General features: G+C 61.1%; 58 protein-coding genes, 1 tRNA gene, 5 pseudogenes and 1 riboswitch (2 of these 65 running past the window's edge). Of the genes and pseudogenes, 32 read left to right on the top strand and 32 right to left on the bottom strand.

Annotated features, from left to right (window positions below; genetic code table 11):
- The 4 genes and pseudogenes from nrdE to WGT02_RS20170 form a co-directional block, all read right to left on the bottom strand.
- Positions 1–446, bottom strand: a pseudogene (gene nrdE, locus WGT02_RS20155) (class 1b ribonucleoside-diphosphate reductase subunit alpha) (it extends 1,640 nt beyond the left edge of the window).
- A gap of 59 nt (positions 447–505) precedes the next feature.
- Positions 506–901, bottom strand: coding sequence for a class Ib ribonucleoside-diphosphate reductase assembly flavoprotein NrdI (gene nrdI / locus WGT02_RS20160; RefSeq protein ID WP_024316207.1), 396 nt, complete (start codon positions 899–901; stop codon positions 506–508).
- An 11-nt stretch (positions 902–912) separates the two neighbouring features.
- A complete protein-coding gene (gene nrdH / locus WGT02_RS20165; RefSeq protein ID WP_024316206.1) occupies positions 913–1,134 on the bottom strand; it encodes a glutaredoxin-like protein NrdH in 222 nt (73 codons plus the stop codon).
- A 254-nt stretch (positions 1,135–1,388) separates the two neighbouring features.
- A riboswitch (cobalamin riboswitch) is annotated at positions 1,389–1,614 on the bottom strand.
- Positions 1,615–1,774: 160 nt separating this feature from the next.
- Positions 1,775–1,892: pseudogene (locus WGT02_RS20170) on the bottom strand (TlpA family protein disulfide reductase); the annotation flags it as partial.
- On the opposite strand from WGT02_RS20170, the pseudogene WGT02_RS20175 reads away from it, so the two are divergent.
- Positions 1,878–2,042, top strand: a pseudogene (locus tag WGT02_RS20175) (3-hydroxyacyl-CoA dehydrogenase family protein); the annotation flags it as partial. The pseudogenes WGT02_RS20170 and WGT02_RS20175 sit on opposite strands and share 15 nt — an antisense overlap.
- Before the next feature lie 61 nt (positions 2,043–2,103).
- Here the strand turns inward: WGT02_RS20175 and WGT02_RS20180 are convergent.
- Both WGT02_RS20180 and WGT02_RS20185 read right to left on the bottom strand, forming a co-directional pair.
- A complete protein-coding gene (locus tag WGT02_RS20180) occupies positions 2,104–2,634 on the bottom strand; it encodes a hypothetical protein (RefSeq protein ID WP_208249591.1) in 531 nt (176 codons plus the stop codon).
- A gap of 252 nt (positions 2,635–2,886) precedes the next feature.
- Complete coding sequence (locus WGT02_RS20185) at positions 2,887–3,549, bottom strand: TlpA disulfide reductase family protein (RefSeq protein WP_208249590.1); 663 nt, start codon at positions 3,547–3,549, stop codon at positions 2,887–2,889.
- A 41-nt stretch (positions 3,550–3,590) separates the two neighbouring features.
- Between WGT02_RS20185 and argH the strand changes: the two genes are divergently transcribed.
- The 6 genes from argH to WGT02_RS20215 all read left to right on the top strand — a co-directional run bounded on the left by argH (position 3,591) and on the right by WGT02_RS20215 (position 10,481).
- The gene (argH, locus tag WGT02_RS20190; protein WP_208249588.1) at positions 3,591–4,991 is read left to right on the top strand and encodes an argininosuccinate lyase; all 1,401 of its coding nucleotides are present in this window, start codon (positions 3,591–3,593) and stop codon (positions 4,989–4,991) included.
- A 77-nt stretch (positions 4,992–5,068) separates the two neighbouring features.
- Positions 5,069–5,263 (top strand): lipoprotein, encoded by a 195-nt coding sequence (locus WGT02_RS20195; RefSeq protein WP_208249587.1) that lies wholly within the window; start codon positions 5,069–5,071, stop codon positions 5,261–5,263.
- A 12-nt stretch (positions 5,264–5,275) separates the two neighbouring features.
- Entirely contained in the window at positions 5,276–6,544 is a 1,269-nt protein-coding gene (gene lysA / locus WGT02_RS20200; protein WP_208249585.1) for a diaminopimelate decarboxylase, read from the top strand.
- Positions 6,545–6,771: 227 nt separating this feature from the next.
- Positions 6,772–9,402, top strand: a complete 2,631-nt coding sequence (locus tag WGT02_RS20205; RefSeq protein WP_208250550.1) for a TIGR02302 family protein — start codon at positions 6,772–6,774, stop codon at positions 9,400–9,402.
- A gap of 119 nt (positions 9,403–9,521) precedes the next feature.
- A complete protein-coding gene (locus WGT02_RS20210) occupies positions 9,522–9,854 on the top strand; it encodes a hypothetical protein (protein WP_024316199.1) in 333 nt (110 codons plus the stop codon).
- A 177-nt stretch (positions 9,855–10,031) separates the two neighbouring features.
- Positions 10,032–10,481, top strand: a complete 450-nt coding sequence (locus WGT02_RS20215; protein WP_072370129.1) for a hypothetical protein — start codon at positions 10,032–10,034, stop codon at positions 10,479–10,481.
- 324 nt (positions 10,482–10,805) lie between these two features.
- Here the strand turns inward: WGT02_RS20215 and WGT02_RS20220 are convergent, their stop codons facing one another.
- The 3 genes and pseudogenes from WGT02_RS20220 to WGT02_RS20230 form a co-directional block, all read right to left on the bottom strand.
- Positions 10,806–11,165, bottom strand: coding sequence for a response regulator (locus WGT02_RS20220; protein WP_007789408.1), 360 nt, complete (start codon positions 11,163–11,165; stop codon positions 10,806–10,808).
- Between the two features lie 118 nt (positions 11,166–11,283).
- A pseudogene (locus tag WGT02_RS20225) lies at positions 11,284–11,780 on the bottom strand (phosphoribosyltransferase).
- 63 nt (positions 11,781–11,843) lie between these two features.
- The gene (locus tag WGT02_RS20230; RefSeq protein ID WP_208250549.1) at positions 11,844–12,473 is read right to left on the bottom strand and encodes a hypothetical protein; all 630 of its coding nucleotides are present in this window, start codon (positions 12,471–12,473) and stop codon (positions 11,844–11,846) included.
- A gap of 204 nt (positions 12,474–12,677) precedes the next feature.
- Between WGT02_RS20230 and ftsE the strand changes: the two genes are divergently transcribed.
- The 4 genes from ftsE to WGT02_RS20250 all read left to right on the top strand — a co-directional run bounded on the left by ftsE (position 12,678) and on the right by WGT02_RS20250 (position 15,999).
- Positions 12,678–13,337, top strand: a complete 660-nt coding sequence (gene ftsE / locus WGT02_RS20235) for a cell division ATP-binding protein FtsE (RefSeq protein WP_024316195.1) — start codon at positions 12,678–12,680, stop codon at positions 13,335–13,337.
- Between the two features lie 55 nt (positions 13,338–13,392).
- Entirely contained in the window at positions 13,393–14,340 is a 948-nt protein-coding gene (locus WGT02_RS20240; protein WP_375679395.1) for a cell division protein FtsX, read from the top strand.
- Between the two features lie 69 nt (positions 14,341–14,409).
- A complete protein-coding gene (locus WGT02_RS20245; protein ID WP_176703590.1) occupies positions 14,410–15,117 on the top strand; it encodes a YdcF family protein in 708 nt (235 codons plus the stop codon).
- Positions 15,118–15,201: 84 nt separating this feature from the next.
- A complete protein-coding gene (locus WGT02_RS20250; protein ID WP_024316192.1) occupies positions 15,202–15,999 on the top strand; it encodes a 1-acyl-sn-glycerol-3-phosphate acyltransferase in 798 nt (265 codons plus the stop codon).
- Between the two features lie 2 nt (positions 16,000–16,001).
- Here the strand turns inward: WGT02_RS20250 and WGT02_RS20255 are convergent, their stop codons facing one another.
- Complete coding sequence (locus WGT02_RS20255; RefSeq protein WP_024316191.1) at positions 16,002–16,535, bottom strand: gamma-glutamylcyclotransferase; 534 nt, start codon at positions 16,533–16,535, stop codon at positions 16,002–16,004.
- 51 nt (positions 16,536–16,586) lie between these two features.
- Here WGT02_RS20255 and WGT02_RS20260 point away from each other — a divergent pair, with 51 nt between their 5' ends.
- Positions 16,587–17,585: a DUF2125 domain-containing protein gene (locus WGT02_RS20260; protein ID WP_024316190.1), complete on the top strand. Its 999-nt coding sequence runs from the start codon at positions 16,587–16,589 to the stop codon at positions 17,583–17,585.
- A gap of 273 nt (positions 17,586–17,858) precedes the next feature.
- On the opposite strand, the gene WGT02_RS20265 is transcribed toward WGT02_RS20260, so the two are convergent.
- From WGT02_RS20265 to WGT02_RS20275, 3 genes are all read right to left on the bottom strand, one after another.
- A complete protein-coding gene (locus WGT02_RS20265) occupies positions 17,859–18,785 on the bottom strand; it encodes a prephenate/arogenate dehydrogenase family protein (RefSeq protein WP_024316189.1) in 927 nt (308 codons plus the stop codon).
- Positions 18,782–19,891: a histidinol-phosphate transaminase gene (gene hisC, locus WGT02_RS20270; RefSeq protein WP_208249581.1), complete on the bottom strand. Its 1,110-nt coding sequence runs from the start codon at positions 19,889–19,891 to the stop codon at positions 18,782–18,784. Before hisC ends, WGT02_RS20265 begins: the two co-directional genes overlap by 4 nt.
- A 104-nt stretch (positions 19,892–19,995) precedes the next feature.
- Positions 19,996–20,772 carry a class I SAM-dependent methyltransferase gene (locus WGT02_RS20275; RefSeq protein ID WP_024316187.1) on the bottom strand — a complete coding sequence of 259 codons (777 nt, stop codon included), beginning with the start codon at positions 20,770–20,772 and terminating at the stop codon, positions 19,996–19,998.
- Positions 20,773–20,826: 54 nt separating this feature from the next.
- Here WGT02_RS20275 and gloB point away from each other — a divergent pair, with 54 nt between their 5' ends.
- Positions 20,827–21,597 carry a hydroxyacylglutathione hydrolase gene (gloB, locus tag WGT02_RS20280; RefSeq protein WP_208249579.1) on the top strand — a complete coding sequence of 257 codons (771 nt, stop codon included), beginning with the start codon at positions 20,827–20,829 and terminating at the stop codon, positions 21,595–21,597.
- Positions 21,597–22,019: a cupin domain-containing protein gene (locus WGT02_RS20285; protein WP_024316185.1), complete on the top strand. Its 423-nt coding sequence runs from the start codon at positions 21,597–21,599 to the stop codon at positions 22,017–22,019. The genes gloB and WGT02_RS20285 overlap by 1 nt, the downstream gene beginning before the upstream one ends.
- On the opposite strand, the gene WGT02_RS20290 is transcribed toward WGT02_RS20285, so the two are convergent.
- Positions 22,020–22,916: a DMT family transporter gene (locus WGT02_RS20290; protein ID WP_208249577.1), complete on the bottom strand. Its 897-nt coding sequence runs from the start codon at positions 22,914–22,916 to the stop codon at positions 22,020–22,022.
- 31 nt (positions 22,917–22,947) lie between these two features.
- Positions 22,948–23,724, bottom strand: coding sequence for a DUF3108 domain-containing protein (locus WGT02_RS20295; RefSeq protein WP_024316183.1), 777 nt, complete (start codon positions 23,722–23,724; stop codon positions 22,948–22,950).
- Positions 23,725–23,962: 238 nt separating this feature from the next.
- Here WGT02_RS20295 and rpmB point away from each other — a divergent pair, with 238 nt between their 5' ends.
- The 3 genes from rpmB to WGT02_RS20310 all read left to right on the top strand — a co-directional run bounded on the left by rpmB (position 23,963) and on the right by WGT02_RS20310 (position 25,579).
- Positions 23,963–24,259 carry a 50S ribosomal protein L28 gene (gene rpmB, locus WGT02_RS20300; RefSeq protein WP_024316182.1) on the top strand — a complete coding sequence of 99 codons (297 nt, stop codon included), beginning with the start codon at positions 23,963–23,965 and terminating at the stop codon, positions 24,257–24,259.
- A gap of 117 nt (positions 24,260–24,376) precedes the next feature.
- Positions 24,377–25,012: a queuosine precursor transporter gene (locus tag WGT02_RS20305; RefSeq protein ID WP_024316181.1), complete on the top strand. Its 636-nt coding sequence runs from the start codon at positions 24,377–24,379 to the stop codon at positions 25,010–25,012.
- A 225-nt stretch (positions 25,013–25,237) separates the two neighbouring features.
- A complete protein-coding gene (locus WGT02_RS20310) occupies positions 25,238–25,579 on the top strand; it encodes a hypothetical protein (protein WP_024316180.1) in 342 nt (113 codons plus the stop codon).
- Between the two features lie 265 nt (positions 25,580–25,844).
- Here WGT02_RS20310 and WGT02_RS20315 read toward each other — a convergent pair whose 3' ends face one another.
- On the bottom strand, positions 25,845–26,804 hold the full coding sequence (locus tag WGT02_RS20315; RefSeq protein WP_208249575.1) for an AraC family transcriptional regulator: 960 nt from the start codon (positions 26,802–26,804) through the stop codon (positions 25,845–25,847).
- A 129-nt stretch (positions 26,805–26,933) separates the two neighbouring features.
- On the opposite strand from WGT02_RS20315, the gene WGT02_RS20320 reads away from it, so the two are divergent.
- The gene (locus WGT02_RS20320) at positions 26,934–27,821 is read left to right on the top strand and encodes an SDR family oxidoreductase (protein ID WP_208249574.1); all 888 of its coding nucleotides are present in this window, start codon (positions 26,934–26,936) and stop codon (positions 27,819–27,821) included.
- A 10-nt stretch (positions 27,822–27,831) separates the two neighbouring features.
- Here the strand turns inward: WGT02_RS20320 and WGT02_RS20325 are convergent, their stop codons facing one another.
- From WGT02_RS20325 to WGT02_RS20340, 4 genes are all read right to left on the bottom strand, one after another.
- Complete coding sequence (locus tag WGT02_RS20325; protein WP_208249572.1) at positions 27,832–28,863, bottom strand: esterase-like activity of phytase family protein; 1,032 nt, start codon at positions 28,861–28,863, stop codon at positions 27,832–27,834.
- A 20-nt stretch (positions 28,864–28,883) separates the two neighbouring features.
- Positions 28,884–30,785: a cobaltochelatase subunit CobT gene (cobT, locus tag WGT02_RS20330; protein WP_208249570.1), complete on the bottom strand. Its 1,902-nt coding sequence runs from the start codon at positions 30,783–30,785 to the stop codon at positions 28,884–28,886.
- A 12-nt stretch (positions 30,786–30,797) separates the two neighbouring features.
- Positions 30,798–31,790 (bottom strand): cobaltochelatase subunit CobS, encoded by a 993-nt coding sequence (gene cobS, locus WGT02_RS20335; protein ID WP_208249567.1) that lies wholly within the window; start codon positions 31,788–31,790, stop codon positions 30,798–30,800.
- A gap of 313 nt (positions 31,791–32,103) precedes the next feature.
- Complete coding sequence (locus tag WGT02_RS20340) at positions 32,104–32,715, bottom strand: J domain-containing protein (protein WP_024316173.1); 612 nt, start codon at positions 32,713–32,715, stop codon at positions 32,104–32,106.
- 100 nt (positions 32,716–32,815) lie between these two features.
- On the opposite strand from WGT02_RS20340, the gene WGT02_RS20345 reads away from it, so the two are divergent.
- Positions 32,816–33,097: a BolA family transcriptional regulator gene (locus WGT02_RS20345; RefSeq protein WP_024316172.1), complete on the top strand. Its 282-nt coding sequence runs from the start codon at positions 32,816–32,818 to the stop codon at positions 33,095–33,097.
- A gap of 70 nt (positions 33,098–33,167) precedes the next feature.
- Here WGT02_RS20345 and WGT02_RS20350 read toward each other — a convergent pair whose 3' ends face one another.
- The 4 genes from WGT02_RS20350 to WGT02_RS20365 all read right to left on the bottom strand — a co-directional run bounded on the left by WGT02_RS20350 (position 33,168) and on the right by WGT02_RS20365 (position 36,740).
- A complete protein-coding gene (locus WGT02_RS20350) occupies positions 33,168–33,647 on the bottom strand; it encodes a DUF2938 domain-containing protein (RefSeq protein WP_024316171.1) in 480 nt (159 codons plus the stop codon).
- Between the two features lie 62 nt (positions 33,648–33,709).
- The gene (locus WGT02_RS20355) at positions 33,710–35,026 is read right to left on the bottom strand and encodes an HlyC/CorC family transporter (RefSeq protein ID WP_024316170.1); all 1,317 of its coding nucleotides are present in this window, start codon (positions 35,024–35,026) and stop codon (positions 33,710–33,712) included.
- Positions 35,023–36,153: a 3-dehydroquinate synthase gene (gene aroB / locus WGT02_RS20360; RefSeq protein ID WP_208249566.1), complete on the bottom strand. Its 1,131-nt coding sequence runs from the start codon at positions 36,151–36,153 to the stop codon at positions 35,023–35,025. Before aroB ends, WGT02_RS20355 begins: the two co-directional genes overlap by 4 nt.
- Positions 36,153–36,740, bottom strand: coding sequence for a shikimate kinase (locus WGT02_RS20365; RefSeq protein ID WP_024316168.1), 588 nt, complete (start codon positions 36,738–36,740; stop codon positions 36,153–36,155). The genes aroB and WGT02_RS20365 overlap by 1 nt, the downstream gene beginning before the upstream one ends.
- Positions 36,741–36,886: 146 nt before the next feature.
- Here WGT02_RS20365 and WGT02_RS20370 point away from each other — a divergent pair, with 146 nt between their 5' ends.
- From WGT02_RS20370 to WGT02_RS20390, 5 genes are all read left to right on the top strand, one after another.
- Positions 36,887–37,063 (top strand): hypothetical protein, encoded by a 177-nt coding sequence (locus WGT02_RS20370; RefSeq protein WP_024316167.1) that lies wholly within the window; start codon positions 36,887–36,889, stop codon positions 37,061–37,063.
- Positions 37,064–37,067: 4 nt separating this feature from the next.
- Positions 37,068–38,021: a site-specific tyrosine recombinase XerD gene (gene xerD, locus WGT02_RS20375; protein ID WP_208249564.1), complete on the top strand. Its 954-nt coding sequence runs from the start codon at positions 37,068–37,070 to the stop codon at positions 38,019–38,021.
- A 63-nt stretch (positions 38,022–38,084) separates the two neighbouring features.
- Positions 38,085–39,038, top strand: coding sequence for an acetyl-CoA carboxylase carboxyltransferase subunit alpha (locus WGT02_RS20380; protein WP_024316165.1), 954 nt, complete (start codon positions 38,085–38,087; stop codon positions 39,036–39,038).
- A gap of 185 nt (positions 39,039–39,223) precedes the next feature.
- Complete coding sequence (locus WGT02_RS20385) at positions 39,224–40,441, top strand: murein L,D-transpeptidase family protein (RefSeq protein WP_208249562.1); 1,218 nt, start codon at positions 39,224–39,226, stop codon at positions 40,439–40,441.
- Positions 40,442–40,445: 4 nt separating this feature from the next.
- A complete protein-coding gene (locus WGT02_RS20390; protein WP_024316163.1) occupies positions 40,446–40,670 on the top strand; it encodes a sulfurtransferase TusA family protein in 225 nt (74 codons plus the stop codon).
- A 1-nt stretch (position 40,671) separates the two neighbouring features.
- Here WGT02_RS20390 and WGT02_RS20395 read toward each other — a convergent pair whose 3' ends face one another.
- Both WGT02_RS20395 and WGT02_RS20400 read right to left on the bottom strand, forming a co-directional pair.
- Positions 40,672–41,832: a GTP-binding protein gene (locus WGT02_RS20395; protein ID WP_208249560.1), complete on the bottom strand. Its 1,161-nt coding sequence runs from the start codon at positions 41,830–41,832 to the stop codon at positions 40,672–40,674.
- Between the two features lie 12 nt (positions 41,833–41,844).
- Complete coding sequence (locus WGT02_RS20400) at positions 41,845–42,969, bottom strand: D-alanyl-D-alanine carboxypeptidase family protein (protein WP_024316161.1); 1,125 nt, start codon at positions 42,967–42,969, stop codon at positions 41,845–41,847.
- A gap of 159 nt (positions 42,970–43,128) precedes the next feature.
- On the opposite strand from WGT02_RS20400, the gene WGT02_RS20405 reads away from it, so the two are divergent.
- From WGT02_RS20405 to WGT02_RS20425, 5 genes are all read left to right on the top strand, one after another.
- A complete protein-coding gene (locus WGT02_RS20405) occupies positions 43,129–44,292 on the top strand; it encodes a M20 aminoacylase family protein (RefSeq protein ID WP_024316160.1) in 1,164 nt (387 codons plus the stop codon).
- Positions 44,293–44,364: 72 nt separating this feature from the next.
- A tRNA-Arg gene (locus WGT02_RS20410) sits at positions 44,365–44,441 on the top strand.
- 432 nt (positions 44,442–44,873) lie between these two features.
- Entirely contained in the window at positions 44,874–45,323 is a 450-nt protein-coding gene (gene rpiB, locus WGT02_RS20415; protein ID WP_024316158.1) for a ribose 5-phosphate isomerase B, read from the top strand.
- Between the two features lie 56 nt (positions 45,324–45,379).
- Positions 45,380–45,520, top strand: coding sequence for a hypothetical protein (locus WGT02_RS20420; RefSeq protein ID WP_208250604.1), 141 nt, complete (start codon positions 45,380–45,382; stop codon positions 45,518–45,520).
- Between the two features lie 110 nt (positions 45,521–45,630).
- The gene (locus WGT02_RS20425; protein WP_208250602.1) at positions 45,631–46,227 is read left to right on the top strand and encodes a hypothetical protein; all 597 of its coding nucleotides are present in this window, start codon (positions 45,631–45,633) and stop codon (positions 46,225–46,227) included.
- An 86-nt stretch (positions 46,228–46,313) separates the two neighbouring features.
- Here WGT02_RS20425 and WGT02_RS20430 read toward each other — a convergent pair whose 3' ends face one another.
- Positions 46,314–47,429, bottom strand: coding sequence for an IS630 family transposase (locus WGT02_RS20430; protein WP_208244984.1), 1,116 nt, complete (start codon positions 47,427–47,429; stop codon positions 46,314–46,316).
- A 28-nt stretch (positions 47,430–47,457) separates the two neighbouring features.
- On the opposite strand from WGT02_RS20430, the gene WGT02_RS20435 reads away from it, so the two are divergent.
- Positions 47,458–47,742, top strand: a complete 285-nt coding sequence (locus tag WGT02_RS20435) for a LexA family transcriptional regulator (protein WP_225039569.1) — start codon at positions 47,458–47,460, stop codon at positions 47,740–47,742.
- A 79-nt stretch (positions 47,743–47,821) separates the two neighbouring features.
- Here the strand turns inward: WGT02_RS20435 and WGT02_RS20440 are convergent, their stop codons facing one another.
- Genes WGT02_RS20440 through WGT02_RS20455 form a run of 4 tightly spaced genes read right to left on the bottom strand, consistent with a single transcriptional unit; the run spans position 47,822 to position 51,322 of the window.
- Positions 47,822–48,619, bottom strand: coding sequence for a 3-methyl-2-oxobutanoate hydroxymethyltransferase (locus WGT02_RS20440; RefSeq protein ID WP_208249558.1), 798 nt, complete (start codon positions 48,617–48,619; stop codon positions 47,822–47,824).
- A 29-nt stretch (positions 48,620–48,648) separates the two neighbouring features.
- Complete coding sequence (locus WGT02_RS20445) at positions 48,649–49,875, bottom strand: NAD(P)/FAD-dependent oxidoreductase (protein ID WP_024316155.1); 1,227 nt, start codon at positions 49,873–49,875, stop codon at positions 48,649–48,651.
- 10 nt (positions 49,876–49,885) lie between these two features.
- A complete protein-coding gene (locus tag WGT02_RS20450) occupies positions 49,886–50,200 on the bottom strand; it encodes a MocE family 2Fe-2S type ferredoxin (RefSeq protein ID WP_208249556.1) in 315 nt (104 codons plus the stop codon).
- A 33-nt stretch (positions 50,201–50,233) separates the two neighbouring features.
- Positions 50,234–51,322: a fatty acid desaturase family protein gene (locus WGT02_RS20455; protein ID WP_024316153.1), complete on the bottom strand. Its 1,089-nt coding sequence runs from the start codon at positions 51,320–51,322 to the stop codon at positions 50,234–50,236.
- A gap of 142 nt (positions 51,323–51,464) precedes the next feature.
- On the opposite strand from WGT02_RS20455, the pseudogene WGT02_RS20460 reads away from it, so the two are divergent.
- Positions 51,465–52,497, top strand: a pseudogene (locus WGT02_RS20460) (LacI family DNA-binding transcriptional regulator).
- Positions 52,498–52,654: 157 nt separating this feature from the next.
- Positions 52,655–54,283 carry a phosphoethanolamine transferase gene (locus WGT02_RS20465; protein ID WP_024316151.1) on the top strand — a complete coding sequence of 543 codons (1,629 nt, stop codon included), beginning with the start codon at positions 52,655–52,657 and terminating at the stop codon, positions 54,281–54,283.
- A 2-nt stretch (positions 54,284–54,285) separates the two neighbouring features.
- Here WGT02_RS20465 and WGT02_RS20470 read toward each other — a convergent pair whose 3' ends face one another.
- A protein-coding gene (locus tag WGT02_RS20470) for a ThuA domain-containing protein (RefSeq protein ID WP_208249548.1) crosses the window boundary here: on the bottom strand, positions 54,286–54,438 show its final stretch. 492 nt of this gene lie beyond the right edge of the window; the window shows 153 of its 645 coding nt (coding positions 493–645); its start codon lies off the right edge, out of view — the gene reads right to left on this strand; its stop codon occupies positions 54,286–54,288.

A 54,438-nucleotide genomic window follows, 5' to 3' on the forward strand; every position in this document is an offset into this window, starting at 1 on the left:
TTCTTCCCGGCATTGAGGAAGGTCGGCGTCGCGGGCTGAAACCGCCCGGCGATGATCTCATCGACCATATCACGGGCGAGGTTTTCGTTGCCGCAGGCCAGCGTCAGGGCAACCATGCAAATGCGGTCCTCGTAGCGCTCCAAATAGCGCTTTCCGTCGAAGGTCTTCAGCGTATAGCTGGTGTAATACTTGAAAGCCCCGAGGAAGGTTGGGAAGCGGAACTTTTTCGCATAGGCATGGTCGAAGAGTTCGCGCACGAAGTTGAACGAATATTGGTCGAGAACGTCCTGCTCGTAATAACCCTCGGTCACCAGGTAATCGAGCTTTTCCCTGAGGTTATGAAAGAAGACGGTGTTCTGGTTCACATGCTGCAGGAAATACTGCTTGGCCGCCAGCCGATCCTTGTCGAGCTGGATTTTGCCGTCCTCGTCATAGAGGTTCAGCATGGCATTGAGGGCGTGGTAGTCGAGCGCGGCCTCTGATGCCTTCAGAGGTCGATCGAGCGTTAGCGTGTCCAAAATCGTTCCAATCCGCGTCTGACGTTGTCGACATCCGCCGCCGTGCCCAGCAGCTCGAACCTGTAGAGGTACGGCACCTGGCACTTGGCAGAGATGATGTCGCCGGCGATCCCGAAGGTCGCTCCGAAGTTGCTGTTGCCCGCGGCGATGACCCCGCGGATGTTTGAACGGTTTTCCGCGTCGTTGAGGAAGCGGATCACCTCTTTGGGCACGGCCCCCTTGCCGCATTCGCCGCAATAGGTGGGGACGATCAGGACGAAAGGACTGCTAACCGCAAGGTTAGCGTCGCCGCCGATCGGGATGCGTTGGGCCGGCAAACCCAGCTTTGTTACGAAGCGATGAGTGTTTTCCGACCGACTGGAAAAATAGACGATCTCGCCCATCGTCCTTTCCGTCACACCAGCGCGCTGATCTTATCGGGGCGGAACCCGGCCCAATGCTGCTCACCGGCGACGACCACGGGCACCTGGCGATAGCCGAGGCCTTGCACCAGTTCGTAGGCCGCAGAATCGGTGGAAACGTCGATCACGGTGTAATCGATGCCCTGGCGGTCGAGTGCGCGGGTGGTCGCGGTGCACTGGACGCAGGCGGGCTTGCTGTAAACAGTAATGCTCATCAATATATCCTCGTGTATCAGGAAGGCATAAAGGATCGTTCGGACATCCGCCGATGTCCGTGCGACAGGAACTCGAAAATGAAGACAGCTATTGCCGATTGCCGGGCGCGCTAAATGCCCGTCACTCGCGTAGATGCAAATCGAAACTCAAGGACATAAGACTTCACCCCGAAGTGACTCATGCGGGGCATTAGCGGAAGCGAAGATCGCGGCATCGTGCACAATCCAACGCTCTCCATCCGGACACCCCGCCCGTGGACGTTGCTGATCGAGGCAGGTCTCCTGGCTTGCAGGTCATAGCGCTCATTCTCGCCTTCCCGAAATCAAAGACTTCAGTGGCTTTGTCGAACGAACACTCGCCGCTTACAGTTGCGGGGGCAGCTCCGGCATTGCTCGGCCCGTCATGGACGTCGCGCACCTTATTCCCGTCTTAGCTTCCGATCCTTGCGAATCTGAAGAACCTCGAACACTACATATAGTATATGAGGTTAATTTCCCGTCAATGGCTATGTTCACACCAGCCGGTGAAAGTCTGGGAAATCGCAATGCCACTCCGGAGGGGGTGTCGGACGGATCGACCTCGAAAGAAAATTGGAGCGAAGCAGAGTATTCGATCTGCACCGCGTCGCGACGCCTCTTGCGACCCGACCGCGCCCTGATCAGCTGCGTCCTCGCTGTCCCAGGCCGCGGGGCCGTTCATGGCGGAGATCGCCCTTGTCATCGATCAGCAGCGTGACGGACAGGCCAAGGACCGCCCCTGCCGGCTGCTGGTGAAATATGTCGAGGCCGGCTGGCTCGGCCGCAAGTCCGGCCGTGGCTTCTACGACTATCGCGGCGAACCGCCGGTCCCGAGACGCCAATTGATATCGCGGATCCACGAGATGTCGGGTTCCATTCCTGCTATTTGAGGTTGGCCGCTCACACCAGATCGATAAGCTGATGAAGTGACCTGGCAAAAACCATCAACGCCTATACGCCACGGGCGTCGCGCTTTGCCTGTGAAACAGCGCCAGCCTTCCGCAATCTACCTCGCTCCATAGGACGGATGAGATTTTTGCGCTTTGAACGTTCGATCGAGTGCATGCCTGCATGAGCCTGGCGTGCGTTAAATGACGCGTCTTTCTCGCTTTTCGCTTCTTTCTTTCGCGCCAACACGGCTCGCATGTTCTCGACCATCTGAACTTTAGCGAGCATTCTACGCCGACGAGCCTGTTCGGCATTTACACTACGCACGCCCATTGCCAGAACTTCGAGTTTGGCTCTCGTGCCCGTATCCTTGCGCGCTGGCGCCGCCCCTTTGGGTTGCGCCTTGCCTCTCATTTCCCTGCGCTGTCTATTCGCCTCGCTTTGCGCACGATCGCGCCTTTCACGTATTCGCTTGGCGAGGTCCGAGAGATCAGCATCCGGCAGGCCCTGCATCGCCGGATGGTGGGTTTTTTGAACGAGTTGCCATTCGTCCGCCGTTAGCAAACGCTCTGCCTGCTTGCGCGAAATTGCCATCTACGCCTCCTACTCTGTCGCACCAGTAAACTGACTTGCGTTCGATAGGGCTCGCCTGCCCCCTGAGCGAAGCGAGCTAAAGCTTGAAAAGCTTGGGAGACGCCGTCTCCTTCAGTCGGGGTTCGACTTATGCGCCAAGCACGCGACTTCGTCTCGTTCACAATCTAGCGACGCACGGCAAGGTCCGCAATGGGCCTTCAATATCGGTGGTCGTGTGGCGTCTTTCGAGGGAGTATTCTAAGTTGTCGACGCTCACGACCCCACGGCACCCTTGATCAGCGCCTTGGCATCTTCGCTATCCCAGGCCGCCGGCCCGTTCATGGCAGAGATCAAGCAGCCCTTGTCGTCGATCAGCAGCGTGACGGGCAGGCCGAACGCCAGGCCCTGCTTCTTCAGGCTGTTGAACACCTCGATCGTGTTGTCGCGATAGAGCTTGAGCGCATCAACGCCGATCTCGCTCAGGAAAGCCTTCGGTTTTTCATCGTCGCCGGTATCGATGTTGACGGGAACGACCTGGAACCTGTCGCTGCCCAACTCCTTCTCCAGCGCGTTCAGGGCCGGCATTTCCTCGCGGCAGGGCACGCACCACGTCGCCCAGAGATTGAAGAGCACGGTCTTGCCGGCGAAGTTGTCGAGTGTCATCGGTTTGCCGTCGGCGCCCTTGAAGGCGACGGCGGTGAGCTTGCGGTGCTCGTCGGCGGCAACCATTGCTGCGACCTGGCCCTTCAGGAGCGGCGAAATCCTGGCGGCGACGTCCTTTGCCGCCGCGCATTCGCCCGATGCCGTTTGCGCCCCGCCATTGCCAGACCCGGCTTCCCTGATGTAAACCGCTGCCGCACCGGCAATAATGCCTGCGACGGCCGCGATCCCTATCAGCTTGAGGGATGGCAGGCGCAGGGGCGTTCTTGTCGTCATTTCGTTCTCCGAGACACGCGTTCTTCAAGGCAGGCATCTTCATGGCCGACAGCACGGACACCAAATCCTCCAACCAGATGTGGGGCGGACGTTTCGCTTCCGGCCCAGATGCGATCATGGAGGAGATAAATGCCTCGATCGGTTTCGACAAGAAGCTGTTTGCACAAGACATCCGCGGCTCGATCGCCCACGCCACCATGCTCGCCCACCAGGGCATCATTCAGCCCGATGATAAGGACAAGATCGTCGAGGGGCTAAACACGATCCTGTCAGAGATCGAAAGCGGCAATTTCGAATTCTCCCGCCAGCTCGAAGACATTCACATGAATGTCGAGGCACGGCTCGCGACGCTGATCGGCCCGGCCGCCGGCCGCCTGCACACCGCCCGTTCGCGCAACGACCAGGTCGCGCTCGATTTCCGCCTCTGGGTGAAGGAAGAGCTTGAGAAGACCGAGCAGCTGCTGACCAACCTGATCGCCGCCTTCCTCGACCGCGCCGAAGAGCATGCCGAAACCGTCATGCCGGGCTTCACGCATTTGCAGACGGCACAGCCCGTCACCTTCGGCCATCACTGCATGGCCTATGTCGAAATGTTCGGCCGCGACCGCTCGCGCGTACGCCATGCCATCGAGCATCTCGATGAAAGCCCGATCGGCGCGGCGGCGCTGGCCGGCACCGGCTATCCGATCGATCGCCACATGACCGCCAAGGCGCTCGGCTTCCGCGAACCGACCCGCAACTCGATCGACACCGTCTCCGACCGCGATTTCGCCATCGAGTTCCTGGCGCTGGCCGCCATCTGCAGCATGCACCTGTCGCGTCTGGCCGAAGAGATCGTCATCTGGTCGACCCCGCAATTCGGCTTCGTGCGCCTGTCGGATGCCTTCTCCACCGGCTCGTCGATCATGCCGCAGAAGAAGAACCCCGACGCCGCCGAACTGGTGCGCGCCAAGACCGGCCGCATCAACGGCTCGCTGATCGCGCTTCTGACCATCATGAAGGGCCTGCCGCTCGCCTATTCCAAGGACATGCAGGAAGACAAGGAGCAGGTCTTCGACGCCGCCGAGAGCCTGGAACTGGCCATCGCTGCCATGACGGGCATGGTCCGCGACCTGACGATCAATACCGCGCGCATGAAAGCCGCAGCCGGTTCCGGCTACTCGACTGCAACCGACCTTGCCGACTGGCTGGTGCGCGAGGCCGGCCTGCCGTTCCGCGACGCCCATCACGTGACCGGCCGCGCCGTGGCGCTTGCCGAGAGCAAGGGTTGTGATCTCGCCGACCTGTCGCTTGCCGATCTGCAGGCGATCAATCAGGCCATTACCGACAAGGTCTACGACGTGCTGACGGTCGAGGCATCGGTTGCAAGCCGCAAGAGCTTTGGCGGCACGGCACCTGAGGAAGTGCGCAAGCAGATCGCCTACTGGCGCGCCCGCAACTGACCTCAACAATCAGGGTGCACAAGGTGGACAAACTTCGCTATGAAGGTGTCCACCAGTGCCGCTCCAAGAGGAATTCCATGCAGAATAGCTTGCCGCAGATCGTCCGCTTGACGGTTGTTTTCGCCGTGATCGGCCTTGCCGTCGCCGGGTGCGGGCGTAAAGGCGATCTCGATCCGCCGAGCGCGAACGCAACGAAGACCGGCGACTCGTCGAAGCCGACGCCGCAGCCAGGCACCGCGGATAGACCCTTCATCCTCGATCCGCTTCTCTAAGAGGCAACTGACGTGAACCATTTCCAGTATCGCGACGGCGTCCTCTACGCCGAAAACGTTCCCGTTCCCGAGATTGCCAAGGCCGTCGGCACACCTTTCTACTGCTATTCCACGGCGACGCTCGAGCGCCACTATCGGGTGTTCGCCGAAGCGTTCAACGATGTCGACGCCATGGTCTGTTACGCCATGAAGGCGAATTCCAATCAGGCCGTGCTGAAGACGCTCGGCAATCTTGGCGCCGGCATCGACGTCGTCTCCGAAGGAGAGCTGCGCCGCGCGCTCGCCGCCGGCATCCCGGCATCGCGCATCATGTTCTCCGGCGTTGGCAAGACACCGCGCGAAATGGACTTTGCGCTCGAGGCCGGCATCTACTGCTTCAATGTCGAGTCCGAGCCGGAACTCGAGATCCTTAACCAGCGCGCCATCAATTCGGGCAAGAGGGCACCTGTCTCCTTCCGCATCAATCCCGATGTCGACGCCAGGACGCATGCGAAGATCTCGACCGGCAAGAAGGAAAACAAGTTCGGCATTTCCTGGGAGCGCGCCCGCGCCGTCTATGCCCGCGCTGCGACCCTGCCCGGCATCGAAGTGACCGGTATCGACATGCATATCGGCAGTCAGATCACCGAACTGCAGCCGTTCGAGGACGCCTTCAAACTGCTGCGCGAGTTGGTGAGCACGTTGCGCGCCGACGGCCACGACATCCATCACGTCGATGTCGGCGGTGGCCTTGGTATCCCCTACCGGGATGACAACAACCCGCCGCCGCATCCGGAAGCCTATGCCGAAATCGTCAAGAGCCAGCTGCGCGAACTGAACTGCAAGATCGTCACCGAGCCCGGCCGCCTGATCGTCGGCAATGCTGGCATCCTGGTGACCGAAGTGATCTACGTGAAGGACGGCGGCGAAAAGACCTTCGTGATCGTCGACGGCGCAATGAACGACCTCATACGCCCGACCCTCTATGAAGCCCATCACGAGATCCGCCCCGTCGTGATCTCCGCAGCAAACGCGCCGCGCATCAAGGCGGATGTTGTCGGCCCCGTCTGCGAAACCGGCGATTTTCTGGCGCTCGACCGCGAAATGGCGATGCCGAAACCCGGAGATCTTTTCGCTATCAGCTCCGCCGGCGCCTACGGCGCGGTGCAGGCCGGCACCTACAACAGCCGCATTCTGGTTCCCGAAGTGCTGGTCAAGGGTAGCGATTTCCACGTGATTCGCCCGCGCGGGACCTACGAGGAGCTCATTGGTCTCGATTCCGTCCCGACCTGGCTGGGCTGATCACGCTCTCGGTGATGGCATCACTTTTTGGCGAAGAGCCGTGAAAAACCGGCATTGGCCGGCGCTTGCCCTCGCCTTCGCCACAAAGAATGTTATCTTTGACAGGGAGCGAATTCCCCCGGCGATCGCCGGAAGTGCACTCTGCCCTCGAACGCCAGCTCGCGGAGACCGGATTGAATAAGAGCTCCAGCAGCGAGAAACGCGGTGCATTTGCCCTGAGGCCGTCCTTGGCTCGGCTGGTTGCGGCGAAGCGCTTTCTGGCGCGCCTGGTCCTGCTGTCCGAGCAGATGCTGCCCCTGTTCCTGCCGATCCTGTCGGTTGTGGCTCTCTATCTGGCAGCGTCGTGGTTCGGTGTCTTTCGCTACGCGCCCGACTGGGTCCGCGTGGCGCTGCTGATCCTTTGCGCGGTTGCCTCTCTCGCAACGCTTCTTCCCCTGCGCCGGCTGCACTGGCCCGACACGGCCGCTGCCGACCGGTTGCTCGAACAGCGCAACGGCCTGCAGCACCAGCCGGTGGCCGTTCAGGAAGACGAGCCCGCCACCGACACGCCCTTCGCGCGCGCCCTCTGGCGCGAACACCAGACGCGTATGGCGGAGAAGATTGCGGCACTTGATACCGGCTTTCCGCGTCCCGACATCGCCTCCCACGACAGAATGGCGCTGCGTGCCATCCCGGCCCTGCTTGTGGTGATGGGTTTCGCCTATTCACTATCGATGAACGGCGGCTCGATCACCGACGCGCTGCTGCCGCGGCCGGCACCGCAAACCACCGATCCTGCAGTGCGCATCGATGCCTGGGTCACGCCACCCTCCTATACCGGTCGCGCACCGATCTACCTGACGGTAAACGGCACCGAGCAGGCGGCGATCCGTGTTCCCGAACTCTCGAACCTTACGGTCCGTGTCAGCGGCGGCAAGACCGCCGAGAAGGTCGTCTTCCGGCATGAGAACGGCGAGGCACAGAACATCGCGCCTCAGGAGGCGGCCAAGCAGCCCGCGCCTCCAGCGGCGACGCAGACTGAAGGCACGGCTGCACTCCCTGCTCTGTCGGCCGCTACGCATCTGATGAAGCTCGAGGAAAACGGCGAGCTCGAGGTCAACGGCCGCACGTGGAGTTTTGAGGTTATTCCTGACAAGGCGCCCGAGATCGCCTTCAATGGCATGCCGAAGCCGACGGTCAACGGTGCGCTCGAAGTCGGCTTCACTGTCAAGGACGACTACGGCGTACAGGAAGCGCGTGCGGAGATTGTTCCTGTCGACGCCGAGCCGACCGCAACGCCGCTCTACCCGTTGCCCGACTTTCGCCTGGATATCCCCCGCCGCAATTCGCGCGACGCAAAAAGCGTGACCAGCAAGAACCTTACCGAGCACCCACTCTCGGGTAAGCGGGTCCGCATCACCCTTGTTGCCAAGGACGCCGCCGGCCAGACCGGTCGCAGCCCGCCGCACGAGATGACGCTGCCCGCCCGCCCGTTCAACGAGCCTCTCGCCGCGGCCGTGGCCGAGGAACGGCAGGTCTTCTCGCTCGATACCCGGAAGATGCCGGAAGCGATCGCGCTGAACGAAGCACTGACGCTCCGCCCGGAAGAGACGATCCCGAGCCTGACCAATTACCTGCTGCTGCAATCCGCGTTGACACGCATGAAGCTCACCAAGGGCGACGAAGCGATGAAGGACACCGCCGATTACCTTTGGGATATCGCGGTCGGCATGGAGGACGGCGATCTTTCGCAGGCCGAGCGCAACCTGCGCAATGCCCAGCAGAACCTGGCCGATGCCCTGCAGCGCAATGCACCTGATCCCGAGATCAAGAAGCTCATGGACGAGCTGCGCAAGGCGATGCAGGAATATATGAAGGAGCTTGCCCAGCGCATGCAGAATGCGCCGATGCAGCCAAACCAGAACGCCCAGAACATCATTCGCCAGCAGGACCTGGAGCGGATGATGGACCAGATCGAGAATCTCGCACGCTCGGGCAATCGGGACGCTGCCCAGCAGATGCTCTCCGAGCTGCAGCGAATGATGAACAACCTGCAGGCCGGCAGGCCGCAGCAGGGGCAGCAAGGCCAGGACAACAGCCAGATGCGCCAGCAAATGGACAAGCTCGGCCAGATCCTGCGTGACCAGCAGAAACTGATGGAAGAAACGTTCAAACTGGACCAGCAGCTGAAGGACCGCATGCAGCGCGGCGATCCCAACATGGGCATGAACGATCCGTTGCTCGACGACACGCCGATGGACAATGACGGCATGCAGCAAGATCAGCAGGGCCAGAGTCAGGACCCGAACCAGCAAGGCCAAAACCAGCAGGGCCAAAGCCAGCAGGGGCAGTCGCCTTCCGACCAGATGACGGCCGAGCAGCTGCGCGAGGCCCTAAAGCAGTTGCGTTCGCGCCAGGACGAACTCGGCAAGCAGCTCGGCGAGTTGCAGAAGGGTCTTGGCGACATGGGCATCAAGCCCGGTCCGGGCTTCGGTCAGGCCCAGCGCGAAATGGAAGGCGCCGGCCGCGAGCTCGGTCAGGGCCACGGTGAACCTGCGATCCAAGGCCAGGGACGTGCACTGGAAGCGCTGCGCCAGGGTGCGCGCGACATGATGAACCAGATGATGCAGGCAATGCAGGGCCAACAGGGACAGGGTCCCCAGGGTCAGGTCGGGCAAGGCAACCAGAACGGCCGCGACCCGCTTGGCCGTCCACGCCGCGCCGAAGGACCTGATTTCGGCGATCAGGTGAAGGTGCCTGACGAAATCGATGTGCAGCGCGCCCGCGAGATCCTGGATGCCATTCGCGAAAAGCTCGGCAACAACCCACCGCAGGAAATCGAACGGCGCTACCTGGAACGGCTGTTGGACATCCAGTAACCCAACTGTGCCGATTCAGGTCACAATAGCGTGAGATTCGCTGCCTCCACGCCCCCGACGCCTATGTCTACTGTGACGCGAGATCGCGCGTCGTTTGGGCACGAGCCGAGGGTATTTCCATGAAAACGGATTTGAAGCTGATCGCAGCTATCGCGCTTGGATTCGGCATGGCTGCAAGCACAGTAAGCGCAATGGATATCGGTGGTTTCGCCACGACCAACAGCGGCGGCAGGACCATGGCTGCCGACGGCTACGAATCGAGCCGAAGCTGGCGCGGATCGAATGCCTACCGACCGGCTCCCTATAGCATGGAGACGACGGGGAGCATTTCGTCCAACGGCTCCAGAGCACGGCGACCAGTCAATTGCCCGCCGCGGCCGGTTCCTGGCACGCTGCAGACGCAGGGCGGGAACAGTGGAACGACCATAAATCCGGCTTGCCCCGACTATTGAGAAGCCGCGACGGCTGGAACCTTGCCGATCATGCCATCGCCTCCCATCCAGCGAGACGATGGCATAACCAGACGCATGACATCGTAGACGCCAAGCTCCAAATTTATCGCCGAGGCTAGCCCTGCCTGGCGAAAGCTTCGTAGTGTCACGCTGCAAGTGAATAACGATAGCGATTCGATGGCAATTCTCTTCAAGACGGTAATCGGTGAAAACGCAGCATTTGAGTTGATCGAGAATGCCCTCTCCCGAACCGGCGAATACGATGGCTACCTCAACGTCGTAGCTGACGAAGGCGAGCGAACTCTCTCCTGGTCCCCGGGCATGCACGCCGAACAGTTCCAGGCGGAGATCACGGAGATCCTTCGTTCGACATGGGACATTTGTCGCTTCTGGGTGATCTACGAGCGGCGTGATGATCGGCAGGATGCCGAAGCCAATGCCATCCGCAATGCGGCGTTCAGGCTGACGCGCGGCTATGCCGGCGTCATTGTCGTGACCCTCAGCCTGCTCCACAAGCGCGACAGCCTGGCCGATATCGAACTGATCTTCGTGTGCTTTCAGCAGGATTTCCAGCGACGCAATTTCCGCGTGCGCTACGAAGGCAAGTTCATTCGGGACGAGAACTGAACAGCCGAGGCAGTGCCTGACGCAACTCCCGGGTTTCGATCCGAGAGCAATAGGCAGTGGTTTGCCGGTGGCTTGACCCGAGGACGCAAACACCCCTCGCCGCAGCTCAAGATGCAAGTCCCGCCAGCCCGGATTCAACTTCTCGATCAGCTCGATCCTCCCACCGAGGGTCAAGCGCAGGATGACGAGAGGATATGGGAGCAAGGGCGCACGAAATGACCGCCCTCGCAACCGAAAATGGGACCCGTTTTCGGGATAAGGACATGGCTGGCCAAGACAACCGCGCGAAAGCGCCGCAAGCGAACCTGAAAGATCGTGACGCGCTCAGGCGGCCAATGCACGCGCAACTGCCTTGCGGATATCGGGCAAGGCAAAGGGCTTCGAGACGACATCGACGATCTTTTCCGCCAGGTCGTCAGCGCGTTCGCGCTGTTCCGCATAGCCGGTCATCAGCAGGATTTTCAGCGCCGGGAAGGCCGATTTTGCCTGGTGCGCCAGTTCGATGCCGTCCATAACGGGCATGCGGATATCCGAGAGCAGCAGGTCGTAGACGCCGTCTCTGAGTTTTTCCAGTCCTTCCGCACCGTCGGCGGCTTCTTCGGTCTCATGACCGTCAAGACGCAAAGCGCGGGCTACGAAAGAACGCAGGGAGTCCTCGTCTTCCGTAATCAGAATTTTTGCCATGGTGTGCATCACTCCGTTTCATGCCCCGCAACGGAAATCACACGACTTTCCTTTGCGATCGGTAAACGGCGCCAAGGGATGGACGGGATGGTTAACAACCCGTCTTATCACGGCACATTCAGGCGTCGCCAGTGACGACGCCGACAAATGGAAGCTCGCGGAAGGCATAGGCGACATCCATTCTGCTTCCAGCTTTTCCTTGCGCTTCACGCTCTTGTCGAGGAGCACGGCAATGGTGACGTGGCGTGCGCCGCGCTCATAGAGCAGTTCCTTGGCAAACAGCAGCGTGCGGCCGGATTCCAGAATATCGTCGATCAGAAGAACGTCGCGATCCTTCACGTCGCTGTCGATATCCTTGACGATTCGAACGCCTTGCGAAACTGTGCCGGTGCCGTAGCTCGACAGCGTGATGAACTCGACTTCGGGCGCCAAACCGCTGTCATGCAGCGCGCGGATGAGGTCGGCGGCGAAGATGAACGAGCCCTTCAAGACGGCAATGACCAGCAGATCCTTCGTGGGTCCCGCTGCAATCTGCTTCGCCATGGCATGGTTGCGTTCCGCAATCTGCTCAGCGGTGAAGAGTGGCTCGATATTTTTTCCGCGCACGACGGGCATAAGAAGGCTTTCTCCATGAATAGAGCACAAGCCGTTACCACAAACAGCGGGACGAAACACCCCTTACGGCATGAACGAAAGCCGGACTTCCGGCATTTTTCCACCCGCGTACTGGACTCTCGTTGAAAACCCGCGGCTCTGGCCACCGTAGATGACATCCGCAGGCGGGTTGATAACGATGCTTGCCGTCAGCTGCTCGCCGGCAAAAAAGTCGGCGCGGATGGGGCGCACGACCTGCGTCGTGCCGCTCTGATTGTCGATTATGCCATTCATGAGCAATACCCGCATTCCGTTCGCATCACGGGGCGTCATGGTGACGTGCGAGAAATGCAGCGGCGAATCCGTTGATCCAGCCTCGCTTTGCGAGAGACCGGAGAACCCTCCGAAGAGGCCGAATACCAGCACCGAAAGCGCAAGTACGAGCGCGGCAAAGGTCTTGACGGATGCCTGCTGCAACCAGGCTTCGCCCATCCGAATGAGTGCCGATGTGCTCGACGACTGCGAAGCACGCTGGCGATTGTCATTGAAGCTGGGGGCAACAAAGCCCCGGGTACGACCGTTCGCAAGCACAACGAATTCGGCATCGGCAACATCGGCCGGGCGAGTTCGGCGGGCCTCACGCTTGGTCGGTTCGGGCGGCAGAAAATCATAGGCGTGACCGGGCGCCTGGCGTCTGAACGAGGAGGAGGTCATGATGACGGCCTTTTCCGGTGTCCACATGGTTTCAGGCCGGACGGAAATCCGGCATTGAAACGAATCCTGCTCAGTCGTAAATTTTAATGGTTAATGCTTCGCAAAGATCGCCATCAAAGCGGCGTCTTTCCGGTAAAATTTACTGGTTGTTAATGGTGTTGGTTAACAAGTCGTGCGGTGAACAAACAAAAGACTGATCTGCCGTTGATCCACTTCGAAAATGTCGGTTTGCGCTATGGGATGGGGCCGGAAATTCTCCGGGACCTGACGTTCGACATTCCGAAAAAATCGTTTCAGTTCCTGACGGGGCCTTCGGGCGCCGGCAAGACCACGCTGCTGCGGCTGCTGTTCCTTTCGCTGCAACCGACCCGTGGACTGATCCGCATGTTTGGGCGCGACATTTCCGATATTCCGCGCCCCGAGCTGCCACTGCTGCGGCGCCGTGTCGGCATCATCTTCCAGGAATTCCGTCTGCTTGACCATTTGACCACCTACGAGAACGTGGCGCTGCCGCTGCGTGTTCGCGGCAAGGACGAAAGCTCCTACAAGACCGATGTGCTTGAGCTTCTGAAGTGGGTTGGTCTTGGCGAGCGCATCAACGTCTTGCCGCCGGTTCTGTCAGGTGGCGAAAAGCAGCGCGCCGCGATCGCGCGCGCCCTGATCGACCGTCCCGAGATCCTTCTGGCCGACGAGCCGACCGCGAACGTCGATCCGCCGATGGCCCGCCGTCTGCTCAATCTCTTCCTCGAACTCAACCGTCTCGGCACGGCGGTTGTCATCGCGACCCACGATCTGGCGCTGATGGACCAAGTGGAAGCCCGCCGCATGATTCTCTCGGAAGGGCATCTCGAAATCCATGACTGAAGCTGCCCCCAAACCGCCGGCAGAGGCCGCTCCCCGAAGCCAGAAGCGGCCGGAGATGAAGGTGCGCCCGACGGCGCCGATTCTGCCTTCCGCCAATATCCAGGGCAACGCGCTGATTGTGGTCATTGCCATCATGGCCTTCCTCGCCTGTCTGACACTCGGCGGCGTCAGCATGGTCCGCTCCACGGCGGCAAGCTGGGAGAGCCAGATTTCCCGCGAGATCACCATCCAGATCAGGCCCGACGAGGGTCTGGACATGGACAAGACGCTGACACAGGCGCGAGATCTCGCGCTCACCTTTGTCGGGACAAAGGACGGCCAGATCGTCGACGAAGCGGCAACGGCCCGTCTGCTCGAACCCTGGCTCGGCACCGGGCTTGACATCAAGGAACTGCCTGTTCCACGGCTCGTGATCATCACCATCGATGAGAACAACCCGCCCGATTTCGAGGCAATGCGCTCGCTGCTCAAGGAAAGCATCCCGCAGGCTTCGCTCGACGACCACCGCACCTGGGTCGACCGGCTGGTTTCGATGGCCCACACCACCGTCATGATCGGCACCGGCATCCTGCTGCTGGTCTTTTCGGCGATGGTGCTGACCGTCGTTTTCGCGACCCGTGGCGCCCTGTCCGGCAATCGCCACATCGTCGAGGTGCTTCACTTCGTCGGCGCGGAAAGCTCGTTTGTCGCAACAGAGTTCCAGAAGCATTTTCTGAAGATCAGCCTCAAGGGATCAGCGGTCGGCAGCGCCCTTGCCGCGCTCTTCTTCATGACCGCCGGCTTCCTGCAGAGCCACACGCTGGCCACCCCGCAGACGGACCAGGCAACCGCTCTCTTCGGCACGTTTTCGGTCGGTGCGCTTGGCTATGCCGGCATCTTTGCCACCATGATCGTCATTGCCCTGCTGACGACCTTCACGGCCCGGCTGACGGTAATGCGAACCATTTACGAGATCGACACGCTGCGTTCCGATCCGACACGCGCCGATGGGCTCGTGAATTGAGCTTTACATGCCTTTTTTGCCTTGAAAGCGTCTGTTCGCCGCCGCAATCTGCATATATTTTTCTGATTCATGAGCATGGGCAACTTTTCGCGCACCCCGATTCGCCCTGGAACGGAGCTTGCTCGCTCCGACGGGCGACCTGTGCGCGGTCCGGTGCGTCGAATGCTGCGCTGGGGCGGCGTTGCCTTTGTGCTCATTGTCGCGCTGATTTTTGGCGGCTTCCTTCGCTTTGCCGATTCCGTTACGACCTTGAAGCCTCCGCTCGATCCGCGCGCGGATGCGATCGTCGTTTTGACAGGAGGCTACCAGCGCATCGACCAAGCCGTCGAGCTACTTCAGAAAGGTGCCGGCAAGCGCCTGCTGATTTCAGGCGTGCATCCGGCAACCACGCCGAAGCAGATCCGCAAGATGACCCAGGCGTCGCCGGAGCTTTTCTCCTGCTGCGTCGACATCGGCTACGATGCGCTCGACACGATCGGCAACGCCCAGGAAGCATCGAACTGGATCCATCAGCGCGGCTACAAGAGCGTCCTCGTCGTCACCAATAACTATCATATGCCGCGCAGCCTGGCGGAGCTCGCTTATGTTGACTCCGAAACCCAGTTCATTCCCTATCCTGTTGTGAACACGGATCTGAAGACCAGCAACTGGTTCACCGATCCCAACGCTGTGCGGGTCATGCTTGCCGAATATGCGAAAGTGCTCTTTGCCGCCGCGCGCAATCTGACGGGTCTCGGCCGTCATGCAGGGCTGCGTTCGGCCGGCGTCTCCGGCTAAAGCCGAGGGAAACCTTTTTCTGACGGCCAATATCGTGTAGGAGGGCGCAACCGCCTTTTGCGGACATTGGCCTTGGGAAAGTTTATGATCGCCCTGCGTTCCGTTCTCTTCAACACGATCTTCTACGTCAACCTCATCGTTCGCATGATCGTGCTGTCGCCCTACTATTTTGTCGCGCGGCGCCAGGACGCCTACCGCATACCGAAGAACTGGGCGCTGTCGAGCCACTGGTTGATGGAGAAGATCGTCGGTACGACCTTCGAGATCGAGGGCATGGAGAACCTGCCTGATGGTGGCTATATCCTGGCACCGAAGCATCAGTCTTTTTGGGATACCTACGCCCTGCTGCCTTGGCTGAAAGACCCGGTCTATATCCTGAAGCGCGAGCTGATGTGGATCCCGCTCTTTGGCTGGTATGCCAAGAAGCAGCGGATGATCCCGATCAACCGCGGCGCACGCGGCAAGGTCATGGTCGAGGCGTTGAGGCGCACCAAGGAAGAATTGGCAAGCGGCCGGCAGCTGATTATCTACCCCGAAGGCACGCGCCGCCCGCCGGGCGCCGAGCCGCTCTACAAATACGGCATCGCTCGCATGTACCGTGACCTGCAGCTACCGGTCGTGCCGGTCGCCATGCATCCCGGCCTCTTCTGGCCGCGACGCAGCACGATGCGCTATCCCGGCCACTTCAAGGTCCGGATACTGCCGCCGATCCTGCCCGGCATGGATCCCGATGCCTTCTTTGCGCATCTGATTGAGGTGACCGAGAAGGCGAGCGATGAACTACTGGTCGATACCGTCGAGCGCAATCCGAACCTGCCGCTTCCGCCGACGGCCACTCGCCGGCTTGCGGAATTGCAGAAGGTCAATGCCGCGACGGCTTGACCTCAGGCCGCCTTTCTCAGCCGTTCCACTTCGCCGACCACCTGCTCCAGCCAGTGATCGCGAATGCCCATCTCCTGCAAATGCGCCAGCGTGTTGAAGACGTAGGCGTCGTTTGGTCCTGACTGGCCTTGCGCACCGTGGACAACCCGCGCCGCCGCGATCGCATCGAGCCCGCCGGCATATTGCGTATGGCTGCGATCGACGACATAGGCGATCGCCTTGCTTGCCCTGCCGTCCGCCAGCTGCAACGGCAGGCAGCGTTCGAGGTAGACGTTGGTTACGAGCTCGCGCTCCCTGAGATAGTCGATCGTTTCGTCCCACTGCTCCGGCGCGATCCGGAAGGCCATTCCACGGCAGGAACCACCACGATCAAGGCCGAGCACCAAGCCCGGATCCCGCTGCGTGCCGCGATGCACCCAGGAATGCACGCAGAGCGAACGCCTATAGCCATAGACAAGAGCCTGAGAACGCTCCAAAAACGCGAAGCCCGGATTCCACATCAGTGATCCGTAGCCAAATACCCAAAATTCGTCCATATCGCACGCCAGACCGACATTCCCACTCGCGGCACACCATTGGAGAACATCATGGCAGCGTCAAGCCCATCCCGCAGCGGCAGAAAATTCTGGATGCTCGGCGGCGGTATCGTCTTGGTGATCGTGCTTTATACGGGTGCTTGGTTCTATGCCGCGTCCCAGTTGAAGAACACCGTGCTGAGGGCAATCGCACCCGGCAATACTGCAGGCGTCAGTGGCGAGTGCACAGATATCGATTTCCGCGGCTATCCATTCCGGATCGGCCTGTTCTGCTCGAAGGTCGATGTCGACGATACCGTCAACGGCGTATCGGCAAGCTTCGGCCAGTTGCGCTCCGCAGCGCAGGTCTACGCTCCCGGCCATATCGTGTGGGAGCTCGATTCACCCGCCGAGATCCGCAGCGCCCATGGCCTGTCGCTCAATGCCGAATGGGCGAGCCTGCAATCCAGCCTGATCACCAAGCTGAAGGGTATCGACCGCTCGTCGATGGTCATCGACGGGCTCAAGGGAACCGCCGTCTCCTCCCAAACGGGCCAGACGATCGACTTCGACGCCGCCCACACCGAAATCCATCTCCGCCAGAACGGCGGCGATCTTGACGGCGCGATCTCCGTGACGGATTCCAATGCCGCCATCAAGGATTGGTCTGCCTTCCCCAAGCTTTCGGCGAGTGCCGACGTGACGCTTGCCGGCAAGGCCGGCATGATCGACGGCAGCGACCAGAGAGGGCTCTTCGGCGCCAGTGGCGAACTGCGCAAGGTCGTAGCCGACATCGGTGACGGCAAGGTCATGACCCTGAGCGGCCCCTTCTCCTTCGACGAGGAGGGCTATCTGTCAGGCAAGTTCAAGCTGGAGATCGAGCAGCTTGGCCCCTGGCGCGACAGCATCAAGCAGACCTTCCCTGACATCGCCAAGACGGTCGACACAGCCGCCAAGTTGCTCAAGGCGCTGGCCGGCGGCGGCGACAAAGTTTCCGTGGATCTCGTGGTGGCGCGTGGCAACGCCACGGTCGGCGGCTTCATTCCGCTCGGATCGATCCCGCCGATCTGAGGGTTAGCCGTGGCCCCGCCTCATCCCTGCACTTGTCGCAGGGATCCAGCCATGGCGCGTCCGCGCGGTGAATGACTGATATTACGCTAGCGGGAGCTTCCCGGGCCGAAAGACTTGGGGCGCGCGCAGTGGATTCCTGTGACAAGCACAGGAATGAGATGCGGGGGCAGCCTATTTGCCAACCCTCGACCATCCTGCGGATGAGAGAGGGGCGAAACGGCTCGGTCAACTCCTATGCTCGTCACCGGAACGGCATGTCTAAAAGTCCGTACCCTACTTCTTTTCGAGCGGGTGGGGACGGCCGAAGTCCGGTGCATCGACATCCTGACCAGCCTGGACGATGGAGCGGCGGATAGCGCGGGTACGGGTGAAAAGATCAAAGATCTTGTCGCCCTCTCCCCATCGAATGGCCCGCTGCAGATAGGCGAGGTCCTCGGAGAAGCGCGCGAGCATTTCGAGGATCGCATCCTTGTTGTGCAGGCAGACGTCGCGCCACATCGTCGGATCGGAGGCGGCCAGACGCGTGAAGTCGCGGAAGCCGGAAGCGGAATACTTGATGACTTCCGATTCGGTGACCGCCTCAAGATCATCTGCCGTACCGACGATGTTGTAGGCAATGATATGCGGCAGGTGCGAGACGATGGCGAGCACCTTGTCGTGATGCTCCGGATCCATCTCGTCGACCTTGGAGCCCAACGATTCCCAGAACTGTCGCAGCGTCTTCAACGCCGTCTCGTCAGTGCCTGAAATCGGCGTGAAGATGCACCAACGGCCCTCGAAGAGCCCGGGGAAGCCGGCATCCGGACCGGATTTCTCCGTACCCGCCAGCGGGTGACCGGGGATGAAATGAACCTGCGGCGGCATATGCGGCTGCATCTGTGCGATGACCGAAGCCTTGGTCGAACCGACATCCGTCACGATCGCACCTGGCTTCAGGCTGCCGGCGATTTCTTTCGCAACGCTCTCGGACGCCCCAACGGGCACCGACACGATGACCAGGTCGGCGTCCTTTGCGGCATCGGCCGACGACGTCGTGTAGCGGTCGCCGAGTTGCAGTTCCTCAGCTCTCTTCAGGGTGTCGGCGCTGCGGGTCGCAATGACGACCTCCTTTGCTAGGCCAAGCCGCTTGACGTCATAGGCAATGGAGGAGCCGATCAGGCCGATCCCGATCAGCGCGATGCGATCGAACTGCACGGTCATGACTTGCGTCCCACAAACTCGCTAAGCGCTTCGATGACACCACGGTTCGCCTCGTCCGGCCCGATGCTCATGCGCAGCGCATTCGCGAATCCGTAGCCCTTGACCGCACGCAGGATGTAGCCGCGGCTGGTCAGGAACGCATCGGCTTCGGGCGCCCGTTTGCCATCGACGTCTGGGAAATGGATGAGTACGAAGTTGGTGACCGACGGCGTCACCTTCAGACCGACAGCCTCGAGTGCGACCGTCATCTTCTCGATCCACATCTGATTGAAAGCTACGGCTTCCTGCACAAATGCCTGGTCGCGAATGGCTGCGGCACCGGCGGAGATTGCCGCCGAATTCATGTTGAACGGACCGCGGACACGATTGACCGCGTCGATGATGTCGGCGGGCGCGTACATCCACCCAACGCGAAGAGCGGCCAGGCCATATACCTTGGAGAAGGTGCGAGTCATGACCACGTTTGGATTGGACGAAACGATCTCGATTCCGGCTTCGTAGTCGTTGCGGCGCACGTATTCCGCATAGGCCGCATCCAGAACCAGCACGACATTCTTGGGCAAGGAGGCATGCAGACGACGGATCTCGCTGACCGGAACATACGTGCCAGTCGGATTGCCCGGGTTGGCGATAAAGACCATTTTGGTCTTGGGCGTAACCGCGGCAAGGATCGCATCGACGTCAACGGTCTCGTCCTTCTCCTTGACAACGACCGGCGTGGCGCCTGCACCCATGATCTGGATTTTGTAAACGAGGAATCCGTGCTCTGTGATGATCGCTTCATCGCCGGTGCCCAGATAGACATGGCAGAGCAGGCCGAGCAGCTCGTCCGAGCCGTTGCCGCACATGATATTAGCCGGATTAAGACCGTGAACTGCCGCGATGGACTCCCGCAATTCGATGGCCTGACCGTCCGGGTAGCGTTCCAGATTGCCGGCAGCCTCACGGAAAGCTTCGATCGCCTTCGGGCTCGCGCCGAGCGGCGTTTCGTTGGACGAGAGCTTATAGACGCGTGCGACGCCCGGCGCATGTTCCTTGCCCGGCACATAGGCTGCGATGTCCAAAATACCGGGACGCGGAACGGGCTTGCTCTTCTCTTCGCTCATGGGATCGACCTTGGAAATACCGGGGAAATTCGGCTGAAAACTGCCCTGTGGCAATAGAACGGAAAGGCGGTCTTGTCGAGTGCTGCGGGACCTAGGGTCAGGACCTAGCGGCTGCGCGTCGTTGGAACGCCATGCGGCGCCAGAACCGGCACGAAGACGCGACGCGAGGCCCGGGCGGCAACCGGCAAGCCCTGATAGAGCCGCTTCTGCGCCTCGACGATGATGACGCCTGAGAAGGCCGGCCATAAGGTGCGTCCCACGCGGTCGAAGACACTGCGCAGACGCATCATCGTGCGAAGCTTTGAGGGCGGAAAGAACAATGCCTCCGCCGTCGCGCCGGGCGTGAAATTAGTTTCCCGCAGGAGATTCGTCAGCTGTCCTCGCGAATAGGGACGCCCCGAGCCAAACGGCGTGTGTTCCATGCGCGCCCAGACCCCGCGGCGGTTCGGTACGACAATGACCAGACGCCCGCCTGGTGCCAGCACCCGCCACAACTCCTTCAGGGTTTCCCGCGGGCTCTCGGCAAATTCGAGGGAATGGACCATCAAAACCCGGTCGATCGAGGAATCGGGCAGCGGCAATTCCTCGTCGAAGATCAGGGCCGTCGTGGAGAGCGCGCCCACCGGCCAATTCACGGCGCCTTGCCCTGCCGGCATGAAGGCAAAGGTTCTCTCCGTGTCGGGCTGGAAGCGATCAAGGAAGGGAACGACATAGCCCAGACCAACGAGACGTTCCTGCGGCAGCCGGACCCACAGCGAGGAGAGCGCCATGGCGATCGACTGCTCGGCAATGCGTCCGAGGTCGGAATGATAGAACTGGCGTAGGTCAACAATATCAGCGTGCATCAAGGCAAATGTTATCAGTGGGCGGTTGGACTTCAAGGCGGGACTCTCTACATTCCCGGTATACCCGCGATAAAGAGGCTGCCTGGGACTATGAAACCTTTGGATTTAGACGTTTTTCTCTGCCGTTCCGACAATTTCGGCGTGTTGGTGCACGATCCTGAAGCCGGCCTGACGGCGTCGATCGACGCGCCCGATGCAGCCGCAGTGGAGCAGGCTGCGTCCCGTCGCGGCTGGACAATCTCGCATATCTTCACCACGCATCACCATACCGACCACGTCGAAGGCAATCTCGCGCTGAAGGAGCAATATGGCTGCGAGATCATCGGCCCCGTCAACGAGGCCGTGGCGATCCCCGGCCTCGACAAGACCATGGCCGACGGCGATACCTTCCTGTTCGGCGACCATACGGTACAGGTCATCGAGACCCCTGGGCACACGGCCGGGCATATCTGTTACCACTTCATCGACGACAAGCTGCTCTTTGCCGCTGACACGCTGTTTGCGCTCGGCTGTGGTCGGCTCTTCGAGCGTCCGGCCGCCGATATGTGGCACTCGCTTCAGAAGCTTGCCGCGCTGCCCGACGAAACGGCCGTCTACTTCGGCCACGAATCTACCCTGTCAAACGCGCGCTTTGCGCTCACCATCGATCCGGACAATCAGCGCCTGATAGTCCGTGCGGCCGAGATCGAGGCCCTGCGGGCCGAGAACAAGTTCACAATTCCGACGACGCTGGCGCTGGAGAAGGAGACCAATCCCTTCCTGCGCGCCGCCGACCCTGCGATCCGCCGCAACCTGCTGATGGAAACAAAGAGCAACGAGGAGGTCTTCGCGGAGATCCGCCGACGCAAGGACAATTTCTGATGTCCCCGGACGATATCATTCGCGAACTTGGAATGGAGCCGCATCCCGAAGGCGGCTGGTATGTGCAGACCTTCCGCGACACCGACGGTGGCTCGCGCGGACATTCGACGGCGATCTACTATCTCCTGAAGGCCGGCCAGCGTTCCCACTGGCATCGTGTCCACGACGCAGCCGAGGTCTGGCACTACTATGCAGGAGCGCCCCTTGCACTGCACCGCGCCGACGACGAAGGCAGACGTGAAACGCTGACGCTTGGCACCGACATCCTGAAAGGAGAGCGGCCGCAGGCGATCATTCCAGCCAACTGGTGGCAGTCCGCCGCAACGCTCGGAGATTACACGCTGGTCGGCTGCACGGTCGCACCCGGGTTCGAATTCTCAAGCTTCGAAATGGCGCCGCCCGACTGGAAGCCCGCCGCCTGATCATTCCGCGGGCGTGGCTTGCTCCGCCGTTGCGGCCTTCCGCCGAAACATGTCCTGCGCCGCCAGCACCGCCCCGCCTGTCACGAGCAGGCAGGCCAAGGCGATCCGCCAGCTTGGGTCGGCAAAGCCGAAGATAGTCAGGATGATCGTCGAAAGCAGGGGCGCGGCATAGCTCGCCGAGCCGAGGATCTGGATGTCGCCATTTTTGACGCCGAAATCCCACGCATAGAAGGCGGCACCCACCGGAAACAGGCCGAGGCCGAGAACACCCAGCCATTCAAGGCCCGTCTCCGGCCAGATCGTCGTCTCAAGGCCGAGGTGGCAGATCAGCGACAGGATAGAGGTCGCCATGCAGAAACCGGTGACGACATCGGTCGACACAGCATCGAACCGCCGCGTCAACAGCGAATAGCCGGACCACGTGAAGGCGCAAAGGAAGGCAGCGCCGTAGCCGACGGCATAGGCGCCATCGAAATTGATGCCGTTGCGCCCGACGATCAGGAAGGTGCCGCAAAGACCGGCCAGGGCGCCGACGATATGATACCAGCGCAGCCGCTCTCCCGGCAGCAGCGCCGATCCGACGACGATCAGCAGCGGCCAGAGATAGGCAATCAGCCCTGCTTCGACCGCCGGCGCATTGCGAAGCGCCGTGAAGTAGAGGAAGTGATAACCGAACAATCCCGCAATCCCGACGATCCAGACCTTGGCCGGCTGCTTGAGCAGCGCCAGCCGCGACGGATTGAGGGTCAGCACGACGATGCCGGGAATGCTGCCGATGGCAAAGCAGATTGCCGACAGCTGGAACGGCGGCATTTTGCCGGAGGCGGCCGTCAACAGCGCCAGAAACGACCACATGAGGATGGCCGTAAAGCCGATTAGCGTTGCCCGAAGCTTCACCTGCCCCCCTTTTGCGGAGACCCCTGCTCCGTCAGCTTGCGCCGTACTTAACGGCGGTGATCGTCACCGGCCCGTATTGCGTGGGAATACGGACGTAGACCGGAGCATATACATTTGCCGTATCCGACTTGGCAAACCAGATTTCCATCCGGCTGCTCTTGCTCAGATAGTCGATATCGCTGCGACCCTTCTTGTAGCCGGAGCGAGGGACGAACCGGACATTGCAGACCGTCGCCTTGCCGCTGAAGCCCGCCGTCGAGAAATTCTGCGCGCCCTTGGGAGAGAGCACCAGATCCATGCGCATCTCGCCGTCATAGATCGGCAGCTTCTGCGCGCAGACATTGGCATCTCCGGGGAAGATCAGACCTGAGATCGGGTCGAGGACGGAACGCATGTCGCTGGCCGGTACGTTGACCCAGTTCTTTGGCAGCCGGCGCGGCGGCTTGACTGTCGTCGAGGTGATATTGCCGTTGCTGTAACGCACTTCGTATGTCCGGGCGCGCTTGCCGCTCCTGTAGTAGAGATAGTAGCGGGATGCCTGTAGCCGGTCGCCGCGCAGCACGCCGTCGACGCTCGTCTTGGCGGAGATATTGGTGACGAGGTCGGCAAGGCCGGCCGAACTGATGTCACCAGATACCCTGTAGCTCTTGTCGTCCTCGATCTTCGTCAGGAAGGCTGCGCGCGCAATCGTCAAAATGCCAAGCGAAACCCTGTATTCCGTGCGATACACGATCTCGCTCGCCCCGGCCGGAATGGCCATCAGCGCAGCGACCGCGGAAATGAAAATGCGTTTGCCCAGATGAGCCATGAAATGAACCTTGTTCGGGCAGCTCGTAAAGCCGTTCATCACGGTCTATACGCCTGTCTCACGACGAAGCAAACACGAGCTTTTTGACAGAATTGCGGGAAATGCCAAGGTTTGGCTTGACGCGCACGGCCTGTCTGACTATAGAACCGCAACTTTCCAATCATGGCCTGTTGGATTGCTAGCCCGGTTTTGCGTGGGCGTGCAACTGATGGCCGAGAAAAACAAGAATAGGTGTTCCATGTCCCGCATGTGCGAATTGACCGGCAAGGCAGTCCTGACTGGTAACAATGTCAGCCATGCCAACAACAAGACCAAGCGCCGGTTCCTCCCGAACCTGTGCCAGGTTACGCTGATCTCCGACGCGCTCGGCCAGCGTTATCGTCTTCGCGTTTCGGCTGCTGCTCTTCGTTCCGTCGAGCACCGTGGCGGTCTCGATGCCTTCCTGCTGAAGGCAAGTGAAAACGAACTGTCGATGCGCGCTCGTCTGCTGCGTCGCCAGATCGTCAAGAAGACTGCCGAAGCCGCTGCTGCGTAAGCTGCGACTGCTTCTTCTTTCATACGGCTTCAAAAGGCTTGCACGGATGATATCCGGACAAGCCTTTTGCTTTGCCGGCCTGTCCCTCGAACTGGTGGCATACCCCAGGATAAAAAAATGCTGACGACGCGCTTTACGCTTATCTATGTCACGCTGATGACGCTGGTCGTGGTCGCCTCGAACTTCCTCGTGCAGTTCCCGCTGAATGCCATGCTCGCCGGCATCAATCTGGCCGACATTCTGACCTGGGGTGCCTTCACCTATCCGGTCGCCTTCCTGATCACGGATCTGACCAACCGCCAGTTCGGCCCGCAGGCTGCCCGCAAGGTCGTCTTTGCAGGCTTTGCCGTCGGTGTGGCGCTGTCCTTCTATACCTCGGTTCCGCGTATCGCGATCGCTTCGGGTTCGGCCTATCTCGCCGGCCAGCTGCTCGATATCTCGGTCTTCAACCGCCTGCGCCGTCAGGCCTGGTGGCGCGCGCCGCTCGTCGGCTCGCTGATCGGCTCGATGCTGGATACAGTGATCTTCTTCTCCTTCGCTTTCGCGGCCTTCTTCGTCTTCATCGGGCCGAACGATCCCTTCGCGCTCGAACCCGCCCCGATCCTCGGCGTCTTCACTGCAGAGGCGCCGCGCTGGATTTCCTGGGCGATCGGCGACTTCGCGGTGAAGATGATCGTCGGCCTCGTGATGCTGCTGCCCTATGGCGCACTGATGAACGTGCTGCGCCCGATGCAGGCCGCCCCCGCGCGCTAAACAGGCGCCCGCCGCCCCCATTCTTAGCTATTCGGCGGAGCTCTTGCTCCGCCGTTTCTTATTATTGGCAAGGACCCCTGGACGGTTTGCCGAAAGATTCTCGCCGCGACACTTTGCTGCCACGCTCGAATGCAAAAAAATCTATGTATCCCATTGCGCGGCGGTGGTTGTTGATGACGTTTTTATGACAGAAAGTGTCGCAACCGCATCAAACAGGAGGCAAGCGTGAGCGAGAAGCGGAAGCGAGTTTATGAGGCGCTGTTGGACGGCGCGACGGAAGGTCTTTTTGGCAATGCGCTTTTCGATTTCGTGCTGGAACGATGTCCCAAGGCCACCAGCAAGAAGATCGTGCGTGCCTCTTTGCTGGCCCTGACCGATCCTGACGTCACCGACCGCAACGTTCTGCATACTATCTACGCGCTCGCCATCGCCCACCGGATGGATGAAGTCGGCTCTACCAACGATCCTGACGACGATGAGAATCCCACGGAAAAGAGCCCGGTGCTGCGGACGCTGAAGAAGAAGCGTACGTCCGCGTCGGCGCCAGTGGAGGCTAGCCAGATCTGAACCGGCGGCTTCAGGGCGGCGCATTACCAATGTTGCGGATGCACAACACCGTAAGCGAAGCGAAACGGCGAAAACCCTCGCCGCAATGTGTGACGGTTGACGACAAGATCGCCACAAACCTAGCAACCAAACTGAGCATCCAATACCACGACCCGGACGATGCCGACGACTATGTGGAAGGTTTCCTGCGCTTACGGCGGAACTCCTAAGGCGCACGTGCTCGGTTCGGGCTGCGCCAAGACACGCGCAGCCCGTGCTAAATTAGCTAATCGGCGGCTCCGACCTGGCGGCGCTGTCCAAGCTCCGCTCGCGGCGATTGCCGGTTGCGGCCGTACTGGCGTGGCGAGCAGCCCATCACCCGCTTGAACGCCGTGCTGAAGGCGGCTTCCGACTCGTAGCCGAGCGATGGCGCGATCAGGGAAATGGGTTCTCTGGAGTTTTCCAGCCGGTCTCCGGCGAGAAGCATGCGCCAATGCACGAGATAGTCCATCGGCGAGGTCCCGACCGTCTCCTTGAACCTGAGCGCAAAGGTCGAGCGCGACATGCCGGCGCGCGCCGCCAGTTCCTGCAGGGTCCAGCGGCGGGCCGGGTCGTCGTGCATCGCCGTCATCGCCGCACTCATCTGCTTGTCTGCCAGCGCAAAGAGCCATCCGACACCGGCCCGGGAACCGTCCGCGAGATGCAGCCGCAGCGCCTGAACCAGGATCATGTGCGCCAGGTGTTGCACGATCAGGAAGCCGCCCGGTTGCGGCTCGCGCAGCTCCTGCATCATCCGCTCCACCGACCAGCGCAGCGCCGCCTGGCCGGGCTCGTCCCTGATGAGGACGATGGGCGGCAGGATGCGAAGCAGCAGGCCCGCATGCGCGCCGGTCAGCGCAAAGCGGCTGCTCACCAGAAGGAAATCGTCGCCGCCATTGTAGGAGACGATGCCGCCCGTGCGCGCGCTCGCAAAGATCGTCGCCGCTCCGACCGGCGGCAGCGAAAGGTCCGTCGCCAGGCGAAAAGGACGGCTACTCGGCATCAGGAAGCAATCACCCGTCTGCAGCCGCACCGCCTCTGGCACGCCTTCCACCGAGAGCCAGCAATGGCCGGAAACCACGGCGCCGCATTTGACACCGTCTCGTTGATCGGGGAACTGGATCGACCACTCCCCACCCGCCTCGAAGCCCGCAGACAGGTAATTGCGGGGCTTCAGCAGAGACAGGATGTTTGACAGCGGATCCATGAGGCCATTCCGGACGATCGCGAAGATAATACGGACTTTATAGCATAGACCGTACTTTCCAGACATCTTACCTTGATCTGGACGAGGCCGCGGGGCGGCCCGAAATTCAGAGATAGCTGGGAGAAATCGATGCGTGTCTTCGTAACAGGCGCGACGGGATTTGTCGGCTCTGCCGTCGTTCAGGAGCTCATTGGCGCGGGCCACCAGGTCCTCGGCCTTGCCCGCTCGGATGCCGCTGCGGTATTGCTTGCAGCGGCCGGTGCTGCCGTGCATCGCGGCCGTCTTGAGGATCTGGAGAGCCTGCGCAGTGGTGCCGCTGCCGCCGACGGCGTGATCCATACCGGCTTCATCCATGACTTCTCCAGGTTCAAGGAGAACTGCGAGATCGACCGGCGGGCCATCGAGACGCTGGCTTTCACGTTGGCGGCGAGCGACCGCCCGCTGGTCATCACCTCAGGAACCGGGCTGCTCCCGAAAGGCCGGTTGACCACCGAGGAGGATGCGCCGACCGCCGCCTCTCCCCGCATCGCCTCCGAAGAGGCCGCCGCTGCCGCCGCATCGCGGGGTGTGCGCGCCATCACGATCCGCCTGCCTCCGTCGGTTCATGGCGACGGCGATCACGGCTTCGTCCCGCTGCTGATCGGCCTCGCCCGCGAGAAGGGCGTTTCGGTCTATACCGGCGAGGGGGGCAATCTCTGGGCCGCCGTGCACAGGTTCGATGCAGCCAAGCTCTACAGGCTGGCGCTCGAGAAGGGCAAGGCAGGCGCCCGCTATCATGGCGTCGCTGAAGAGGGCGTTCGCTTCCGGGAGATCGCCGAGGTCATCGGCCACCGGCTGAACGTGCCGGTCGTTTCCAAGTCTCCGGAGGAGGCGGCTGTACACTTCGGCTGGTTTGCGCATTTTGCGGCGATGGACAATCTCGCCTCGAGCAAGCGCACGCGCGAAGAAATGGGTTGGCAGGCAACCGGTCCGGGGCTGATCGCGGATATCGACCGGCCGGTCTATTTTGGCGGCTGACGCCGGGCGGTCATTTCTGCAGGCGAGCCGTGTCGCCGGCTCGCGACTCCACCAGCCGGAACTCCAGCATCAGATTGCGTTGGAGGATGGAGTGGTTGTCATCAGAGACGATCACCACATGCGTGGTCCCATCCTCGGCCGCGAAGACATCCAAGCCTTCCATATTGTCGATCTGATAGTTGAAGTCGCCCTGCAACAATATCTCGCCGTCCATAACAGCGCCGGGTCGGATGTCGGCAGCCTCGATGCGGCGGATGCGCATTCCGATGCCTTCTGCGACGTTGAAGCGGCGCTCCAGCAGCAGCAGGTCGCCATTCGGCAGAAAGGCTCCGTCCGTCGCGTCGAAATCGCCGTAATGGGCGAGCGACAGACGTCCCTTCAACGGCCCGTCCAGAATCGCTGCATAGGCATTGCCGTCGATGTCTAAGCTGCGTTCGGCGACGATCAACGTCCCGCCCTTGAGGGCACTGTCCACGGGCGCAATGGCGATGGTCTCAAAGCCGCGGTTGCCGCGCAGCGATCGGTTGGGGAACGGAATGGGAATGGTGTCGATCGCACGCGACGTCTCGAAGCCGGGGTCGGGATAGACGTCGACGCGGTGGTCCTGCTCGAAGGAAACGAGGATCTGGTCGCCATGCAGCGTGACACCCTCGGCATCCATATGCCCCTTGCCTTCAAAGCTCTCCCCGGCGCGATTCTTCATCGGGGTGATCGCGACATCGGCAAGGCCAGACAGGCGCCCCTGCGGATCGCGCTCGATGCGTCCGGTCATCCAGTGGCCGGTATCGAGCACGCCCACAAAATCCGTCTTGTCTGATCGAAAACGGATCGACGACAGCGAACCGAACAGCCGTTGGGGAGAGACCATCTCGAGCCCACCGAGGAATTCGACGGGGCCGAACCGGGTCGCGTCGGAGCCGATCTTGAAGTCAGTGATGACGCGGCTCCTGACCTCGACATCGCCATCGGCAAGCGCTGGCGGCATGGCGGCCGCCAGCGCAAGGGCGATCGATATCAGGCTGGCGAAAGGCTTCCGGAGCATCCAGAAAGCGTCCTTCGCGGTTAGCCGGCGCGGCGGAGGCGACCGCCCCGCGGCTGGACGGTCTTGTCTTCGAAGAGTGACGCAAGCTGCTCGGTCATGGCGCCGGCCAGCTCGTCCGCATCGACGATCGTCACCGCGCGCCTGTAATAGCGCGTCACGTCATGACCGATACCGATTGCCAGAAGCTCGACCGGCGAACGCGTCTCGATGCGATCGATGACGGCGCGCAGGTGTCGCTCCAGATAGTTGCCCGGATTGACCGACAGCGTCGAATCGTCGACCGGCGCGCCATCGGAGATCATCATCAGGATGCGTCGCTGCTCGCGGCGGGCAAGCAGGCGGTTGTGCGCCCAGATCAACGCTTCGCCGTCGATGTTCTCCTTGAGCAGGCCTTCGCGCATCATCAGGCCGAGATTGGCACGCGCACGGCGCCAGGGAGCATCGGCCGACTTGTAGATGATATGGCGCAGATCGTTGAGACGGCCCGGTGTCTGCGGCTTGCCGCCACCAAGCCACTTCTCACGCGCCTGCCCACCCTTCCAGGCCTTTGTGGTAAAGCCCAGGATCTCGACCTTGACGCCGCAGCGCTCCAACGTGCGTGCCAGGATATCGGCGCAGGTGGCCGCAACCGTGATCGGGCGGCCGCGCATCGAGCCTGAGTTATCGATCAAAAGCGTTACGACGGTATCGCGGAACTGCGTGTCCCGCTCCATCTTGAAGGACAGCGCCTGCATCGGGTCAATGATCATGCGCGTCAGACGCGCAGGGTCGAGGTATCCTTCCTCGAGATCGAAATCCCAGGAGCGGTTCTGCTGCGCCATCAGGCGGCGCTGCAGGCGGTTCGCGAGACGGCCAACCGCACCCTGCAGATGTGCAAGCTGCTTGTCGAGGAAGGCGCGCAAGCGCTCCAGCTCCGCGGCATCGCAGAGCTCTTCGGCAGTAATTGTCTCGTCAAATTCCTCGGTGAAGACGTGGTAATCGATCTTCTCGTTGAAGTCGTCGAAGGGGGTGTTCGGACGGCGGGTTTCGCCCGGCGTCTCGGAATCGTCCTCGCCTTCTTCCTGCATGTCGTCGTCGGAGATTTCGGCGCCTTCGGTGTCGCCGTCCTCCATCTGCTCGTCGGCGACTTCGCTGTCCTCCACGGGCGCAGCGTCGGAACCCGCCTCGTCATCGACCTCGTCCTGATCCTGCTCGTCGCCGTTCGGCTGGTCTTCCTGCTCCGAATCGTCGTCGGAATCGGGCTCGCTGTCATCGTCGCCATACTCTTCCGCCATCTCCATGGCCGAAAGCACGTTGCGGATTGCCTTCGAGAAGGCTGGCTGATCGTTGATGACGCCGGAGAGGTTTTCGAGTTCGGCACCAGCTTTCTCCTCGATGAACGAGCGCCAAAGGTCGAGGACCTTGCCGGCGGAAGCTGGCGGCTTCTCACCGGTCAGCTTCTCGCGCACCATCATGGCCATGGCCTCGCCGATCGGCGCATCCTCCTGTCGCTCGATGCCGGAGAAATTCGCCTTGGCGTATTTCTCATCGGTCATCGACCGAAGGTTTGCAGCAACGCCTTCCATGCGCAGCGCGCCGATCGATTCCACCCGCGCCTGCTCGACGGCGTCGAAGATCGCCCGCGCGTCGGAGCCTTGCGGCGCCATCGTCGCGTGCACCCTATCGTCGTGGCAGGCGAGCCTCAGCGCCATCGAGTCGCCGAGGCCGCGCGTGACCGCGAGTTCATGCATCGTCGGACGCTTGGAAAGCTCCGGCAGACGAATCCGCTCGGCAGTCATTCCAGGGCGTTCGTTGGCGAAGGTCACCTCGACGTCGCCATCGCCGGCAATCGCGCGAACGCTGCCGGTTATCGCCCGCCGCAGCGGCTCGACGTCGACTGGCGAGCCAGGCTTTGCTTTCGAATTGTCACCGCGAGCAGCCATGATCGGTCAGCCTTAGGCTTCCAGAACGATATTGGCCGCACTCTCCTTCAGCTCGACGCCGAAGGCGCGCTGATAGTGCTCGGCAACCAGCGGGCGCTCCAGTTCGTCGCACTTGTTGAGGAAGGTGACGCGGAAGGCAAAGGCGATATCCCCGAAGATCTCGGCGTTTTCTGCCCAGGTGATGACCGTACGCGGGCTCATGACGGTGGACAGATCGCCGTTCATGAAGGAGGCGCGCGTCAGATCGGCAACGCGAACCATCTTGGAGACCGTATCGCGGCCTTCCTTGTCCTTCTGGAACGTCTTCACCTTGGCAGCGACGATGTTCACCTCATGGTCGTGCGGCAGGTAGTTCAGCGTCGTGACAATCGACCAGCGGTCCATCTGCGCCTGGTTTATCTGCTGTGTGCCGTGATAGAGGCCGGTGGTGTCGCCGAGGCCGATCGTGTTTGCGGTGGCAAAAAGACGGAAAGCCGGGTGCGGACGGATGACACGGCTCTGGTCGAGCAGCGTCAGGCGGCCGGACGATTCCAGAACGCGCTGGATGACGAACATCACGTCGGGGCGGCCGGCATCGTATTCGTCGAAGACGAGCGCGACGTTGTGCTGGTAAGCCCAGGGCAGGATGCCGTCCTTGAATTCCGTGACCTGCAAACCGTCCTTCAGAACGATCGCGTCCTTGCCGACGAGGTCGATACGGCTGACATGGCTGTCGAGGTTGATACGCACGCACGGCCAGTTGAGGCGGGCGGCGACCTGTTCGATGTGCGAGGACTTGCCCGTGCCGTGATAGCCGGAGATCATCACGCGTCGGTTATGGGCGAAACCGGCAAGAATGGCGAGCGTGGTCTCGCGGTCGAAGAGATAATCGGTGTCGAGGTCCGGAACATAGGCGCTGCCCTGGCTATAGGCCGGCACGCGAATGTCGGAATCGATACCAAAGACCTCCCTGACCGAAACGGTGTTGTCCGGAAGCTCCGAAATATCAAGGTCAATCTTGCTCATCATGTCTCCAAGGCGGGTGACCGACACCCGACCATACTGTCTCAGCCCATATCGCAACCATGACGCCGCAGATTAGGTCCGCGCTCGCTCATGTCGGAACGTCGGCGATGCTTCTCCGGGACTGAAACGAAACCTCGGGGGCGATAATCTACCGCTAGCGAGCATTCTTGAACAAAGTCCCGGACAAGAAGCGCCGCGCCCGGAAGTGGCCAAGGCGCCTGTGGGACAAACGCAGAAAGTTATGCCGCGGTTGCCTGCGGCCTCAGCCGATTTGGGACCATACCTGATTGAAGACCAAGAGCAAGGACGGGAATTAACAAAAACCGTTCTGCTTCAATAATTGATAGGCCTGAATGACGGCGCGGAACCGTTCTTCCGAGCCGCGGTCGCCACCATTGGCGTCGGGGTGGTGCTTCTTGACCAGTTCCTTGTATCGGCTCTTGATCTCCGACGAGGTCGCACTGGCATCAAGGCCCATGGTGTCGAAAGCCTTGGTTTCCAGGCTTTTCAGCTTGCGCTGTTCGGGAAAACGGGGACCGCTTCCCTTGGTGCCGTTGACGAAGCCGAAGGGATCGCGCACGCGGTAGGAACCCGACCGCAGATCGGAATGCAGCGGGCTGTTCTTGGCGGCCTTGTTGACGCCGACCGTCCAGGTCGGACGATGCCCGGTTATCGCTTCCTTCTGGTAGCGCGCGATTTCGCCGTCGGAGAGGCCGGAGAAGTAGTTGTAGCCCTTGTTGTATTCCTTCACGTGCTCGAAGCAGAACAGAAAGAACTGTCCCTCGGCGTTGCGTCCGACGGGAGCGCGATGCACGCCTTTCTTGTCGCAGCCATCCCACTGACAGGAAGGGGGAGCCTGTTCGGTTTCCTGCTCGCGTTTGCGGCGGGTGCGGATGCGGTCGAAATATTTGGAATCGAGTCTCATGGCGGCACTAATTATGGGCCTGCGAAGAGGCGACAACAAGAATTGACAAACGGGAATGTTGCTGGCTTGGTGGGAACCTTTTTCGCAAAGCAACGAGACCATGACCCTGCAGACCCGCATTGAAGAAAAGTTGACCGCCGCGTTCGCGCCAGAGCGCCTGAGCGTGATCAATGAAAGCCATCTTCATGCGGGCCATCAGCCCGACATGACGGGGACCGGCGAGACCCACATGCGGGTGCGCATCGTATCCGCCAAGTTTGCCGGCATGCCACGACTGGCGCGACACCGTGCGATCACGGAGCTTTTGAAGCCAGAGCTGGATGCCGGATTGCATGCGCTCGCTGTCGAACCAGCAGCCCCCGGCGAAGCTGTGCGCTGGTAGCGGGTACAAGCCCATATATGGGTGTTCTGGTCGCTTTTTCCAATGCGACCCGATACGTCACGGTACCTTTTCAGCGGATCAGAAGCGCCGTCGCATAAAGCCCGAAGCCGAAGATGGTATGCGCCACCAGATTGAGGAAGCGCACCTTGTTCGGGTTCGGCGTCTTCGACGCCGCCCAGCCGATGCCAAGACCGGGCTGCAGCAGGAACCAGCCGGCACCAACGGTGACGATCGCCCAGATCCAGGCCGGCAGGAAAGTCGGCTCCGCCAGCCAACCCGGCCCGACGAGCAGCACGAGCAGAATGGCGTAGACAATGCCGACCGCATAATGGCCGATCCAGCCGAGCGCGAGTTCATGTTCGCAAGGTGCGGCGGTGCCGATATCGTCGTGGAAGACCTTGCCATTCTTCAGGTGCCAGAACCAGCGCCCGACCGGCGCCCAATTCGGCAGCGGGCCGCCCGTGGCTTTCGCAAGAACAATTGCCCAGATGTCCATAAGGACGGTCGCCCCGATGCCGATGGCGACAGAACGCCAGAAAATATCAAACATATCAAATCCATAATGGTGATGCCGGCGACGGACCCCTCTCCGGCGCGAGCAATAAAGGGACATCAGCCTGAAGCCGGACCTGCCTCGTTTTCCTCCGCCGGCCGGATACGAAGTTTCGTGATGCGGTTCTTTTCGCGCTTCATGACGATGAAGCGCTTTTCATGGAAGGTGAAGGCCTGCCGCTCCTCTGGGATGGTCATCGATTCGTGGATCACGAGGCCGGCGATCGTCGTCGCCTCCTCATCCGGCAGATTCCAGTCGAGGGCGCGGTTGAGATCGCGGATCGGGACGTTGCCATCGACCACGATCGAACCGTCCGCCTCCTGGCGCACGCCCTGTATGTCGATGTCGTGCTCATCGGCAATATCTCCGACAATCTCCTCGAGGATGTCCTCCAGCGTCACGATGCCCTGCACTTCGCCGTACTCGTCGACGACGACGGCGAAGTGCTGCTTGCGGCGCAGGAAGGCATTTAGCTGCGCTTCGAGACTGGTGCTGTCAGGCACGAACCACGGCTTCTGCGCGATCTTGACGATATCGAGATGTTCCGGCTCGGCATCGCGCTCGGCAAGCGCGCGCAGCAGATCCTTGGAATGAACCACGCCGATGATATTGTCCGTCGAGCCGCGCCAGAGCGGCATTCGGGTAAAGGGGCTTTCCAGGATCGTCCTTACGACCACCTCCGGCGGATCGTCCGCGTTGATCGCCCGCATCGCCGTGCGGTGGACCATAATGTCGGAAAGTTCGAGTTCACCGAGATCGAGGACGCCACCCAGGCGGTCGCGGTCTGCCTTGACGAACGATCCCTCGCGGTGCAGCAGATCGACGGTGCCGCGCAGTTCCTCGTGGGCCGAAAGCATTGAGGTCTCACGCGAGAGGTTGATACCAAAGAGCGACAGGAGCCAGCGCACGATCGCATTGACAAAGGATGACAGCGGACCGACGACCGCGACGAACAGCTTAACCGCATAGGCGACATTGAGCGCGAACCGATCCGGCGTCGAAATCGCCCAGCTTTTCGGCAGCACCTCGGCGAAGATGACCAGGATGACGGTCATTGCGAGAGTGGCAAGCGCCACGCCGGAATTGCCGAACAGCCCGAGAAACAGGCTGGTCGCCAGCGACGAGGAAAGGATGTTGGCGAGATTGTTGCCGATCAGCAGCGCGCCGATCAGCCGGTCGCGGCGTTCGATGAGCCGCCGCACCAGCCCCGCGCGTTCCTCGCCATTGGCTTCGAGCGTGTGGATACGGCTGCGGGAGACCGCCGTCAGCGCCGTTTCCGAGCCGGAGAAAAACGCAGACATGAGCACGAGGGCCACGATGGAGACAATTTCCGGCCAGGATGCGGAAAGAAATGCCAGCGTGCCTTCGAGGGTCATTGCGGGTGTTTCTCCTTGAGGAAGCTCAGCACTTCCGAGGCGGGAACATCATTGGCGACAAAGGACTGCCCGATGCCGCGGGTCAGGATGAAGGTCAGTTTGCCGCCCTTCACCTTCTTGTCCTGGGCGATCGCGTCCATCAGCACTTCAGCAGGTGGCAGCGTTCCTGGGATTTCTGCCATGCGCGTCGGCAGACCGACAGCCTTCAGGTGGCTTTCGACACGGCGTGCGTCGTCCGGGCTCGCCAAGTTCATGCGCGCCGAAAACTCGTGCGCCAGAACCATGCCGATCGACACGCCTTCGCCGTGTACGAGACGCGAACTGTCATAGGCGGTGGCCGCCTCCAGCGCATGGCCGAAGGTGTGGCCGAGATTGAGCAGCGCGCGTTGTCCAGTTTCGCGTTCATCGGCCACGACGACATCGGACTTTGCCTGGCAGCTTGTGGCGATAGCCTCGATGCGGGCGGCACCGCCGGCAAAAACCGCCTGCCAGTTGGCTTCCAGCCAGGCGAAGAAATCCGGCTTGTCGATCAGGCCGTATTTCGCCACCTCGGCATAGCCGGCGCGGAACTCCCGCGCGCTCAGCGAATTCAGGACGTCGGTGTCGGCGAGCACGAGGTCGGGCTGATGGAAGACGCCGACGAGATTCTTGCCGCGCCGGCTGTTGATGCCTGTTTTGCCGCCAACCGAGGAATCGACCTGCGACAACAGCGAGGTCGGCACCTGCACGAAACGCACACCGCGGCGCACGATGCCAGCAGCAAAGCCGGAGAGATCGCCGATCACGCCGCCACCGAGCGCGATGACATAGTCGTTACGCTCAATCCGCGCTTCAAGGACCTTGTCGCAAACGGTCATCAGGTGCTCGAAGCTCTTGGTCTTCTCGCCCGCCGGCAGCACGAGGGTTGCCGAGGCGATGCCTGCCGCCTCGAGGCTTTGGACCAGCGCCTCAAGATAAAGCGGCGCCACGTGCTCATCGGTGATGACGGCCGCTTTCCGGCCCTTCAGGCGCGACGCGATCTCTGCACCGGCGCGGGCGATCAGGCCTGGTCCGATCAGGATATCGTAGGCGCGCTCGCCGAGCGGCACGTGAACCTTGCGTTCAAAGGCGGAGGCAATCGCATTCATCAGGCTGCACTTTCGGTTCGGGCATCGATCACGGCTTGGAGAACCTCATCCGCCATCAGTTCCTTGCGCACATCGCGCGAGAGGACGGTGAGGTCGGCGAGCTCGTAGATCGGATAACGCGCGTTCATCAGGTTTTCGAGGGTCTGCTTGGGGTTCTCGGTCTTGAGCAACGGCCGCGTATCGCGCTTGCTGACCCGCTCCCAGAGAACGTCGAGGTCCGCCTTCAACCAGATGGAGACGCCGCCCTTCTTGATATGCTTGCGCGTCCGGTCGTTGATGAAAGCGCCGCCGCCGGTAGAGACCACGCGCGGACCATTCTTCAGCAGGCGCTTCATCACGCGGGTTTCAAGCGCGCGGAACTCTTCCTCGCCGTAAGCGGCGAAGAGCTCGCTAATGGACATGCGCGAGACCTTCTCGATCTCGGCGTCGCTGTCGACGAAAGGGATGCCGAGCTGATGGGCGACGATCCGACCGACGGAGGATTTGCCTGCGCCCATCAATCCGACCAGGATCAGATTGCGAGAACCGAGCGCAGCACGAGCCCTGTCTTTCAAGCTTTCGGCAACGGTCAGAACTGGGTCGCTCATTGGTCCATTCACACTTTGTTTGCGAACGGTATCGACAAATGCAGGTGTAGCGTCAAGTCGCGGGTAAGGGAAACGTGGTTCAAATGCGCCTTCTTGCGCTTGCAAACATGCTTCTTCATAAAGAAGCAGAGCCATGGAGTTGCTGAATGCCGAGTTTGTTCCGTTTTCTCGCCGTTTTGGCGGTCATCGCCGGTGCGATATACGGAACGATGTGGGCACTTGTTGTTTTCGTGGAGCCGCAGGAGCGCGACGTGACGATCCGTATTCCGTCCGAGCGGATCAACCCTCCGTCGACCGGCGCCATCAACCGATCCAAGAAGTGAGACGATGAAGGATCTCGGCTGGGTTCACGTCGAAGCCTTTCTGGAGATGATGAGCGCGGAGCGGGGTGCGGCCGCAAATACGCTCTCCTCCTATGAGCGCGACCTCGACGATCTGCACGCCTTCCTGAACGGCAAAGGCGTCCGCCTGATGGACGCGGCGTCGGCGGATCTTTCGGCCTATCTCTCCTCACTCGCTGCCCAAGGGTTCAAGCCTTCCTCCCAGGCGCGGCGGCTGGCTGCGATGCGCCAATTCTACAAATTCCTCTATGCCGAGGGCCTGCGCACCGACGATCCGACCGGCGTTCTCGATGCGCCGAAGAAAGGCAGGGCACTGCCGAAGACGATGGGCGTCGACGAGGTCGGCAGGCTGCTGGAGCAGGCCGAAACCGAAGCTCAGGATCCTGCGCCCGGCCAGCTGCAGCGACTTCGGATGCTGGCTCTTCTCGAACTGCTCTACGCGACGGGGATGCGCGTCAGCGAGCTTGTTTCGCTTCCCGCCCGTGTGCTCGATCAGGACGGACGCTTCCTGATGATCCGCGGCAAGGGCAACAAGGAGCGGCTTGTGCCGCTATCGCATTCGGCAATCGCGGCGCTGAAGCTTTATGGTCGCATGCTCGCCGCCGAGAACGCCGCCGCCAAGGTTCCGCAGGAAAGCCCTTGGCTGTTTCAGGCTGCATCCAAGGAAGGCTATCTGCCGCGGCAGGTTTTCGCGCGTGATTTGAAAAATCTTGCGATCCGCGCGGGCCTCACCCCATCTATGATCTCGCCGCACGTCATCCGGCATGCATTTGCAAGCCATCTTCTCGCTAATGGCGCGGATCTTCGCGTCGTTCAGGAGCTGCTTGGGCACTCAGACATTTCAACCACGCAAATCTATACGCATGTGTTGGAGGAACGGCTTCAACAACTGGTCCAAACGCACCACCCCCTTGCCAAACAGGCCAAAAAGCAGGAATAGGACCGGCAACAAAGGGCGCGCTCATAAAAGGCCGCCCCGGCAAAAGGAACGGAAACGCACCTCATGCACAACTATCTCGACTTCGAAAAGCCGATCTCCGACCTCGAAGGCAAGATCATCGAACTGAAGAAGCTCGCCTCAGAAGACGAGAGCATCGACACATCCGATGAAATCGGCAGGCTCGAAGTTCGCGTTCGCGAAGCGATGGTCGACATCTATTCGAAGCTCAACGCCTGGCAGAAGACGCAGGTTGCGCGCCATCCGCAGCGACCGCATTTCGTCGATTATGCCAAGACGCTGTTTCAGGAATTCACGCCGCTCGCCGGCGACCGCAAGTTTTCCGAAGACGCCGCGATCCAGGCAGGGCTTGCCCGCTTCCGCGGCCAGCCTGTCGCCGTTCTCGGTCAGGAAAAGGGCAACGACACGAAGAGCCGCCTGAAACACAATTTCGGCAGCGCACGTCCGGAAGGCTACCGTAAGGCGATCCGCATTCTCGAGATGGCTGACCGCTTCGGTCTCCCCGTCATTACGCTCGTCGATACGGCAGGCGCCTATCCGGGCGTCGGCGCCGAAGAGCGCGGCCAGGCCGAAGCCATCGCCCGGTCGACGGAAATGTGCCTATCGGTAAAGGTGCCGATCGTTTCCGTCGTTATCGGCGAAGGTGGTTCGGGCGGCGCGATTGCAATCGCCACCGGCAACCGCGTCTACATGCTGGAGCACGCAATCTATAGCGTGATTTCGCCGGAAGGCGCGGCCTCGATTCTCTGGCGTGATTCCGCCCGCGCCAGGGAAGCCGCCACCAACATGAAGATCACGTCTGACGATCTGAAGTCGCTCGGCATCATCGACGGTATCATCAGCGAGCCGCTCGGCGGCGCGCATCGTGATCCGGACAGCGTGATCGCTGCGACAGGTGATGTCATTGCCAATGCTCTCGGGGAACTTTCCAATCGCACGGGAGAGCAGCTTCGCAACGATCGCAGGCAGAAATTTCTCAACATGGGCCGCAATTTGTAGTACACAAACGCCGCTGCGCTGTGAATGAGGCCAAACCTTGGCCACAATAATGTTATCAATAACTTTCCTACTTGCGGGGACGCGCGCGCTTCATAGGCTGCTAAGAGTTTGTGAACCATAGTCAGCCTATGATTCGCTCCGCGCTCGTTGAGGCCGGGTTGCATACTGTTGATGGGCTATTTTGAATGCGCATTCGTCATTTTGCTTATGTTTCCCTGATGGCCTTGGCCGGGTGCAACGATGCATTGGAAACCGCTCAGGTGGACCTCTCGAGGGTCAAGAACAAGGTCGAGCAGCCGCTGCCGCCGCGTATCCTGTCCGAGATCTCCGCCAAGGGCATGCAGCGCAATTCGCCGATCATGATCCGCATCTTCAAGGAAGAAGGTGCGCTGGAGATCTGGAAGGCGAAGACCGATAATCGCTTCGACAAGATCGCCGACTATAAGATCTGTGCCTGGTCGGGCCGCCTTGGTCCGAAGGTGAAAGAGGGTGACCGGCAGGCGCCGGAAGGCTTCTACAACCTGAGCCGCGCCAACCTGAATCCGAATTCGAAGTATTATCTCGCCATCAACACCGGCTTTCCGAACCGCTATGACGCGGTCAATGGCCGCAGCGGCACCAATCTGATGATCCATGGCGCCTGCTCGTCGTCAGGCTGCTATTCGATGACCGACCAGCAGGTGCTTGAGATCTATGCCTTCGCCCGTGATGCCTTCGCCGGCGGCCAGTCGACGGTGCAGCTTCAGGCCTTCCCCTTCCGCATGACCGCGGAGAACATGGTGCGGCATCGCCTGAACCCGAACATCGAGTTCTGGAACATGCTGAAGGTCGGCTACGACAACTTCGAGGTCACGAAGCGACCTCCTGAGGTGAATTTCTGCGAGAAGAAGTACGTCTTCAACCAGCAGGCAACCGACAACGCCACCTTCAATCCGGCCGGAGCGTGCCCGGCAATGTCGACGCCGCCGGCGCTGACGGCCGCCCTTGCCTCCTACGGCAAAACCTACGACGCCGACTATTCCAAGGCCATGAAGAAGTATGACGGCATGGCCTGGTACGATCCGAGCGAGGCCGAACGCAAGGCTGTGGTCGCCAAGCTGCGGAAGGGTCGCGAGCTCGCCTATGCACCGACCGGCACCTCGCTCGAAGCGGGCAAGATGGTCAAGGTCGCAGAACTCGAAGAAATGGCGGCCAGCAAGACCGCGTCCACGGTGGCCGCCAATGCAGCGCCCGGCGCTGCGCCGGCGACGCCCGAAGCAAAGGCGATCGCAGTCGCCGCCGCCGTTCCGGCCCAGGTTCCCGTCCCCACGCCAAGCCCCCTGGCATTCGCGCCGGTGGAGCAGTCGGTGCCGGTGGAGGTCGCCTCAAAGAAACCGTTCTGGAAGTTCTGGGGCAAGGATTGATGGCGTGAGCGCCATTCTCTATGACCTGCGCGGCCTCAAGTGCCCGCTTCCGGTGCTGAAGACACGCCGCAAGATGTCCTCCCTGCCGAAGGGTGCATTGATCCGCGTCGAAACGACCGATCCGCTCGCCGGAATAGACATCCCTCACTTCTGCAACGAAGACGGCCACGAGCTCATCGAGGCCGAAAAGACCGAGGCCGGCCACCGCTTCCTCATCCGCAAGGGATAGATCAGAACCGCATGCCCGGCACGGCGAGCGGATTGTCGTTCAGCGCCGTCCGATCCGGCGTATCGACACCCGGCTTGCCGAGAAACGCATCGAACAGATCCTTGACGAAGGCTTCGGGCAAATCCCTGGTGATCAGCACCATGCGCGTGCGGCGGTCCTCAGGGTCAGGCCAGGCCGGCAGACGGGACGGCGGGTGGAAGATGCTCTGCACGCCGTGAAGCACCAGCGGTCGATCTGGCCGGTCGGATACCGCGACGATCGCCTTCATCCGCAACAGCTTTTCGCCGTGCGCCGAACGCAAGAGATCGATGAACATATCGAGCGCCATCGGGTCGATTGGCTTGTCCTCGACGATCGAGAAGGACCGGATCGAGGAATCGTGGCGGTTCACGTCATGCGGGTCCTGATGATCGTGTCCGTGATGATGATGGTGATGATGTCCGTCAGCGCCATGGTGATGGTGTTCATGGTGGTGCGCATCATGCGCATCCTCATCCCGCAGCCAGCGACCGACGTCGGCGATCTTGGTTGCCGGATCATAGAGACCATTGACCAACACACTCGCCTGTCCGGATTCGGCGCTGTCGGCATCCATCAGCGCCGCACGCGGGTTGAGTGCATCAAGACGCGCTTCCAGCGCCCGCAACACCTCCGGCGGCACCATCGTCCGCTTGGCGATGAGCAGCCGATCGGCAACTGCCGCCTGCTTGACCGCTTCCTCGTGATTGTCGAGTGTCTGCGAACCGTTGACCGCATCGACCACCGTCACGATGCCGTCGAGATCGAAATTGGTGGCGATGATGGGGTTGCCCATGATCGCCTGCATGACCGGTGCCGGATCGGCAAGCCCCGTCGTCTCGATGACGACCCGGTTGACCGGCTTGACGCGACCGGTCTGCACCGCATCCATCAGGTTTGCCAGCGTATCGACCAGCTCGCCGCGCACCGTGCAGCAAAGGCAGCCATCCGAGAGCTCGATGATCGCGTCACCTGAGCTTTCCACCAGCAGGTGATCGATGCCGACGTCACCGAACTCATTGATGATGACAGCGGCATCCCTCATCGCCGGATCCTTGAGGATGCGGTTCAGCAGTGTCGATTTGCCGGCACCCAGAAAGCCGGTCAGGATGGTGACCGGTATCCGATCGGAAGCAGCGCTCATCTCAAACTGACCTTAAAAAGAGGTCGGACGCGGCAGCGGCACCGGCACGTTGGCGATCGTCCCGGCGGTATCCGCAGTGGCCAATTTGTCCGGCTGCGGTTCGTTCTGACCCGGAATAAGTCCCGCGAAGACGAAATTCGGCTCGTGGTCCATTTCCTGGATATAGGGCGACAGGACCTTCATGCGGCCGACCTCGTCGCGCGTTTCACTGCGGACCTTGGCGCCCTTGGCGCTGCAGATATTGGCGGTGATGTCGGTCACCTGATCCTGGCCCGGCCCATAGGGCCGCAGCGAACTGAGCGTGTCGGGCGCGGCAAACTGCGAGGTGAAGCCCTTCTGCAGCAAGTCAGCGGAGGCATCCGCGCGCGCCGCAAGGCTGTCGGTGCCGAGTACAACGGAGATCAGCGTGCGGCCGCTGCGGGTTGCCGAGGCGATCTGGTTGAAGCCCGAGGCGCAGATGAAGCCGGTCTTCATGCCGTCCGCGCCTGCGAAACGGCCGATCAGAGCGTTGATGCTCGGCACATTCTTGGTGCCCGTCGTGATGCCCTCAAGCGAGAAATAGCCGGCATATTGCGGGAACTCGCGGCGCAGTGCGACGGAGAGAACCGCAAGATCGCGCGCCGTCGTGTACTGGCCTTTGCCGGGCAGGCCGTTGGGATTGACGAAATGGGAATCCGTCATGCCGAGCTTTGCTGCCTCGGCGTTCATCTTCAGCACGAAGGCTTCCTGCGTGCCGCCGACGGCCTCAGCAACGGCAACCGCGATGTCATTCGCCGACTTGACCATCAGGATCTTCAGTGCGCTGTCGAGCGTCAGTTTCTGTCCCGGCTTGAAATACATCTTCGCCGGCGGCTGGGCGGCCGCCCGCTTGCTCATCACAACAGGCGTGTCGAGGCTGATCTGACCGGCGCGAACCGCATCGAACACTGTATAGACGGTCATCAGCTTGGTCAGCGAGGCGGGATACCATTTACGGAACGCCTCGTCGTGCTCCAGCACGCGGCCGCTCTGGACATCGACGAGAATATGCGGGTTCGCATAGGCTTGGGCGGAGGCCGAAAGAGCGATAGCGGCTGCGGAAGCTGCGATTGAGAGCGGCCGCAAAGCGGCAAACAAACGGTTCTGGCGCGTCGACACGGTTCGTCCTTAAAGATGTCCGGAAGTCTCGAAAGTTTCCCCTATTTAACGTATATGGCCATGACATGGCAAAGGGCCTTGATTAAGTTATTTCTGCGGCATCGTGTCCCCGCGACCCGGTTCCGTCCCCGATTCGATTTTCACGACAGGAAAGCCAGCATGCCGATTTTGAACAGAGCCGCCGAACTTCAGGACGAAGTGACAGAGTGGCGACGGCATATCCATGCGCGTCCCGAACTTCTCTTCGCGGTCGAAACCACCGCTGCCTTCGTGGCCGAGAAACTCAAGGAGTTCGGTGTCGACGAGATCGTCACCGGCATCGGCAGGACCGGCGTCGTTGGCCTGATCAAGGGCAAGGGCGAAGGCGCGCGCACCATTGGCCTGCGCGCCGACATGGATGCCCTGCCGCTCACCGAAATCAGCGGCAAGCCCTGGGCCTCGACGACCCCGGGCAAGATGCATGCCTGCGGCCACGACGGCCATACCGCCATGCTGCTCGGCGCGGCGAAATATCTGGCCGAGACGCGCAACTTCAACGGCAATATTGCGGTCATTTTCCAGCCGGCCGAAGAAGGCGGCGGCGGCGGCAACCTGATGGTCAAGGACGGCATGATGGAGCGCTTCGGCATCGAAGAGGTCTACGGCATGCACAACCTGCCGGGCCTTCCGGTCGGTCACTTCGCCATCCGCAGCGGCGCGATCATGGCCGCCACCGACGAGTTCACCATCACCATCAAGGGCCGCGGCGGCCATGCGGCACAGCCGCACCGGACGATCGATCCGATCGCGATCGGCGCGCAGGTCGTCAGCAACCTGCAGCTGATTGCTTCCCGCAGCGTCGACCCGCTGCGCTCGGTCGTCGTCTCGGTCACCAAGTTCAATGCCGGTTTCGCGCACAACGTCATCCCGAACGATGCGACGATCGCCGGCACGGTGCGCACGCTCGACGAAGAGGTGCGCGACCTCGCCGAGACGCGCCTGAAGCAGGTGGTTAACGGCCTGGTTGCGGCCCATGGAGCCGAGGTCGACATCAACTTCAACCGTAACTATCCGGTGACCTTCAACCACGCGACGGAAACCGGCCACGCCCTTCGCATCGCTGGCGAGATCGCCGGCGCCGGCAATGTGAATGCCGAGATCGACCCGATGATGGGCGGCGAGGACTTCTCCTACATGCTGAACGCCCGTCCGGGCGCATTCATCTTCATCGGCAACGGCGACACGGCCGGCCTGCACAACGCCGCCTACGATTTCAACGACGAAACCATTGCCCACGGCATTTCCTACTGGGTGCGGCTTGCCGAACAGCGCCTCGGTGCCTGAAACCGACTTCATGCGGGCATTGCAAAAGAGCTTGGCTTCCGGCCAAGCCTTTTGTATGCATGACGCTCAAGTGGTCCCGTAGCTCAGCAGGATAGAGCATCAGATTCCTAATCTGAGGGTCACGCGTTCGAATCGCGTCGGGATCACCAGTATTTTCAAAGTTAACCTTCGATTTCCCCAGAGTGTCACGTTCGTGCATCCGTTCACGTTGTTCTCAATGGATCAACGTGTTGTCGACAGCCTGAATAGACATCACCGAAATCGATAACATCCGTATCTAGAGTGGATCGAATCTGACGCTTGGTACCCGCGCAGAAACCTCCGTCCCGGTCGTGGAAGGGCGTTTCGACCCTGCCCGGAAGCAGAAATTCCAGTGTCGCACGAGGGTGGTTAGCGATCCTTTGGTTATTCGTCACTCCGACAAAGCGGCGCGCAGTTTACGCCAAGGGCCATCGAACTCACTTGAGCCAACCGGTAATGATCGGAATGAGGCGCGACGCTCGTGCATCTCTTAGAGAGGTATGGTAGCTAGGGTGCATCTTCGAGACGCCAAACTGTCTTGGGAACGGGACGACTTCTCCATGACAGCCAGCAACCGCATCGCCCTCTCCAGCGACCACGCCGCCATTCAGCTGCGACAGGCCATTGCCGGTCATATTGCGGCGCAAGGCTGGGTAGTCGTCGATATCGGACCGACAACGCCGGAGAGCACACACTATCCTAAGCACGGCGAAGCGGCGGCGCGGCTCGTCGCCTCCGGCGATTGCCGGTTTGGCATCATCCTATGCGGCACCGGCCAGGGCATCATGATGGCGGCGAACAAGGTAAAGGGCATCCGTTGCGGCGTCTGCGTCGACACATTCTCAGCCCGCATGATCCGCCAGCACAACGATGCCAACATGCTGTCAATTGGCGTGCGCGTGGTGGGCGAAGGGCTGGCGCTCGATATCGTGGATGCGTTCCTGACCGCTCGTTTCGAGGGCGGCCGGCATGCGGCGCGGGTGGAGATGATTGAGGCGCTGGAGGGGTAGCGCCGTCCTTTTGTTCTTCTTCTTTGGGTTCCCGCCCCGAATCCCCAAGCTGACGGATGACCGCTTCTTACATTTACGTCCAGAAGATGCCGGTCGGCTATCCACCAAACCTCGTCGTTTCCCGATGGCTCGGTTATGCCGAACCGCCGCATGACCAGGAATACTTATCGGCCCCAAAGCTCTGCCATGCGGCATAATCCGACTTACGGCATAATGAATGGTATCGCTGGGCGGGTCGCCCAGGGTCACGGCTAAAATCAGTTCAGCCACGTCGTCAACCAGCTTAGGGACACGCGCAAGCCGCGTCTTGTCGTGCAGCAGACCCGGCACGCCCTCTTCCATGAACCGCGCCTGCCAGCGCCAGACGGCGGTCTTGCTGACACCGGCTGTGCGCATCATCGCCGCCGTGCCCAGCCCATCGGCCAGTGGCCAGCACGATCCGGGCGCGCCAGACGTGCTTCTGGGGGGTGCGGTCGTCAACGATCACCTGCAGGCGCTGCGATCGGTCGGGTTCAAGTGGACGGTGATGCCAGTGGGCATCCTGAAGGCTCGCACGCCGGCAAACTCGTGGGAATCCCACGAAGGACCCTTGTGTCGATATCAATCCAGCCGCGTCCTCGTAACCGTATCGGTGCGTCGCCGCGATGGCGATGACACCAATCACCGTCATCGGTTTGCTGTACATGGTCTCAAGCCGTCTTCGCGACACAGGATGGCCGCAATCCTCATGTGGGTGCTTCTGGCGCCGGTCTTCCTACCGACGTTTATCGCTATCCCGCTGCCCGCTTTGGCGACACAAGGCATCGCCCTTTTTTCTATGGCGTCGCCTTTGTCCTTGCGTTGGTTCCCAGCGAGGGCTTCACGCCGGCAGGCCAATCTCAAGCTGCGCGGCCTTCGGCCCTGACGAAGCCGCGCAGAGGTCAGTTTGGCAGGCTCGGGATGGATTAGGACCAATATCGAGCACGCCCACCTAGTGCCGCGCCACAGAGATTATGACTCTTTGACGGGGTAAGCTTTGCGGAGCTTTTGGCGGGCTTTTTCGGTTGTGAACATCCATTGGATCTTTGCGCCATTAGCGTTGCGTTGCTGCTCCCAGGCTGCGACTTCGGCGATTATGGTGTCTTTATTGTCGATACGACGGTCGAGGCATTGGCTGCGCAGGACACCGATCTCGATCTCGACCATGTTGAGCCAACTGGCGTGCTTGGGCGTGTGGTGGAACTCCAGTCGCTTCAGCACCCTTCGAGCCTCCGGGGCTGGAAATGCGTCGTAAAGCGCCCCGGCGGAATGGGTGGAGAGGTTGTCCATCACCACGCGGATGATCGGGGCGTCGGGATAATCGACGTCGACCAGTTCGCGCATGCACTGGGCGAAGTCTTGGTTGGTTCGCCGATCGGTGACCTTCACCCTGCGCCAGGGCTGGTGGGCGTCCATGAAGACAAACAGATTGACCGTGCCGTTTCGGCGATACTCGCAGTCGTAGCGTTCAAGCTGGCCAGGCTTGGCCGCAATGGGCTCGCGCACTTCGCCGATGAGTTGGGTCGGGCTCTCGTCGAAGCAGACCACGGGCCTTTGTGGATCAGGCGTCTCTGCGTAGAGGTCGAGAACATCCTCCATGCGCGCGACGTATTCCCCATCGAGCTTTGGGATGCACCACATGTCTTTGCGCCAAGGTTTGAGATGATTCTCAGCCAGCCGGCGACGTACGGTCTCCGAGGACAACTCGTCATGATCGGTGAGTCGGACCATCTCATCGGCCAGAAGCTCCAGGGTCCAGCGGGCTCGCCCGGGCGGCGGCTTTGAGCAGGCGGTCGCCACCAACAGCGCCTCCTCCTTGCTCGATAGCTTGCGCTCAACACCCGGGCGCGGTTCTTCACTGAGCGCGCCTTCCAGATTGGCTTCCACAAACCGGCGCTTGGTCCGGTAAATCGTCGATCCGCTGACGTTCAAGGTTGCCGCGATCACCTCGTCGCTGAAGCCTTCGTCCGCCGCCACCAGGATCTGGGCGCGCTTGATCTTGCGCGACGCATGGCGTCCCCCGCTCAACAAAACGGCCAGTTGATCACGTTCCGATTGGCTAAGCTCTACGTGAAACTTTATAGTCATCGACACCTCCTTCAGCGCGGAGACGCAGATGAATCCGAAAATGAGTCCCTCACTTGACCCGCAAGCCGCAACGGCAAGACATGGCCTTACGCAAGTCCAAGGCCAGTACCTGGCCTTCATCTACGCCTACAGCCGCATCTTCAAACAGCCTCCGGCCGAAGCCGACATGCGTCGCCACTTCGCCGTTACGGCTCCGTCTGTTCACCAGATGGTGCTGACCCTCGAGAAGGCAGGATTTATATCCCGCGTGCCAGGCGCAGCACGCAGCATCCAACTTCTCATCCCACCAGAAGACTTGCCCATTCTACGATAACCCAACCCGTCATAATCTCTGTGGCGCGGTACTAGAGGAAGGATGGGCGGTTCATGCGCGGCGATCAGAAGTCCGGCAATTAGAGTCGGGACAGAAACCTCTCCAACTCCTCGGCATCAACAGGCACGCGATGACGTTCCTCGGGATAGGCGCCGCTTGCGATGTCGGCGGCGTATTCGCGGAATGCCGCGATCCGTTCCACCTGGATCCGATCATATTCCGCCGCGAGGTTGCGATAGGCCTTGGCGTGGCGCGGATAGCGCCCGCGGTTCAGGCCCAGCACGTCCTCGGAGAACAGATATTGGGCATCGCAGCCGCTGCCGGCTCCCATGGAGATCAGCAGCATCGAGGTCCGTTCCGAAATCGCCGCAGCGACCTCGGCCGGCACCACCTCGATTTCCACGCTGAAAGCACCCGCAGCCTCCAGATCCTTCACCTGCTTGTAGACGAAGGCTGCCGATGCCGCCGTCTTCCCGACGGCCCGAAAGCCGCCCGTCCATGTGGAGTGCGACGGAATGAGCCCCGTATGACCGCAGACGGGAATATGTTCGTCGCGCAGCCGCCTGATCGTCTGCAGGCTGGCGGCGCAGTAGATGGCATCGGCTGACGCCGCCCGCATCTTCACGGCGCAGCGCAGGATCTCATCGGTGGTGGCACCGCTCTGGCCGTACTCGCCGCCGGGGATTGCGAAGCGACCGGGAGCGGCATCGCGAAACTGTGGATCGAAGAGGAGCTCGGGAGGAACCGAAATCAGATCGATGCCGGCGGCCTCGGCCGCTTCGGCCTCCTCGAGCGCTACCACGCGTAGCATGCTGAGCTGCCGCTTGCCCTTCATCGCCAGGAGGTCATGCACAGTCGGTCGCACTTGTTTGCTCATTGCCGATACCTTGAGAATACGGTCGCCACTCAGGCGGCCAGGAGGGATTTCAGTTTGACGTTGCTTGCAACGAGGGCCGCCGGATCCGGATGGGCGCGCGCCGCGATCAGCATTTCGGCAAGCCGAATATCGCGGGCGACCGCATTGCCGCGACCGACGCCGCTTGCCGCAAGCAACCGGCCGGCTTGATCGAGATGGAACAGGATGAAGGCGCCATCGCCGAGATCGCGTCGCAGATGCTGAACGGCGCCCTCCGCCAAGCCGGCGATCTGCAGCGTCACATCGTATTGATCGGACCAGAACCAGGGTACGGCGGAAACGGCTTCGCCAAGCCCTATCATATTGGCGGCGGCCAGTGCCCCCTGCTCCTGGGCATTGCGCCAGGATTCGAGCCGCACGCGGCGGCCGCCATAGATCGCCAGCGGGAACGAGCAGCAGTCGCCGGCTGCGTAAATGTCAGGTGCCGAGGTGCGCAGGAGTTCGTCGACGGCAATGCCGTTGTCGATCTTGAGGCCGGCGCAAGCGGCAAGATCCGTATTGGGAACGGCGCCAATACCGACGAGCACGAGATCTGCCTCGACAGCATCGCCATCGACCAGGCGGATGATCGCCCTTTCGTTTTGTTCCGTTACACTGTTGATGACAACGCCGCAGCGAATGTCGACGCCTTCGAGCGAATGGCGTTCGGTGATGACGCTGGCAACCTCCTCCGGCACGCCGCGCTTCAGCACGCGCTCCAGTCCTTCGAGAACCGTCACATCCGCTCCGAACGCCCGCGCCGTCGCGGCAAGTTCCAGGCCGATAAAGCCGCCGCCGATGATCGCGATGCGCTTGCCGGGCACCATGGCCTTGCGAAGGGCAACCGCGTCCGCATGGGTGCGCAGCGAACGGATATGCTCGCTCTCCGAGCCGATCCCCGGAAGCGGCCGTGCGCGAGCGCCGGTGGCAAGCAGGAGCTTGTCATAGGCAATGGTACGGCCATCGGAAAGCGCGACTGACTTTGCCTTAGGATCGAGACCCTGAATTGTGACACCCGTCAGCAGGCTGATGCCGCTTTCGACATATTTGGCCGGCTGGGCGATGAATTTCGGCGCCGCCGAACGCTCGTCGCTCGCCTTTGAAAGCGGCGGCCGCTCGTAGGGCGCGAGCGACTCGCTACCGATCAGCGTGATCTCGCCGTCATATCCCTTTTCGCGCAGGGCAAACGCCGCGCGTGCGCCGCACTCCCCTGCCCCGATGATCACGAAATGGGTCATCACAGCCTCCTCAGATCGAGAGGAAGACGGCGCCGCCTTCGACTTTCACGGGATAGGTGCTCAGGTTGACGCAAACCGGCGCCCCCCTGGCTTCACCCGTCTTGTAGTTGAAGCGGCCATTGTGCTTCGGACATTCGATGATCTCGTCCATGACGAGGCCATCGGCAAGATGGACGTGCTCGTGCGTGCAGAGCCCGTCGGTTGCGAAGAACTCGTCGTCGGGGCTGCGGTAGACCGCAAACGTCCTGCCCGCGCAATCGAAACGCATGACATCCTCCTCGTCGATGTCCTCGACCGCACAGACCTCGATCCAATTTCCGCTCATCTTGTCCTCCCAAACTCTTCGTTTCGCGCCGGGCTATTGGGCCGCTGGCGCAAGCTCGCTGTGGAATTCCTCGCGATAGGGCCGCGCCGTCGCCGGCAGCTCGCGTTTGAGGAAATAGTCCTCGTTGCGCAGCTGGCGCAGAAATGCCGGGATCATTTCGCGATAGCCGGACAAAATCGACGGATTGGCCACCGGCAGATCGTGCTTGATCATCGCATGCAGGCGCGGCAGCGCGTGGTAGGGCACCATCGGGAACATGTGATGCTCGACGTGGTAGTTCATGTTCCAGTAAATGAAGCGGCTGACCGGGTTCATATGGACCGTGCGGCTGTTTAAACGGTGGTCGATGACATTGTCCGCGAGACCGCCATGCTGCAGCAGGCCGGTCAGCACATGATGCCACGCGCCATAGAGCCGGGGCAGGCCGATCAGCATCAGCGGCAGGATGGAGCCCATCGCAATCGCAGCCGCGATCGTTACGACATAGATGGCAAGCCAGCTGCGCGCGATAAGGATGGCGCGCGGCTGTTCCATCTCAGGAATGAAGGTCTTCTCCTCCGCGCTGATGATGCCGAAGGCATTGCGCAGCATGTCGACCATTGCATGCCAGACATCGAGAATGCCGAAGAAGTTCAGGATCAGCCGCAGCAGATCCGGCGGGCGCATCACTGCAATTTCGGGGTCCCGGCCGACGATCACCGTGTCGGTGTGATGGCGCGTATGGCTCCAGCGCCAGGTCACCGGATTGCGCATGATCATGAAGCAGGCGATCTGATAGACCGCATCATTCATCCAGCGCGTCTTGAAGGCCGTACCGTGGCCGCATTCGTGCCAGCGGCTATCGGATGCCGAGCCGTAAAGCACCCCATATGCAAGGAACAACGGCAGAGAGAGCCAGGAGCCCCAGAAATAGATACCAAACCCGGCAAAGACGATCATCGCCCCGAGCCAGATGATCGTGTCGCGAATGGCCGGGGCGTCGGAACGCTGCATCAGCGCCTTCATATCCTTGCGCGCAACCTCGGTGTGATACCACTCCGCGGCCGCCAGTCCCATGTCGACGGCCGTTCGGCCGCTTTCGCCGAGCAGGCTGTAGTCTCGTTTCTTCGTCTTGTCTGCCATTTTAATCTCCCACAGGCCGTCCCTCCCGGCCCGTCCAACAGAGATTAGGTTGACTTTCGTCATGCGACAATGCAGCCTTGATGTATTCTATCAAAACACATCATTGCGATGGCATTACGATGATAGATTCTTGCAGGGCACGATGGTAAAGCGACCAACGATACAGGATCTGGCGGATGCGTCCGGCGTTAGCGTCGCGACGGTCGATCGTGTGCTGAACGGTCGCCATCGCGTTCGGGAGGAGACGGCGCGACGCGTCTATAACGCGGCAGCCTCGATCGGCTACCATGCCGTCGGTCTGCTCCGGCAGCGGGTGTTTCAGGACCTCCCGCATTATCGGCTGGGGTTTCTGCTGCAGCGTCCTGCCCAGTCGTTCTATCAAACGCTCGCTCGCGAAATTGAGCAGGCGGTGCACGCCAATACGTCATTCCGCATTACGGCGCAGATCGAGTACGCGGCCGCGTCGACGCCGGCCGCCATCATCGAAAAACTGAAGCTTCTCGCGAGCCGCAATCAGGCGATTGCTTTTGGTCGGACCGGACTATCCGGCCGTCACCGCCGAGGTCGAAGACCTGAAAGCCAAGGGCGTCCCGGTCTTTTCAATCCTGTCTGACCTCGCAAGCGGCGTGCGGCGGGGCTACATCGGATTGAACAATCGGAAGGTCGGCCGTACGGCCGCCTGGATGATCGCAAAGGCCGCCAGAAACCCCGGAAAGGTCGCCTGCTTCGTCGGCAGCCATCGTTACCACGGGCATGAGTTGCGCGAGATCGGCTTCCGCTCCTATTTCCGCGAGAATGCCCCTGATTTTGAGGTTCTCGAAACGCTGATCAACCTCGAGACGCCTGAGATAACTCACGAAGCCACTATCAATCTCCTCAAGCAGCATTCGGACCTCATCGGATTTTATGTCTGCGGCGGTGGCATGGAAGGCGCGATCTCGGCTGTCCGCGAAGAGGGCCTTGCCGGCAAGATTGTCGTCGTCGTTAACGAACTGACACCAGACTCGCGCGCAGCGCTTGCTGACGATGCGGTGACCGTGGCGATCTCAACGCCGATCAAGAGCCTCTGCAGCGAATTGATCACGCTGATGACCTCGTCCCTTGGCTCGGAGAATGATGCGGTTCCGGGGCAATCGTTCTTGCCGTTCGATATCTACACCTCAGAGAACATCTAGCCGCTCGTCGCGCCATTCCAGTATCACGACCAACGAGAACGGTATCGGTCGGCGGTGAGTCCGTTCAGGTGTGCGTCAGTTTCATGACACATTTAGCCGCTACTGCGGTGGACTGAATGTTCGCCCATGCGGACAAACAGGCACCGAGGCCGTCCACTTGACACCACCATCGCTCTATCGGCCAAGAATCGGCAGCATTTCGCTGTCCGCCATCACCGGGCTCTATCTCGTCATGTTCACGAACCGGACGTTCTGGGGGAAGGTTCACACCTATCTCGCCACGACGCCGACAGCGATCACCGCACTTTACATTGCGATCTCGGTTCTGTTCGTGGCCATCGTCACGGCCTTTTCGGCGAAATACGTCATCAAGCCGGTTTTGATTTTTCTGGTACTTGCGGCGGCACTGGCGGCGTGGTTCACGGACACCTTCGGCGTGATCGTCGACAGCGACATGATCCGAAATGCGATGGAAACGACGCCTGCCGAGGCCAATCACCTGATTACGCCCGGCTTTCTCCTGCATGTCGTACTGTTCGCCGTCATCCCGATCACGCTGATCCTTTGGGTCAAGGTGGTTCACCGCCCCGTGCTGCAGAAGCTCTTGTGGAACAGCGTGACGATCCTCTGCTGCCTGTTGGTATTCGGCGCTGTCGCGGGCGTCTACGCCAAGGAGTATACTGCAGCGATCCGTCAGCACCGAGACATCGTCAAGAGCCTGAACCCCGTCACCCCGATCGTCGGCGCCACGCGGTATTTCATGCAGGCCGGCAAAGAAGCCAGGCTCGTCGTCAAGCCGCTCGGCACCGACGCCAGGGTCGTCCCTGTCGTGGACGTGCACAAACCACGGGTGACGATTATCGTTGCCGGCGAGACGGCGCGGGCGATGAACTTTTCGCTCGGCGGCTATCATCGCGACACCAACCCCGAGCTTCGCAAGCAGGGCGTCATCTATTTCCCGCAAACGACGAGCTGCGGCACGGCGACTGCGACATCGATACCCTGCATGTTCTCGCAGTTCACGCGCGCAAGCTTCACCCATCGCAAAGGCATCGAGAACGAAGGCCTGATGGATGTTCTCGCCCACGCGGGCATCGACGTGACCTGGTTTGACAACAACACCGGCAGCAAGGGCGCCGCTGCCCGCATCAATTATGTAGACCTCGCGAATTCGACCGATCGGCGGTTCTGCAAAGACGGCGAGTGCCAGGACGGCATCTTTCTGGACAAGCTCGACACATGGCTGAACGGCGTAACCAAGGATAGCGTGCTCGTCCTGCATCAGATCGGCAGCCACGGCCCGGCCTATTACCTGCGCTATCCCAACGAGTTCCGGAAGTTCACCCCTGAGTGCGAGACGGCGGAGCTCGGCAACTGCAAGGACGATGAAATCGTCAACGCATACGACAACTCGATCCTCTACACCGACCATTTCCTTTCCACGGTCATCGACAAGCTCAAGGCTCGCAGCGACAAGATCGCGACCGGCTTGATCTACATGTCGGATCACGGTGAGTCGTTGGGCGAGAAGGGTCTCTATCTCCATGGGGCGCCCTATTTCCTCGCCCCGGAGGAGCAGACGCACGTTCCTTTCGTCGTTTGGCTCGACCCGGATTTCACTGCGTCGATGGCACTCGACAAGGCATGCTTGGCCCAGTCGACAGCACAGCCGACATCCCATGACAACCTGTTCCACAGCGTGCTCGGAATGATGAATATCTCGACGTCCGTCTATGACGCGAAGCTTGATGTCTTCGCCGGTTGCAAGACGGGTCGGACCTCCTAGCGCTAAGAGCGCGCTGCCCAGGAAAGGCCGCGACGAAGAATGAGGCGCATGTAGGGGTGATCGAATTCGCTCTCTACATGGCCGAGCGCCGAGTAGAACACACGTCCCGAGCCGAACTGGCGCTTGAAGGCGACCGGCATCGTGACGTTGCGCGC

The organism is Rhizobium sp. T1470 (genome assembly GCF_042140505.1).
Classification (GTDB): Bacteria; Pseudomonadota; Alphaproteobacteria; order Rhizobiales; family Rhizobiaceae; genus Rhizobium; species Rhizobium favelukesii.

Excerpts from the sequence above, each read along its gene's own strand:
- nrdI (WP_024316207.1), bottom strand. The coding sequence starts at position 901 with ATGGGCGAGATCGTCTATTTTTCCAGTCGGTCGGAAAACACTCATCGC.
- nrdH (WP_024316206.1), bottom strand. The coding sequence starts at position 1,134 with ATGAGCATTACTGTTTACAGCAAGCCCGCCTGCGTCCAGTGCACCGCG.
- WGT02_RS20180 (WP_208249591.1), bottom strand. The coding sequence starts at position 2,634 with ATGGCAATTTCGCGCAAGCAGGCAGAGCGTTTGCTAACGGCGGACGAA.
- WGT02_RS20185 (WP_208249590.1), bottom strand. The coding sequence starts at position 3,549 with ATGACGACAAGAACGCCCCTGCGCCTGCCATCCCTCAAGCTGATAGGG.
- argH (WP_208249588.1), top strand. The coding sequence starts at position 3,591 with ATGGCCGACAGCACGGACACCAAATCCTCCAACCAGATGTGGGGCGGA.
- WGT02_RS20195 (WP_208249587.1), top strand. The coding sequence starts at position 5,069 with ATGCAGAATAGCTTGCCGCAGATCGTCCGCTTGACGGTTGTTTTCGCC.
- WGT02_RS20210 (WP_024316199.1), top strand. The coding sequence starts at position 9,522 with ATGAAAACGGATTTGAAGCTGATCGCAGCTATCGCGCTTGGATTCGGC.
- WGT02_RS20215 (WP_072370129.1), top strand. The coding sequence starts at position 10,032 with ATGGCAATTCTCTTCAAGACGGTAATCGGTGAAAACGCAGCATTTGAG.
- WGT02_RS20220 (WP_007789408.1), bottom strand. The coding sequence starts at position 11,165 with ATGGCAAAAATTCTGATTACGGAAGACGAGGACTCCCTGCGTTCTTTC.
- WGT02_RS20230 (WP_208250549.1), bottom strand. The coding sequence starts at position 12,473 with ATGACCTCCTCCTCGTTCAGACGCCAGGCGCCCGGTCACGCCTATGAT.
- WGT02_RS20240 (WP_375679395.1), top strand. The coding sequence starts at position 13,393 with ATGAAGGTGCGCCCGACGGCGCCGATTCTGCCTTCCGCCAATATCCAG.
- WGT02_RS20245 (WP_176703590.1), top strand. The coding sequence starts at position 14,410 with ATGAGCATGGGCAACTTTTCGCGCACCCCGATTCGCCCTGGAACGGAG.
- WGT02_RS20250 (WP_024316192.1), top strand. The coding sequence starts at position 15,202 with ATGATCGCCCTGCGTTCCGTTCTCTTCAACACGATCTTCTACGTCAAC.
- WGT02_RS20255 (WP_024316191.1), bottom strand. The coding sequence starts at position 16,535 with ATGGACGAATTTTGGGTATTTGGCTACGGATCACTGATGTGGAATCCG.
- WGT02_RS20260 (WP_024316190.1), top strand. The coding sequence starts at position 16,587 with ATGGCAGCGTCAAGCCCATCCCGCAGCGGCAGAAAATTCTGGATGCTC.
- WGT02_RS20265 (WP_024316189.1), bottom strand. The coding sequence starts at position 18,785 with ATGACCGTGCAGTTCGATCGCATCGCGCTGATCGGGATCGGCCTGATC.
- hisC (WP_208249581.1), bottom strand. The coding sequence starts at position 19,891 with ATGAGCGAAGAGAAGAGCAAGCCCGTTCCGCGTCCCGGTATTTTGGAC.
- gloB (WP_208249579.1), top strand. The coding sequence starts at position 20,827 with ATGAAACCTTTGGATTTAGACGTTTTTCTCTGCCGTTCCGACAATTTC.
- WGT02_RS20285 (WP_024316185.1), top strand. The coding sequence starts at position 21,597 with ATGTCCCCGGACGATATCATTCGCGAACTTGGAATGGAGCCGCATCCC.
- WGT02_RS20295 (WP_024316183.1), bottom strand. The coding sequence starts at position 23,724 with ATGGCTCATCTGGGCAAACGCATTTTCATTTCCGCGGTCGCTGCGCTG.
- rpmB (WP_024316182.1), top strand. The coding sequence starts at position 23,963 with ATGTCCCGCATGTGCGAATTGACCGGCAAGGCAGTCCTGACTGGTAAC.
- WGT02_RS20305 (WP_024316181.1), top strand. The coding sequence starts at position 24,377 with ATGCTGACGACGCGCTTTACGCTTATCTATGTCACGCTGATGACGCTG.
- WGT02_RS20315 (WP_208249575.1), bottom strand. The coding sequence starts at position 26,804 with ATGGATCCGCTGTCAAACATCCTGTCTCTGCTGAAGCCCCGCAATTAC.
- WGT02_RS20320 (WP_208249574.1), top strand. The coding sequence starts at position 26,934 with ATGCGTGTCTTCGTAACAGGCGCGACGGGATTTGTCGGCTCTGCCGTC.
- WGT02_RS20325 (WP_208249572.1), bottom strand. The coding sequence starts at position 28,863 with ATGCTCCGGAAGCCTTTCGCCAGCCTGATATCGATCGCCCTTGCGCTG.
- cobT (WP_208249570.1), bottom strand. The coding sequence starts at position 30,785 with ATGGCTGCTCGCGGTGACAATTCGAAAGCAAAGCCTGGCTCGCCAGTC.
- cobS (WP_208249567.1), bottom strand. The coding sequence starts at position 31,790 with ATGAGCAAGATTGACCTTGATATTTCGGAGCTTCCGGACAACACCGTT.
- WGT02_RS20340 (WP_024316173.1), bottom strand. The coding sequence starts at position 32,715 with ATGAGACTCGATTCCAAATATTTCGACCGCATCCGCACCCGCCGCAAA.
- WGT02_RS20345 (WP_024316172.1), top strand. The coding sequence starts at position 32,816 with ATGACCCTGCAGACCCGCATTGAAGAAAAGTTGACCGCCGCGTTCGCG.
- WGT02_RS20350 (WP_024316171.1), bottom strand. The coding sequence starts at position 33,647 with ATGTTTGATATTTTCTGGCGTTCTGTCGCCATCGGCATCGGGGCGACC.
- WGT02_RS20355 (WP_024316170.1), bottom strand. The coding sequence starts at position 35,026 with ATGACCCTCGAAGGCACGCTGGCATTTCTTTCCGCATCCTGGCCGGAA.
- aroB (WP_208249566.1), bottom strand. The coding sequence starts at position 36,153 with ATGAATGCGATTGCCTCCGCCTTTGAACGCAAGGTTCACGTGCCGCTC.
- WGT02_RS20365 (WP_024316168.1), bottom strand. The coding sequence starts at position 36,740 with ATGAGCGACCCAGTTCTGACCGTTGCCGAAAGCTTGAAAGACAGGGCT.
- WGT02_RS20370 (WP_024316167.1), top strand. The coding sequence starts at position 36,887 with ATGCCGAGTTTGTTCCGTTTTCTCGCCGTTTTGGCGGTCATCGCCGGT.
- xerD (WP_208249564.1), top strand. The coding sequence starts at position 37,068 with ATGAAGGATCTCGGCTGGGTTCACGTCGAAGCCTTTCTGGAGATGATG.
- WGT02_RS20380 (WP_024316165.1), top strand. The coding sequence starts at position 38,085 with ATGCACAACTATCTCGACTTCGAAAAGCCGATCTCCGACCTCGAAGGC.
- WGT02_RS20385 (WP_208249562.1), top strand. The coding sequence starts at position 39,224 with ATGCGCATTCGTCATTTTGCTTATGTTTCCCTGATGGCCTTGGCCGGG.
- WGT02_RS20395 (WP_208249560.1), bottom strand. The coding sequence starts at position 41,832 with ATGAGCGCTGCTTCCGATCGGATACCGGTCACCATCCTGACCGGCTTT.
- WGT02_RS20405 (WP_024316160.1), top strand. The coding sequence starts at position 43,129 with ATGCCGATTTTGAACAGAGCCGCCGAACTTCAGGACGAAGTGACAGAG.
- rpiB (WP_024316158.1), top strand. The coding sequence starts at position 44,874 with ATGACAGCCAGCAACCGCATCGCCCTCTCCAGCGACCACGCCGCCATT.
- WGT02_RS20420 (WP_208250604.1), top strand. The coding sequence starts at position 45,380 with ATGACCGCTTCTTACATTTACGTCCAGAAGATGCCGGTCGGCTATCCA.
- WGT02_RS20430 (WP_208244984.1), bottom strand. The coding sequence starts at position 47,429 with ATGACTATAAAGTTTCACGTAGAGCTTAGCCAATCGGAACGTGATCAA.
- WGT02_RS20435 (WP_225039569.1), top strand. The coding sequence starts at position 47,458 with ATGAATCCGAAAATGAGTCCCTCACTTGACCCGCAAGCCGCAACGGCA.
- WGT02_RS20440 (WP_208249558.1), bottom strand. The coding sequence starts at position 48,619 with ATGAGCAAACAAGTGCGACCGACTGTGCATGACCTCCTGGCGATGAAG.
- WGT02_RS20445 (WP_024316155.1), bottom strand. The coding sequence starts at position 49,875 with ATGACCCATTTCGTGATCATCGGGGCAGGGGAGTGCGGCGCACGCGCG.
- WGT02_RS20450 (WP_208249556.1), bottom strand. The coding sequence starts at position 50,200 with ATGAGCGGAAATTGGATCGAGGTCTGTGCGGTCGAGGACATCGACGAG.
- WGT02_RS20455 (WP_024316153.1), bottom strand. The coding sequence starts at position 51,322 with ATGGCAGACAAGACGAAGAAACGAGACTACAGCCTGCTCGGCGAAAGC.